General features: G+C 45.2%; 56 protein-coding genes, 1 pseudogene and 1 riboswitch (2 of these 58 only partly in view). Of the genes and pseudogenes, 43 read left to right on the top strand and 14 right to left on the bottom strand.

Annotated elements, in window-relative coordinates; all coding sequences use genetic code 11:
- Positions 1-501: the 3' portion of an aminoglycoside phosphotransferase family protein gene (locus tag ACXADT_RS19350; protein ID WP_474832426.1), read on the top strand. It extends 501 nt beyond the left edge of the window; 501 of the gene's 1,002 nt are visible here — the last part of the coding sequence; the start codon falls outside the window, past its left edge; its stop codon occupies positions 499-501.
- Positions 502-520: 19 nt separating this feature from the next.
- Here ACXADT_RS19350 and ACXADT_RS19345 read toward each other — a convergent pair whose 3' ends face one another.
- Positions 521-1,990, bottom strand: a complete 1,470-nt coding sequence (locus ACXADT_RS19345; protein ID WP_474832425.1) for an FAD-dependent oxidoreductase — start codon at positions 1,988-1,990, stop codon at positions 521-523.
- 169 nt (positions 1,991-2,159) lie between these two features.
- On the opposite strand from ACXADT_RS19345, the gene ACXADT_RS19340 reads away from it, so the two are divergent.
- A complete protein-coding gene (locus tag ACXADT_RS19340) occupies positions 2,160-2,756 on the top strand; it encodes a nucleotidyltransferase family protein (RefSeq protein ID WP_474832424.1) in 597 nt (198 codons plus the stop codon).
- 33 nt (positions 2,757-2,789) lie between these two features.
- On the opposite strand, the gene ACXADT_RS19335 is transcribed toward ACXADT_RS19340, so the two are convergent.
- Both ACXADT_RS19335 and ACXADT_RS19330 read right to left on the bottom strand, forming a co-directional pair.
- Positions 2,790-3,980, bottom strand: a complete 1,191-nt coding sequence (locus tag ACXADT_RS19335; protein ID WP_474832423.1) for a NupC/NupG family nucleoside CNT transporter — start codon at positions 3,978-3,980, stop codon at positions 2,790-2,792.
- A 119-nt stretch (positions 3,981-4,099) separates the two neighbouring features.
- A riboswitch (purine riboswitch) is annotated at positions 4,100-4,202 on the bottom strand.
- Between the two features lie 267 nt (positions 4,203-4,469).
- Positions 4,470-5,303, bottom strand: coding sequence for a YitT family protein (locus ACXADT_RS19330; protein WP_270181057.1), 834 nt, complete (start codon positions 5,301-5,303; stop codon positions 4,470-4,472).
- A gap of 256 nt (positions 5,304-5,559) precedes the next feature.
- Between ACXADT_RS19330 and ACXADT_RS19325 the strand changes: the two genes are divergently transcribed.
- The 10 genes from ACXADT_RS19325 (at position 5,560) to ACXADT_RS19280 (ending at position 10,829) form a co-directional block, all read left to right on the top strand.
- On the top strand, positions 5,560-6,243 hold the full coding sequence (locus tag ACXADT_RS19325) for a VOC family protein (RefSeq protein WP_474832422.1): 684 nt from the start codon (positions 5,560-5,562) through the stop codon (positions 6,241-6,243).
- An 82-nt stretch (positions 6,244-6,325) separates the two neighbouring features.
- Positions 6,326-6,628, top strand: a complete 303-nt coding sequence (locus ACXADT_RS19320) for a TIGR04104 family putative zinc finger protein (protein ID WP_474832421.1) — start codon at positions 6,326-6,328, stop codon at positions 6,626-6,628.
- 62 nt (positions 6,629-6,690) lie between these two features.
- The gene (locus tag ACXADT_RS19315) at positions 6,691-7,023 is read left to right on the top strand and encodes a hypothetical protein (RefSeq protein ID WP_474832420.1); all 333 of its coding nucleotides are present in this window, start codon (positions 6,691-6,693) and stop codon (positions 7,021-7,023) included.
- A 217-nt stretch (positions 7,024-7,240) separates the two neighbouring features.
- Positions 7,241-7,516, top strand: coding sequence for a CD3324 family protein (locus ACXADT_RS19310; RefSeq protein WP_474832419.1), 276 nt, complete (start codon positions 7,241-7,243; stop codon positions 7,514-7,516).
- Positions 7,517-7,623: 107 nt separating this feature from the next.
- The gene (locus ACXADT_RS19305; RefSeq protein ID WP_474832418.1) at positions 7,624-8,172 is read left to right on the top strand and encodes a GNAT family N-acetyltransferase; all 549 of its coding nucleotides are present in this window, start codon (positions 7,624-7,626) and stop codon (positions 8,170-8,172) included.
- A gap of 106 nt (positions 8,173-8,278) precedes the next feature.
- Positions 8,279-9,103, top strand: coding sequence for a sugar nucleotide-binding protein (locus ACXADT_RS19300; RefSeq protein WP_474832417.1), 825 nt, complete (start codon positions 8,279-8,281; stop codon positions 9,101-9,103).
- Between the two features lie 44 nt (positions 9,104-9,147).
- Positions 9,148-9,741: an NUDIX hydrolase N-terminal domain-containing protein gene (locus ACXADT_RS19295; RefSeq protein WP_474832416.1), complete on the top strand. Its 594-nt coding sequence runs from the start codon at positions 9,148-9,150 to the stop codon at positions 9,739-9,741.
- Between the two features lie 174 nt (positions 9,742-9,915).
- Positions 9,916-10,155: a hypothetical protein gene (locus ACXADT_RS19290; protein WP_270181064.1), complete on the top strand. Its 240-nt coding sequence runs from the start codon at positions 9,916-9,918 to the stop codon at positions 10,153-10,155.
- Positions 10,156-10,172: 17 nt separating this feature from the next.
- On the top strand, positions 10,173-10,463 hold the full coding sequence (locus ACXADT_RS19285) for a hypothetical protein (protein WP_474832415.1): 291 nt from the start codon (positions 10,173-10,175) through the stop codon (positions 10,461-10,463).
- Between the two features lie 39 nt (positions 10,464-10,502).
- Positions 10,503-10,829, top strand: a complete 327-nt coding sequence (locus ACXADT_RS19280) for a hypothetical protein (protein ID WP_474832414.1) — start codon at positions 10,503-10,505, stop codon at positions 10,827-10,829.
- 178 nt (positions 10,830-11,007) lie between these two features.
- On the opposite strand, the gene ACXADT_RS19275 is transcribed toward ACXADT_RS19280, so the two are convergent.
- Positions 11,008-11,361: a hypothetical protein gene (locus tag ACXADT_RS19275; RefSeq protein WP_474832413.1), complete on the bottom strand. Its 354-nt coding sequence runs from the start codon at positions 11,359-11,361 to the stop codon at positions 11,008-11,010.
- A gap of 263 nt (positions 11,362-11,624) precedes the next feature.
- Here ACXADT_RS19275 and ACXADT_RS19270 point away from each other — a divergent pair, with 263 nt between their 5' ends.
- Both ACXADT_RS19270 and ACXADT_RS19265 read left to right on the top strand, forming a co-directional pair.
- Entirely contained in the window at positions 11,625-12,782 is a 1,158-nt protein-coding gene (locus ACXADT_RS19270) for a tetratricopeptide repeat protein (RefSeq protein WP_474832412.1), read from the top strand.
- Positions 12,783-12,825: 43 nt separating this feature from the next.
- Positions 12,826-13,026 carry a hypothetical protein gene (locus ACXADT_RS19265; protein WP_474832411.1) on the top strand — a complete coding sequence of 67 codons (201 nt, stop codon included), beginning with the start codon at positions 12,826-12,828 and terminating at the stop codon, positions 13,024-13,026.
- 116 nt (positions 13,027-13,142) lie between these two features.
- On the opposite strand, the gene ACXADT_RS19260 is transcribed toward ACXADT_RS19265, so the two are convergent.
- Entirely contained in the window at positions 13,143-14,198 is a 1,056-nt protein-coding gene (locus ACXADT_RS19260) for an AbrB family transcriptional regulator (protein ID WP_474832410.1), read from the bottom strand.
- A 250-nt stretch (positions 14,199-14,448) separates the two neighbouring features.
- Between ACXADT_RS19260 and ACXADT_RS19255 the strand changes: the two genes are divergently transcribed.
- Complete coding sequence (locus ACXADT_RS19255) at positions 14,449-14,946, top strand: cupin domain-containing protein (protein ID WP_474832409.1); 498 nt, start codon at positions 14,449-14,451, stop codon at positions 14,944-14,946.
- A gap of 216 nt (positions 14,947-15,162) precedes the next feature.
- Here ACXADT_RS19255 and ACXADT_RS19250 read toward each other — a convergent pair whose 3' ends face one another.
- Together ACXADT_RS19250 and ACXADT_RS19245 are read right to left on the bottom strand one after the other, a co-directional pair.
- Positions 15,163-15,897: a YqcI/YcgG family protein gene (locus ACXADT_RS19250; RefSeq protein ID WP_474832408.1), complete on the bottom strand. Its 735-nt coding sequence runs from the start codon at positions 15,895-15,897 to the stop codon at positions 15,163-15,165.
- A gap of 26 nt (positions 15,898-15,923) precedes the next feature.
- Positions 15,924-16,778: a dimethylarginine dimethylaminohydrolase family protein gene (locus tag ACXADT_RS19245; protein WP_474832407.1), complete on the bottom strand. Its 855-nt coding sequence runs from the start codon at positions 16,776-16,778 to the stop codon at positions 15,924-15,926.
- A gap of 224 nt (positions 16,779-17,002) precedes the next feature.
- Between ACXADT_RS19245 and fbp the strand changes: the two genes are divergently transcribed.
- From fbp to ACXADT_RS19200, 9 genes are all read left to right on the top strand, one after another.
- On the top strand, positions 17,003-18,931 hold the full coding sequence (fbp, locus tag ACXADT_RS19240; protein WP_474832406.1) for a fructose-1,6-bisphosphatase: 1,929 nt from the start codon (positions 17,003-17,005) through the stop codon (positions 18,929-18,931).
- Between the two features lie 190 nt (positions 18,932-19,121).
- Positions 19,122-20,309: an iron-containing alcohol dehydrogenase gene (locus ACXADT_RS19235; RefSeq protein ID WP_474832405.1), complete on the top strand. Its 1,188-nt coding sequence runs from the start codon at positions 19,122-19,124 to the stop codon at positions 20,307-20,309.
- 19 nt (positions 20,310-20,328) lie between these two features.
- A complete protein-coding gene (locus ACXADT_RS19230) occupies positions 20,329-21,786 on the top strand; it encodes a CoA-acylating methylmalonate-semialdehyde dehydrogenase (RefSeq protein WP_270181077.1) in 1,458 nt (485 codons plus the stop codon).
- Positions 21,787-21,858: 72 nt separating this feature from the next.
- A complete protein-coding gene (locus ACXADT_RS19225) occupies positions 21,859-22,389 on the top strand; it encodes a DinB family protein (protein ID WP_270181078.1) in 531 nt (176 codons plus the stop codon).
- A 22-nt stretch (positions 22,390-22,411) separates the two neighbouring features.
- Positions 22,412-22,783, top strand: coding sequence for a nuclear transport factor 2 family protein (locus tag ACXADT_RS19220; RefSeq protein WP_474832404.1), 372 nt, complete (start codon positions 22,412-22,414; stop codon positions 22,781-22,783).
- A gap of 27 nt (positions 22,784-22,810) precedes the next feature.
- On the top strand, positions 22,811-23,518 hold the full coding sequence (locus tag ACXADT_RS19215; RefSeq protein WP_474832403.1) for a DNA alkylation repair protein: 708 nt from the start codon (positions 22,811-22,813) through the stop codon (positions 23,516-23,518).
- 27 nt (positions 23,519-23,545) lie between these two features.
- On the top strand, positions 23,546-24,022 hold the full coding sequence (locus ACXADT_RS19210; RefSeq protein ID WP_474832402.1) for a GyrI-like domain-containing protein: 477 nt from the start codon (positions 23,546-23,548) through the stop codon (positions 24,020-24,022).
- A gap of 234 nt (positions 24,023-24,256) precedes the next feature.
- Positions 24,257-25,177, top strand: coding sequence for a DUF6843 domain-containing protein (locus ACXADT_RS19205; protein ID WP_474832401.1), 921 nt, complete (start codon positions 24,257-24,259; stop codon positions 25,175-25,177).
- A gap of 172 nt (positions 25,178-25,349) precedes the next feature.
- Positions 25,350-26,120, top strand: a complete 771-nt coding sequence (locus ACXADT_RS19200) for a TerC family protein (RefSeq protein ID WP_474813253.1) — start codon at positions 25,350-25,352, stop codon at positions 26,118-26,120.
- Positions 26,121-26,609: 489 nt separating this feature from the next.
- Here the strand turns inward: ACXADT_RS19200 and ACXADT_RS19195 are convergent, their stop codons facing one another.
- Positions 26,610-27,359, bottom strand: coding sequence for a MurR/RpiR family transcriptional regulator (locus ACXADT_RS19195; protein WP_474832400.1), 750 nt, complete (start codon positions 27,357-27,359; stop codon positions 26,610-26,612).
- Positions 27,360-27,525: 166 nt separating this feature from the next.
- Between ACXADT_RS19195 and ACXADT_RS19190 the strand changes: the two genes are divergently transcribed.
- From ACXADT_RS19190 to ACXADT_RS19135, 12 genes are all read left to right on the top strand, one after another.
- Positions 27,526-29,490, top strand: a complete 1,965-nt coding sequence (locus ACXADT_RS19190) for a fructose-specific PTS transporter subunit EIIC (protein WP_474832399.1) — start codon at positions 27,526-27,528, stop codon at positions 29,488-29,490.
- Positions 29,491-29,558: 68 nt separating this feature from the next.
- The gene (locus ACXADT_RS19185) at positions 29,559-32,210 is read left to right on the top strand and encodes a glycoside hydrolase family 38 N-terminal domain-containing protein (RefSeq protein WP_474832398.1); all 2,652 of its coding nucleotides are present in this window, start codon (positions 29,559-29,561) and stop codon (positions 32,208-32,210) included.
- The gene (locus ACXADT_RS19180) at positions 32,207-33,871 is read left to right on the top strand and encodes an alpha-amylase family glycosyl hydrolase (RefSeq protein WP_474832397.1); all 1,665 of its coding nucleotides are present in this window, start codon (positions 32,207-32,209) and stop codon (positions 33,869-33,871) included. The genes ACXADT_RS19185 and ACXADT_RS19180 overlap by 4 nt, the downstream gene beginning before the upstream one ends.
- Positions 33,872-33,882: 11 nt before the next feature.
- Positions 33,883-35,022, top strand: coding sequence for a glycerate kinase (locus ACXADT_RS19175; protein ID WP_474832396.1), 1,140 nt, complete (start codon positions 33,883-33,885; stop codon positions 35,020-35,022).
- A 257-nt stretch (positions 35,023-35,279) separates the two neighbouring features.
- Positions 35,280-36,050 (top strand): hypothetical protein, encoded by a 771-nt coding sequence (locus ACXADT_RS19170; protein ID WP_474832395.1) that lies wholly within the window; start codon positions 35,280-35,282, stop codon positions 36,048-36,050.
- Positions 36,051-36,053: 3 nt separating this feature from the next.
- A complete protein-coding gene (locus tag ACXADT_RS19165; protein ID WP_270181091.1) occupies positions 36,054-36,434 on the top strand; it encodes a GntR family transcriptional regulator in 381 nt (126 codons plus the stop codon).
- On the top strand, positions 36,431-37,129 hold the full coding sequence (locus ACXADT_RS19160) for an ABC transporter ATP-binding protein (RefSeq protein WP_474832394.1): 699 nt from the start codon (positions 36,431-36,433) through the stop codon (positions 37,127-37,129). Before ACXADT_RS19165 ends, ACXADT_RS19160 begins: the two co-directional genes overlap by 4 nt.
- A 2-nt stretch (positions 37,130-37,131) precedes the next feature.
- Positions 37,132-38,058 carry an ABC transporter ATP-binding protein gene (locus ACXADT_RS19155; RefSeq protein ID WP_474832393.1) on the top strand — a complete coding sequence of 309 codons (927 nt, stop codon included), beginning with the start codon at positions 37,132-37,134 and terminating at the stop codon, positions 38,056-38,058.
- 1 nt (position 38,059) lies between these two features.
- Positions 38,060-39,001, top strand: coding sequence for an ABC transporter permease (locus ACXADT_RS19150; RefSeq protein WP_474834591.1), 942 nt, complete (start codon positions 38,060-38,062; stop codon positions 38,999-39,001).
- A gap of 263 nt (positions 39,002-39,264) precedes the next feature.
- Entirely contained in the window at positions 39,265-40,719 is a 1,455-nt protein-coding gene (nhaC, locus tag ACXADT_RS19145; RefSeq protein ID WP_474832392.1) for a Na+/H+ antiporter NhaC, read from the top strand.
- Positions 40,720-40,743: 24 nt separating this feature from the next.
- Positions 40,744-41,904, top strand: a complete 1,161-nt coding sequence (iadA, locus tag ACXADT_RS19140; protein ID WP_474832391.1) for a beta-aspartyl-peptidase — start codon at positions 40,744-40,746, stop codon at positions 41,902-41,904.
- A 25-nt stretch (positions 41,905-41,929) separates the two neighbouring features.
- Complete coding sequence (locus tag ACXADT_RS19135) at positions 41,930-43,936, top strand: sigma 54-interacting transcriptional regulator (protein ID WP_474832390.1); 2,007 nt, start codon at positions 41,930-41,932, stop codon at positions 43,934-43,936.
- Between the two features lie 12 nt (positions 43,937-43,948).
- Here ACXADT_RS19135 and ACXADT_RS19130 read toward each other — a convergent pair whose 3' ends face one another.
- A complete protein-coding gene (locus ACXADT_RS19130; RefSeq protein WP_474832389.1) occupies positions 43,949-44,479 on the bottom strand; it encodes a GNAT family N-acetyltransferase in 531 nt (176 codons plus the stop codon).
- Positions 44,480-44,524: 45 nt separating this feature from the next.
- Positions 44,525-45,094: a CGNR zinc finger domain-containing protein gene (locus ACXADT_RS19125; protein ID WP_474832388.1), complete on the bottom strand. Its 570-nt coding sequence runs from the start codon at positions 45,092-45,094 to the stop codon at positions 44,525-44,527.
- Between the two features lie 102 nt (positions 45,095-45,196).
- On the opposite strand from ACXADT_RS19125, the pseudogene trxA reads away from it, so the two are divergent.
- A pseudogene (gene trxA, locus ACXADT_RS19120) lies at positions 45,197-45,514 on the top strand (thioredoxin); the annotation flags it as partial.
- A 62-nt stretch (positions 45,515-45,576) separates the two neighbouring features.
- On the opposite strand, the gene ACXADT_RS19115 reads toward trxA, so the two are convergent.
- Entirely contained in the window at positions 45,577-46,167 is a 591-nt protein-coding gene (locus tag ACXADT_RS19115) for a helix-turn-helix transcriptional regulator (RefSeq protein ID WP_474832387.1), read from the bottom strand.
- 195 nt (positions 46,168-46,362) lie between these two features.
- Here ACXADT_RS19115 and ACXADT_RS19110 point away from each other — a divergent pair, with 195 nt between their 5' ends.
- Entirely contained in the window at positions 46,363-46,824 is a 462-nt protein-coding gene (locus ACXADT_RS19110) for an N-acetyltransferase family protein (protein WP_474832386.1), read from the top strand.
- 48 nt (positions 46,825-46,872) lie between these two features.
- Here ACXADT_RS19110 and ACXADT_RS19105 read toward each other — a convergent pair whose 3' ends face one another.
- Positions 46,873-49,908: an efflux RND transporter permease subunit gene (locus ACXADT_RS19105; protein ID WP_474832385.1), complete on the bottom strand. Its 3,036-nt coding sequence runs from the start codon at positions 49,906-49,908 to the stop codon at positions 46,873-46,875.
- Between the two features lie 279 nt (positions 49,909-50,187).
- On the opposite strand from ACXADT_RS19105, the gene ACXADT_RS19100 reads away from it, so the two are divergent.
- From ACXADT_RS19100 to ACXADT_RS19080, 5 genes are all read left to right on the top strand, one after another.
- The gene (locus ACXADT_RS19100; protein WP_474832384.1) at positions 50,188-50,766 is read left to right on the top strand and encodes a TetR/AcrR family transcriptional regulator; all 579 of its coding nucleotides are present in this window, start codon (positions 50,188-50,190) and stop codon (positions 50,764-50,766) included.
- 74 nt (positions 50,767-50,840) lie between these two features.
- A complete protein-coding gene (locus ACXADT_RS19095) occupies positions 50,841-54,005 on the top strand; it encodes a bifunctional cytochrome P450/NADPH--P450 reductase (RefSeq protein ID WP_474832383.1) in 3,165 nt (1,054 codons plus the stop codon).
- A gap of 104 nt (positions 54,006-54,109) precedes the next feature.
- Positions 54,110-54,271, top strand: coding sequence for a hypothetical protein (locus ACXADT_RS19090; protein WP_474832382.1), 162 nt, complete (start codon positions 54,110-54,112; stop codon positions 54,269-54,271).
- Between the two features lie 418 nt (positions 54,272-54,689).
- The gene (locus ACXADT_RS19085; protein ID WP_270181104.1) at positions 54,690-54,845 is read left to right on the top strand and encodes a hypothetical protein; all 156 of its coding nucleotides are present in this window, start codon (positions 54,690-54,692) and stop codon (positions 54,843-54,845) included.
- A gap of 165 nt (positions 54,846-55,010) precedes the next feature.
- Positions 55,011-55,484, top strand: a complete 474-nt coding sequence (locus ACXADT_RS19080) for an S-ribosylhomocysteine lyase (RefSeq protein WP_270181105.1) — start codon at positions 55,011-55,013, stop codon at positions 55,482-55,484.
- A 287-nt stretch (positions 55,485-55,771) separates the two neighbouring features.
- Here the strand turns inward: ACXADT_RS19080 and ACXADT_RS19075 are convergent, their stop codons facing one another.
- Together ACXADT_RS19075 and ACXADT_RS19070 are read right to left on the bottom strand one after the other, a co-directional pair.
- Positions 55,772-56,557 carry a TerC family protein gene (locus ACXADT_RS19075; RefSeq protein WP_474832381.1) on the bottom strand — a complete coding sequence of 262 codons (786 nt, stop codon included), beginning with the start codon at positions 56,555-56,557 and terminating at the stop codon, positions 55,772-55,774.
- A 338-nt stretch (positions 56,558-56,895) separates the two neighbouring features.
- Positions 56,896-57,671 carry the 3' portion of a multicopper oxidase family protein gene (locus ACXADT_RS19070; RefSeq protein WP_474832380.1) on the bottom strand. It continues 766 nt past the right edge of the window, so 776 of the gene's 1,542 nt are visible here — the last part of the coding sequence; the start codon falls outside the window, past its right edge; the stop codon is at positions 56,896-56,898.

Raw genomic sequence — 57,671 nt, 5'->3', positions numbered from 1 at the left:
TTTGCTACGTATGTAGAGAACCTTTACAGGTGGACAGCGATGGCGAAGAAAGCGTCCGAAATCCTTTCCTCAGAAGTAGTGATCAGTCATCGGGACCTTGATCCTAAAAACGTGCTTTGGTCAAACGGTGAGCCGATCGTCATCGATTGGGAATCGGCTGGGTATATCAATCCGATGCAAGATCTTCTTGAAACGGCTGTTTACTGGGCGATGACGGGGGAAGGAAAGATCGACAAAGAGCGCTTCTTCTCATTCATCGACGGCTATAAGAAAACGTGTGAACCGTATGCCGACTGGAAAAAGGTACTCGCTACAGGCTTTTCAGGAAAGCTTGGCTGGCTAGAGTACAACCTGAAGCGTTCGCTGAAGCTAGATGGGTCGTTGGATGAAGGACATAAAATGGGTACAGACCAAGTGCTGCAAACGTTAAACGAGATCAAGCAGTATGCCGATTCCATGCCGACGCTCGAGAACTGGTTGCAGGAGAAGGATAGAGGTTAAGGCGGGGGCGCAGCTTTTCCTATCGCTTCCCTGCGATCGATTGATACACATGATACCCGCTCGTCGACACGCCGATCGTACCAGCACCTGGGAATACGCTATCACCGCAAAGCCATAACCCATCGAGTCCTGTTCGATGCGATAGGCTATTGAACAAGCTGAATTCGTTCGTTTGTGGAAACCCACCGACCATGCCGTTCGGTCGTTTCGTGAATCGCTCCCAAGCACGAGGGGCACCAGCCATCATCATGTCGATGCCGCTTCTTACTTCAGGGATCACACGCTCGACGCCACTCAGAACTTTTTCCGTTAAGAAAGCTTTGTACTGATCGTATTTTTCTTTCGTATCCCAGCGATGAAGCTCTGTATGGGTGCTCACAGTAAGTGTTCGGTAACCTTGTGGTGCACGTATCCGGTCCTTTGAGCTTGAAAGAGAGAGAAAGAGGTGGTCCCCTTCTGTCATGGTTCCGCCTTCAACTAATACTTGATTGAAAAGAGCTGTGTATTCTGGAATCACGTACTCCTCGATCGCAAGGTACATCGTGAACGCTCCCCACTGCGAAATTCTGCTTCTTTTTTGAAGCTTGTTCGGAAGCTCAAGTTGAAGGGGTTCTGAGAGGAGAGGGACGAAGCTCTGTACTGGGAGATTACAGATCAGATGATCCGCTCTCCAGTTCTCTCCGCGCTGATCGACCGCGACCCACTTTTTCTTTTCGCGGCGAATCGTTTGAATGTGTTTTCGTTTAAACGTTTTGCCACCGTGCTCTTCAATATAAGACTGCAGTTTTTCAGCGATAGAGAAGAGGCCGCCCTCCGTGTAGTATGCGCCTTCATGGTAAATATCGAGTGCGAGCGCTCCCATGAGTGCTGAACATTCACCGCTCGTTGCCTGCATGCTGTCGATCAACTGACCATCGATAAAATGGCGAAACGCATGCGCTTCATGAAGGTGATGTTTCTTTAAAAGATCGCCCATCGTTTTCCGTAAATAAGGGAGAAGCTTTGGAGTTCCAATGTTGACTGAGAAGAGCAGTTTTCTCCATTCCGTCATCGTGACGGGTGGCAGCACGGGCAGAGGCTTGATTAGTTTCCGTATTTCAGCACCTATTTTCCACACTTCCTGATAGAACGAGACGATTGCTTCCGCATGATCAGGAAACTGAGACGTACATTCAGCGAGGTGCCGGTTTCGATCAGCATAGTAAGGCATAACAGAAGAACCGTTATACACTCTCATGATTTCGTCTAATTTTACAAACGGAATTGAAAGTCCAAGTTCATCAAAAATGCGGTGGTGAACGCCGCCTTCCTCAAACCCCATCCCCATCGTCGCACCGACAGGAAACAGATAGTCCTTTCGGCTGAACTTACCGGCAGAACCGCCCCATTCGTTCGACGCTTCTAGCACCGTCACATTATACCCGTCCTTTGTGAGTAACGCCCCGGCAGTTAATCCACCGATTCCGCCCCCGATGATCGTGATATCCAAACGAATCCCTCCAAGATTTTCCGGTACTTATATGTTCTATTATAAAGGTGAATCGGACGAGTTGCATGGTTTATGTGTGCTATGATCTGTGAGAAATACTGCTCAATTGCTGAAAATTCATCAGTAGTACGAGATAATGAGGTGGAACCTAGAAGAGGAGGATCGTCTCATGCAAAGTGGTAGGAATCTTGATTTACAGAGTCAAATGGAAATGCTAGAAGACATCGTACATAAAAATGAAACGATCGAACGTGTATTGAACGTTGCGCATGCAGAATTCGAACATTATTACATCGGAGCGGGAAGCATCGTTCAAACGGTGTGGAATCGTTTATCTGGAAATCCGCTGAATCATGGCATCGGTGATATCGACATCATCTATTATGATGAAGACTTGAGTCGAGAGAAGGAAAAGCGTATGGAAGAGCACTTGCAAGCGTTACTTCATGACCTGCCGCTTGAAATTGACGTGAAGAACGAAGCAAGGGTTCATCTTTGGTATGAAGAGAAATTCGGGAAGAAGATCGAGCAGTACGAATCGCTTGAGGACGCCATCAACAGCTGGCCGACGACGGCAACGGCGCTCGGGGTCAGGAAGGATGACGAAGGGAATTTCAGAATCTACGCTCCGTTCGGTTTGAACGACCTTTTTACAATGACGGTTCGAGCAAATAAAACGATGGTTACGAGAGAAGTGTATGAAGCGAAAGCTGCGAAGTGGACGAGCAAGTGGGATCTTCGGGTGATTCCGTGGGAAGATGCATAAGAAAAAGCCTGGTCTAGTGACCAGGCATTTTTGCTACATAAACATGCCGACGAAGATCGCAGTGATAAAGGAAGCAAGCGAACCTCCAATGATCGCTTTTAAACCAAGTCTCGATACTTGTGGACGCTTCGAAGGCTCAAGTGAACCAAGACTGATGATGAGCTGACCAATCGAAGAAAGGTTTGCGAAGTTACAGAGTGCGACAGACAGCATCGCGACCGTTTTCTCAGTAAGTTCGCTCTCTTGAGACGTTAAATCCTGAAACGCTACAAACTCGTTGATCGACATCTTCGTTCCGATGATCGACGCAGCACGGAACGCTTCGTCGAGCGGGATACCGACAAGAAGTGCGAATGGATAGAAGACGTAGCCAAAAATCGTGCTTAGGTCGGTCCCAACGAAACCGAGTAGTCCGTTGAGGAGCGCAAGAATACTGATGAACGCGATCAGAAGACCACCGATATTCAGGGCTAGCGTGACACCGCTAACGGTTCCATCTGCGATCGACTCGAACACGTTCGCATGATCTGAACGCTTCATCTTCACGTTATCGTTCGTTTGGGATACTTCCGTTTCTGGCTCCATGATCTTTGCGATCACAAGGGAGACGAATGGAACACTGAACACGGAGATCAAGAGATACTTGATGTCGACACCCATGAGGGAGTACCCGACGAGAATCGCGCCACTCGCGGAAGCCGTTCCTCCGACCATAACGGCGAAGATCTCTGAACGCGTTAAGATTTTTAAGTATGGTTTAACGAGAAGCGGTGCTTCAGCAAGGCCGAGGAACGAGTTCCCAACTGCGTTAAACGATTCGACTTTTGTTGTGCCCATCAGTTTTCCGACCGTCACACCGACGATCTGTACGATGAACGGGATGACGCGTAAGTAGTAAAGAGCAGAGACGAGTGCTGAGATAAAGATGATAACGGAAAGTACGTTGATCGCAAACACGAACGTTAACTCTGTTTGCTCGTACAAACCGCCGAACACGAACTGAATGCCTTCGTTACTATAGTTGATGACCTTTTGGACGGCTGCAGATGCTTTTTCAAGAAACGCCTTACCTGCCTCAACTTTTAGTACGAAAAGAACGAAAGCCCCCTCGATTGCGAGTCCGACTCCGATCGTTCGCCAGTTTATTGATTTCTTATTGTTACTGAGTAGCCATGCGATACCAAGAATCCCCGCAATGGATAATAGACCAAATATGATGCTCATGGTGATGAAATCCCCCTGAAAGAAGTGTTGCTTCACAAAAACAGATCTATAAAAAAAGCCGCACTTATGGAAAGTCCGGGTTCAGGAAGAATGAATAAGGCTTAGGCGTTGTGAACAACGAATCAGCTTACCTTCCCTATAGTCCTGCAATTCATGGTTGCAGGGTAGAAACTTATCGGACCGTATTTCCAAAACTATATAGAGAAATGATGTGAAGTTATTTTAACAATCTAGCAGATGCAAAAGGGGGTAGCAATACCTAGTCTAATAGTAACAATGTTAGAAAAATTCAGTGGAGATATGTAAGCGTTCGACAAAATGTGACCTTTTGTGCGAGGCGAGGATCAGGGAAGTGCGAGGGGATGGTAGATAGAACGTTTTCATAGATTGAAGCGAAAAGGGAGTGGGCTGGAACAATTTGCTTTTTAAGTTTTTAGCTGTGGTAAAAAGAAAAAAGCTCCTCTTGATGAGGAGCCTTAGTGAAGAGCGTTACGTTTTTGGGAAGGTGAAACCTTCTCCGAACACATCACGCACGTCGTGTACGACGACGAATGCTTTGTCATCTGCTTGTTGAATCATCTTCTTCAACAGGAACAGCTCCTGTTTGTTGATGACCACGTACAAGATGTCTTTCGATTCATTCGAGTAGTGACCGCGTGCATTGATGATCGTCACGCCGCGATCCATCTCCGCGCTCACGGTTTCAGCGATCGCAGCGGTGTTATGCGAGATAATCGTAACGGCTTTTCTCGTATCGAAACCATCGATCAAGTAATCGAGTATCTTCGTACTGATATAGATCGAGATCCCTGTGTACATCGTATTCTCGATTCCGATGATGAAGGATGATCCCATCACGACTAAGATATCGAACACAAACATCGACGTGCTGACACTCCAGCCGAAGTGCTGGTTCAGCATGCGCGCAACGATCGTCGATCCACCTGTCGTTCCACCTGAACGCAGGACGAGTCCAAGTCCAATCCCGATGAAAACACCGGCAAACACTGTACCAAGCATGATGTCGACTGGGTTACCCATGTCTTCTGTTAGATGGATGAATAGAGATGTGAAGAAGATCGCGAGCATCGTATACCATGTGACGCGTTTGTTGAGCACTTTATATCCGATCGCAAGGAGCACACCGTTCATAATAAAGTTAGTAAGACCTGGTGACCATCCGAGCACGTAATAGAGTGCCATCGAGATACCCGTTACGCCACCTTCACCAAGTTCGTTTGGGATCGCGAACCAGTTTACACCAAGCGCAAAGAACAGTGAACCGATGATGATCAGCGTTATTTCTTTTCCTGTATGATTCATAGTATCAACTCCGTTCGAGAGGGGGACGTGGGGACAGGTTCCTTGTCCCTGTGCCCCCGTTCAAATCTAGTACGTAGGATAATATATCATAGGAGAGGGACGTAGGGACAGGTTCTGTGTCCCGATAGAATGGTAGAGGTTGCAACGGCTATATAGAAAAACTCAGTCGATAGTCGCAGATCATCTCATTCTTTTGGGTGTGGTGTAAGAATGGTAAAGGTTTTATGATCGATAAAAAGACATGGGGGGCTTGGCATTGGAAATCAGTGAGGTATTTTTAAGAACGAAGAAACTTGAAAAGATGAGACGTTTTTATTCCGAAATTCTCGGAATGTCTTTGATAGAGGATAAAAACGAATATTTTAAACTAGCAGTTGGTTCTAGTCATCTTATATTCACGTCAGGCGTAGAAGGAGAACCTTTCTATCATTTTGCTTTTAATATTCCTTCAAACAAGTTCAGGGAAGCGAAGGCATGGGTTAAAAGCAAAGTTGAATTAAATCATGAAGATGGAAAAGATGAAGCGCACTTTACCCATTTGCCAGCTAAATCGCTTTACTTTTATGATCCTGCTGGAAACATCGTTGAGTTTATCTCCAGACAGTCAGTTATCAAGTATGATGTAGCACCATTTTCACAACATAGCATAATAAATCTGAGTGAAATAAGTCTTACAGTGGATGACCCTATTAAGACTGGCCAAGAATTGATTGAATTAGGCATTAGAGAGCGTGATAACGATGAACTAAGTGAGCGTGCGCTTAATTTTATGGGGGATCGTTCAAAAGAGAGCTTTCTTTTAATAACTAAACCAGGCAGGAGATGGATATTTTCCAACAAACGGTCTACTGTTCATCCTCTCTCTATTAAACTAAGTAATCATGTTGAAATTGAAGTGAAAGACAGCAAGGAGGTAGTGATAGGACTGCGTTCTGAGTAAAAAGGAACATAGGAAGAGGAATTTGCTTCTTATTAGCTAATGTAAGTAAGAGATAAGCACTACGATCATAAGGGTGATAAACATGAACGGCTGTCCTAGCTGCTATAATACCGTTTCAAGGTGGTATTTATTTAAGAGGACACTATTAAAAAAAGAATACCCTTTAGCGTGTCCTCACTGCTCTCAAAATCTATATTTTACTGCAAGATCTTTGAAAATCTCCTTCTCCTTCATCCCGGTTCTACCTATATTGCTGATTGTTTTTGTTTTGTACGATATACCTGAAGCAATTTCAGGATTAACAATCATGTTATTGCTTGGAATTCTATTATCCGCATATCCATTTATAGTGGAGTTGACGGATAAACAAGAGAATTTGTTTTGAATTTTTTTATTGGAAAAAGAGCTCAATAAGAAAGCAATCTAATGAGATAGGAGGTAGCTGATATGAAGAAAATCGCAATTGCGACACTCGTTCTTTCCATACTTTTAATTGGGCCTACCATCGTATTTTCCTCCTTCACACCTTCAGATGAACTATCTGATTTCCCAGTTCCAAAACGTGCGGTTCTTATTGAGGAAGGTGAAGATCACGAAAGGTACGAGTGGTCGAAGGCTTCTGAGGAGAATAGCATTCCACTTGGATACAAATTCGTTTTGAAGGCAAAGGGATGGAAAGAGGAAGAGAGGCTGGGTGCTTCGGTCGTTTATTATAAGAATGGGAATAAAATTAACATGATCTCTACCTCTGGTTATGTAGACCTTATTAAATTGAATTAGACAGAATAGTTTGAGATGATGAAAACGAAAGTTAGAAAAGGCGGAGGTGGATCAGATGAAGCGAGATGTTCAATACGAGATAACGAGAGAAACTCATGCAAAGCCTATGAAATGGCGATTCTTTGCATGAGGTCATACAACTAAACATCGCCATCGACTTCATTCATTAGGCTTTGCACCTTATTAGTTATCGGAATAAAAATAAGGGGCTGGCAAAATGAAATATGTAAATGCAGAAAAAGCGTTACCTAATGAGTTGTTAAAAGAGATTCAAAAATACATACAAGGCGAAACACTTTATATACCAAAACCTCAACGCAATCGAGAAAAGTGGGGAGCTTCGACTGGTATTCGTAGTGAACTATCGAAGCGAAATCGTTCGATAAAAGAAGAGTACTTGCACGGACATTCGGTAGAAACGATTGCGGAGAAGAATCATCTTTCCGTAGAAACGATAAAGAAGATCATCTATTCTAAGAAAAAGATTACCTGATTGGGTAATCTTTTTTAGGTAGTTTCTTTCTAAAAAAAACTCGTCATATCATTTTCTTCATCCTTGCCTCTAAAATGGAACCAAGGTCATGATGAGGAGGAACGGTTATGGAGAACATTAAATTTCTTGAAGCTGATCGCGTCTATTTAAGACCGATCGAGCAGGAAGACTTAGACACATTTTACGCCAAAGCGCTTTGGGATCCTGAAGGCAGAAAGCTTACAGGTACACAGGTTGTGTTCAGTCGTCAGGGTGTGCAAAGTTGGTACGATCGAATTGTGATGGATCAATCGAGGATCGACCTAGTCATCTGTTTGCAGGATACGGACCAAATCATTGGTGACATTGCGATGATGGACATCGATCATCATAATAAAAAAGCCGTCGTTCGAATTTCCATATTTGATAAAAAGTACTGGGGGCAGGGCTATGGTACTGAGGCAATGTCGCTGCTTTTATCATATGGATTTAAAATCTTAAATTTAAATCGAATCGGGTTAGATGTATTTTCTTATAACGAAAGAGCGATAAAATCATATAAAAAGTTAGGCTTTCAAGAAGAAGGTAGGATTAGAGAAGAGTTGTTTTATGACGGCGAGTATCATGATTCTGTGCTGATGGGAATATTGAAGCGGGAATTTGAAGAGTTGAAGTGAAATGTATAGTAAAAATTTATTAAGATGGAGCGCTTGCTATAATAATAGCAAGCGTTTTATTCAATTACAGGGAAGTTTATGTTAGGAACAGTTAAGGAGGGTAGAGATGAAGATATTCATATTAGGAGCTACAGGGTTTCTAGGTTCGAGAATCTACCAAGCGGCTTCAGAAAACGATAGCTTCACAGTTGTAGGTACCTCAAGGTTGATAAATGAGCAATCTACGATTATCCAAGTCGATGTCACGAATAATGAATCGATTGCCCATGCCATTGAAACCATTGATCCAGATGTTGTTGTTTGGTCTTTAATGAATTTTGAAGAAGAGATGCAGTTAATCGATGTAGGCCTTAAAAATTTGTTATCAGTGATAGAAGGGAAAACAAAGTTCATCTTTCTTTCAACTGATGCCGTTTTTGTTGATGGCGTAGGAGGATACACAGAAAATGATTCCACAGGAACTTTACCAAAGGAAGCAGCTTTAGCTAACTATGTGAACGGAAAATATGCTGGAGAACACTTAGTTCTTACTAATCATGCTAATCACGTAATTTTAAGAACTGGACCACTATACGGAAATCGTGATTACCTTGAGAAGCGAACGTTAAACTTAATCGATAAAGTAAAAGAAAATCAACCGATTGAAGCATGGGAAAATGTGTATCGAACGTTCGTTAATGTGGATGATTTAGCTCGTGCGGTTGTTGAGCTTTGCGAGATAGAATTTAAAGGAGTTTTACATGCTGGGCCATTACATAAAGAAAGTTACTATACCTTTTTTAAAAAACGGCTGAAACAGCTTGGGTGGGATGATCGACTCCTAAGCCCAGTTGAAATTTCACAGAAAGCGTTCCCTCACCTAGCGTTAGATACATCTTTAGATACTCAAAAAGCGAAAGGGATCCTCCAAACTAATTTCCGTAGCATGTAAAAAACTGAGTTTGATATACTCTCAACCGAAAGTGAGGTTTACCATTGAAAAATAGACTTTCATTACTAGAACAGGTTCGTTCAATTGCGCAATTGGGGAGACGATATGCAAAAGACCCTTATGATATTGAAAGATATGAAAAACTATTGCAATTGGCAAGCGAAGAATACTCTGAAATAAGTGAAATTAAGGAAAGTATCGTAGTAGAAAGGTTTAAAAGTGAACTGGGACACATCACACCTAAAGTTGGCGTGAACGGTATCGTCTTTTCCTCTGACAAGAAAATACTATTAGAACGTCGTGCTGATGATGGAACCTGGGGAATTATCGGCGGTTGGTGTGACGCGGGGGAGAGCCCCGAGGAATCACTAAAAAGAGAGTTCTTAGAAGAAACAGGATTAAATGTAAAAGTCCAAGATCTAGTTAGCATCTTTACAAGAAAACCAGAAGATTTTGGTCAGCCTCATACGTCGTATCATCCACTTTTTATATGTGAGATACAGGACGGAAACCTTCGAACATCTATAGAAAGCATAGAACTTAAATACCATCATCTGCTCGATGTAGAAAATTGGCATGCCGATCATTTCGAAGTGGCTAAAAAAGCGTATGAGTATATGGGGTATAAGTGGGAATAGAGTAGGTCTCATGTCTTATCGAAATTCTCTATTCAAAGATCTAATGAAAATTAGCGTTTTTTTTCATGAACTACGTTGTTAACTACCTTAACTTACCAACACCTGAATCGTAAGGATCTGAGATAATCAATTGTATAACACAAATTAGGTAATTTAACTCGGAGGATAACATCAGTGTGGTTAAAGGTATTTCTAGCATTACTTGCATTACTTGGCATAGCTTTAATGTGGTTTTCAGTATTCGGTAAGAGAAAAGATATAGAGAATATGGCAGAGGGATTTTCTCATGGTTTTTTTGAATTTATCTTTAATCTATTTTTTGAGTTTTCGTCGATAAAAGTAAAACGAGTATTGCTCTTTACACTAGGGTTCGTCGTTGCGTTTATTTTTACACTTGGCGTGTTTTTATCTTAGAAAAGCTGGAGAGAAAAATGGAAAAGATTAAGATGTTTATGTATTTCTTTGTTTTATCTGGAGTGTTTGGTGTATCAGGAATTTATCTTAGAGAGAATTTCAATGTTCCCTTTACAACGTTAAGTTCAATAGATGTAGTCAGGATAGTGATGATCGGTGTTATTCAACTTTCATGTATTTATTTAGCTATTGATACTTATCTTAGATTTAATGAATTATCAAAAGGGATTAAGCGAATAATCATCTTCATTGCGCTGCCTTCCTCGATTGTATACTTTCTGTTCTTAATAGGAGTGTACCTTGAATGATTCATTTACCAAGAAGAATTTGACGCAAAGGAGAATAGAATGTTTATACGAGTTCACTCAGTGTCTGATAGTCAGGATCATGCATTGGCCGTTCTTTCTAAAGTACTTGAGCCTCTAAGCCAGCATGTGATCTCTAGACACTTAATAAAGTCTGAGCAATACTGGAAGATCGACACGATGTTTGTGACAGAGGCAGAAGTGAGTTTACAGGATGACTTTTCGAGAGAGGATCTCACAGTTTACTTAGAAAAAGTAAGTGAGAATTGGGACGTGATCGAGAATCCGCTTGAAGCGATCACTTCAACACAGATGGGGGATATTTCGATAGAGAACATTGCGATGATTACCATTTCGTTTGCGGAATGATCGATAGAGAAATAGTAAAACAGGAGCCTATGTGGGCTCCTGTTTTTGTTTTCGCTTCTATCACCATCAATCAAACTCTCGACTAACCTTATCATGGTAAAAGCTAACTGCTTCTCTTAATTTCGAATTCTCTTCTTCAAGTCTTGCAATTCGTTCTCTATTTTCTTTTACTTTTTCTTTATAGATGTGGATCGTGAAGATAAGACTTAGGACTATTATGTATGCTATGAAGTCCGTCATGCTGAGCGCGTTCGAATACAAGAAGATCACCTCTTCCGTAAAAAGAGTTACACGATTGCAGCCATAGTTCTACTTGCTTGGCTGCTTCAGGATCAATAGAACGCATCGGTTCAATAAGTATCTCGGCGCGCTGACGTTTGATTTCTTTTACAAGATGCGGGAGGTCTTCCAGCAGCCCTTCTTCGATCATGTACCTGAGTGTGTTCATTCGAAAGTGCTCGTTTTCTATCGTATTGATTTCGAAATGTTCAAGCACCATCTCAACCATGGTTTCTAGTGGATATTCTCTCATTACATACCCTCATTTCTTGATGGAATTTTCCGGTAGATGCTAGTTTCTATGATACGCGTTCGTGACAAAAGGGACAAGGGGACAGGTACTGTGTCCCGACGGATAGATTAGTAACCGATAGTTGAGGTACCCTTCTTCATACACAAGGGAGTATACGTTTGGTGGGACGAGGTACCTGTCCCTGATGTCCCTTGCAATGTCTTGAAGGGTTTGAAATAATTGGAATAAAATACGTTGTCGATGGCGCTGGGAGATTGGTAGTTTTGAAAAGAAAGAAAATGAAGAAGATTTTTGTTCAAATCCTTATCGTGACAGTCACATTTTTTGTTATTAGAGGAATAATAGAGTTCACACCGATTAAAGGATACTTAGGCAACGTTACATCAAACGCTGTATTACAGTTGTACCATTTTAAAGATCCTTCATTTGAAGAGGGTAACATGGAGCTGACGTATGACAGTGAGCAAAAAGAAGTAGCGAATGAACTAGCTGAGGAAATCGAAGGGTTTCAGGAGTTAGGTGTTGCCTGGTTTGGCGAGAGCGATCTGCCTCAGTTAGAAGTCATACTCACAAAACAGGGCAAGCTCCCTCATCCTATATTACTGCACCGCAATGGGCTTTATCTTCCACTTAGCAACATCATCCTCATTAACGGGGAATTATCAAAAGAGGAAAGGGTACACGCCCTTTCGCATGAATATGCTCATTTCTATTTGATGAACAGCTTGGGACAAGAAGTGGCGATTACGGATCTGCCAGACTGGTTTCACGAAGGAGTATCCGAAGCTTTCGCGCACAGGTTCGCTCCGCTTCCATTTTATGAAGCGATTGGGAGCTGGGATGTTGTGCCTGTTGCAGAAATGGACATGAAAGGTCCAGGAGCCAGTGAGCGATATGTGATGGCGCAATTTATCGTGGAGAAACTATTAGAAGACCACGGTGAGCAAGTGGTTTCTAAACTTATTGCTGAGGAGCAAGGATCGTTTGAGGAAAGGTTTATGGAATATACCCAGCAACCTCTATCTGATGTTCATAAGCTTTTAATTCAAAATGAAGAAATTTATGAAGAAACACCAGCTAAATTATATGAGGGATATGATCGTAGCCGGCTCAAGAAAGAGTTACTAGAATTTGATGAAACGAAAGGTCCTTATTACTACGATGCGCCTTTTATCTATTCGAGTCTTGAGACAATATATATCGATGAACAGAATTGGGAAGCTGCTATTTCGGTTGGACTGAAGAGGCTGAACTATGTACCTTCATCATACAGTGATTGGAAAACACTCTCTGAATATGCTTCTAACATGGGTGATACTGATTTAGCGATTGAGTATGGACAGCGCGGATTAGCACTGACCGATTCAAGTAGTAGAGCTTTATTAGAAAAGTGGTTAGAAGAGCTGGAGAGTCGATCGTAAAGAAGGCTGAATAACGATTAATATTTAAAGAAGGATTGATAGCGTGAACCGTACATACATAATAGGAGTTAGTTTAGCAGGTTTAGTCGCCCTGTCCATTTCGTTTCTTATCCTGACGTCAAACTATTTTCATAGTAAAGAGATCAGTTTGCTAACGTCTAGGTGCTATGAGATCGATGGGGAAGTGAGCTTAGAGATTCATAATGAATTTACGAATAGTTACTCGTTTGAGTGTAAACAGTAGCCATCTGTGAATGGACCTATCGTACGGCACAAAAAATCCCACCCTAACACAGAGGGTGGGATTTTTTAATGATTGATGGGACAAGGTACCTGTCCCTAAGTCCCGCTCCGCGCCGCCTACGTCCCGCTGGTTACTTCCCGCCTCACAAGAAACGGAACAAGCATTGGAATAAATAGAATAAGAATCAGCAGTCGAATAACCTGCATGGCAGCGACGACGCTTCCGTCGAGGTCTAGCGATGCGGCGACGGATGCCATCTGCGGTGCCCCTGCTGGTACGATCGCGAGTAGGCTCGTGATGAAGTCGAGCGGTGTCATGAGATAGAACACGAACGTCACGACGAATGTAAGAAAGAAAAAGGATACGAGGATCCAGAGACTTGTCCATCCGATTTGTTTGATATCTGAAAGAGACTTACGGTCGAACCGAACGCCGATGATCACACCAAGCATCGCCATCCCAAGTCCTACACCTAGGTTCGGCATCGAAGGGAGTGGCTGGACGAACGAATGAAAGATAAAGGAGAGAACGATCGCGTAGAGAAACGGTGCGATTGGAATTCGCCATTTCTTTGCCAGTACGAGCGTCACCACTATGAGTAGGAGATAAAAAAGCATAGCGAGCCACATGGGTGCCGCCCCTTCTACAGCTTTACTTAACCCGCTCGATTCCACTTCCTTCGTCTTCAAATATGGAGTCATAAACCCAGCGACGATCGGAATCGTCGCAACGAGCATCATGATTCGCACTGTTTGAAAGGCTGCGACCATGCCCATGTTTGCTTTGTACTCTCGACTGAGTGCCATCATGACGGAAGCCCCTGCAGGGAGACAGCAGAAGAGAGCTGTCTTCGCATGAAGGTTCGAATATCGCCCGAGCACTTTTCCGAGAACCCAGCTCGCAACAAGAAGGATGACGAGGGAAACGGCTAGTGGGAACAGATAGCTTGCGACCTCTGTAAACATGGATACCTTTATACTTATGCCAATACTGACGCCGATCACAGCGAGTGATAGGTCGAAAAGAAGGTTCGGGTAGGAGATCTCATCGATCATGAGACGGTAGTACACGCCGACAAGCATCGCACCGAGTAACCACCCCGCTGGAATGCTCATCAAGTCGAACAAGTATCCTACGCCAAACGCAATCATCAATAATAAAAGTTTTATCATATAGGAGCACCTTCAATAAATGAGAGTTCTTTCAAAACACGAAGCTTATTTCAAACAGTTTAGCACAGCACTTGTATAAAATTCATGGGTGAGGGCTTCTGCTGGGACATGGGGACAGGTTCCGTGTCCCTCTTCATAAGGAGTAACCGCTCATATTGTTGATTGGTGGGACGAAGTACCTGTCCCTATGTCCCGCATAGGCACATTCCCTAGCACGCTGAATAGCATAGTTTTAGAAACTGTGAAGGGAATGAGTTGGATGTCCTATGATTCAGGTTCGTTCAGCGAAGATCGAGCTTCAAAAGGAATAGGAAGAGTAAAGATTCAAGATTATGGACCGAAGCCGTTCGTGGTGGATATCAATGAAGCAACGTTAAAAAATAACACGTTCCGTACAGCACTATGGACTGGAGATTATTTTCAAATTACGTTGATGAGTATTGGAGTAGGGGAAGACATCGGATTAGAAATGCATCCTGATGTAGACCAGTTTCTACGAGTGGAACAGGGGCAGGGACTTGTGAGAATGGGAATGAATAAACATCAGCTGCCGTTTGAAGTACCTGTTTACGATGATTTTGCGATCGTCATTCCAGCAGGAACGTGGCACAATGTGATCAATACAGGAAAAGATGCGCTCAAGCTTTATTCGATCTACGCACCTCCAAACCATCCGTTCGGTACGGTTCATCGAACAAAAGCCGAAGCGATTGAAATGGAAGAAGGGTATGGGCACGACCACGGGTAAAAGGATGTAACACACGAGTCCCCCTATACATCGTATAGGGGGACCATTTTATATCATAATTTAAGGGGGGAAGGAGTTTGGGGGGACTCCTTGGTTCATACATTATCACAGCTTTTAGCGATTCTAGCGATTATGTGAGAACTTTGACATTTGATACGTTAACGTAACGAAGGTAAAAGAAAAAGCTTGGAATGGCGCTTCCAAGCTTGCTGTGAATTAATCCGCTTTATGATGAAAAGGACACTTTCCTTCGATCGGTTTGATGTCGTCCCCAATGAACGATTGCTTCCACTCGTTATGGTCAGGGTCACCGAAATGACTGATATCAGGGTGCTTCGGTAACTGATCCCACGCCTCAACGCGAGCGCGTACCTTTTCCCGGGACATGATGCCGCCTTTCTCGGTCCCTTCAAGACCCTGGAAAATGGCACGTGGTTGGAAGCCGAGAATCAAGCTGTTCCCTAGATTTCTCGTTTTTCGCTGCTTGTATGCAGGTGCATTTCCAAAAGTGAAGATCGGCTGTCCGGCGAAGTGGAAATCCCACAAGTAGTGATCGGGATCTTTTGGTGCGTCACTTGGCCATGGGAAGCGGTCCTGACTATGTAAATACTGGAGAATGTCCCAGAAATACGAGCGATAATACTCGATCGACTTTTCACTGCTTTCTGGCTCAACGAAAATAAATAAGCCGTGCCGCACTTTCGTAGGTTCCTCGAACAAGCTGAGAAAGCTTTCGACCGCTTCAGGCAGGTTCGCCCAGTGATCATGTTCGATATATGCGTATCTTAACTCTCCTTTTTTCTGTCCAGTTCTGCCAAAGAAGCATGGGAATGTCGGGTCGGTCACGACTTCTTTGAACGTCTGGTATTCGTTGATCAGCCAGTCAGGCAGGTTCTCGCCATTCTCCATGTCTTCTTTCGTAAGTAAATGAGGGCTTTTTGTTTTTAACATCGTTCGGTCTCCTTTGGGCTGTATAATTAACGACGAACAAGCGGTAAGGTACAACAGCGAAATGAACCGCCTGATTTGATGATTTCTGAGAAATCAACGGTTATGACGTGAAAGCCTTTTGAACGAAGAATCGCATTCAATCGCTCGTTTTGCGGAAGGCTCACGATATGATCGTTTCCGATCGAGAGCACGTTTGGACCCATCTCGAACTGCTCCTCTTTTGTCACTTCGATGAGTGATGGGAAGCGAGCTGAGATTTTCTTCAATCCTTCTTTTGTAAAAGCTTCACGGTACACGAGCGCAGTATCTTTTGAAACGATATTAAAGACACAATCAAGGTGAAGGATGTCTTCCGTCAGTTGAATCGCTTCGATACGATACGTTGGCAGTCTTCGCTGTAACTCATCGATCGCACCCTTCGTCGTACGACCGCTTACACCGATCCAGATCGTTGAACCATCAACAACGACATCGCCGCCTTCAATTGAACCAGGTAGTCCTTCTTGAAAACCAATTCCTCGATCGCTGAGCCATGTTTTCAAAATGTTTGTTTCAGAGCGGCGTACTCGCTCATTCATCGTTCCGACGAACAGTTCATCGTTGATCGTGAACCCGATGTCTCTCGTGAACACTTGTTCAGGAAGGTGAGGGTCGGTCGGAAGTTCGCTTACGTTCACGCCGTTTTCTTTTAAGGTCGAGACGAAGTTCTCATGCTGCTTTAGTGCGAGCGGCACGTTGATGTTGCTTTTTTCATAGTGTTTCTGCGTTTCATTTATGATTTCAGTGATCTTCATAAATGAGGGCTTCACAACAAGCACATGGTTTAGTGCATCGTATTCTGTAGCGCATCGCACGCTTTTGTTGGCTGTTATTGTATTCATCTCATAAACCTCCATCGCACATTTAGTCCCCTATTCCCCTAGTAAATATCTGTAAAACCTATCGAATGGAATTCGCTAGAACGATAAATTAGGAGATTTTTGATGATGGAGAATGTTGGATTCCCTTTTGTTGCAAAGAGGGTTTAATTTCAAAAACGTTTTCTCTTATAATAGAGAGAGGACTTACATCATTCGTAACTGATTTTGAAAGGGGTTACATCATCGTGAACACGAAATACTTAGATCTGCTAGCTCAGAAGTATGATAGTGAAGAAAAAGTCGTAACAGAAATCATCAACCTGAAGGCCATTTTAAACCTGCCGAAGGGGACAGAGCACTTTGTGAGTGATTTACATGGGGAGTACCAAGCCTTTCAACATGTGTTACGAAACGGATCGGGGAAAGTGAAGGAGAAAATCTCCGACCTTTTTAAAGAGGAACTATCTGAAGAAGAGTTGAATGAATTCGCTACCCTCGTTTATTATCCTGAAGAAAAAATTAAGCTTATCAAGAATTCGTTCGATAACGATAAAGAGCTGAACGAGTGGTATAACGATACGATTCAGAGAATGTTCAAGCTGATTTCCTATGCTTCTTCAAAATATACGCGTTCGAAGCTGCGAAAAGCGCTGCCCGCACAGTTCGTGTACGTGATTGAGGAATTGCTTTATAAATCGGACGATGCGAATAAGGAACCGTACTATCAGAAGATTCTACAACAGGTGATCTCGCTCGGTCAGGCGGACAAGCTCATCATCGGGCTATCTTACACGACCCAAAGACTTGTCGTCGATCACCTTCATGTTGTTGGCGATATTTATGATCGTGGACCGGAGCCTGATAAGATCATGGAGACGCTCATCAACTACCATTCCGTCGACATTCAGTGGGGAAATCACGACGTCCTCTGGGTAGGGGCGTTTGCCGGCTCAAAGGTTTGCCTCGCGAACATCATCCGAATTTGTGCCCGATACAACAACCTCGAGATCATCGAGGACGCGTACGGCATCAACCTTCGTCCGCTCTTGAACCTTGCGGAGAAGTACTATGGTGACAACCCGGCATTCAGACCGAAAGTCGACAAAGACGATAAAACGTCAGAAGATGAGCTGCTGCAAATCACGAAGATTCACCAGGCGATTGCAATGATTCAATTTAAGCTCGAAAGCCCAATCATCAAGAGACGACCGAACTTCAATATGTCAGAGCGCCTCTTGCTTGAGAAGATCGATCATGAGAACAGTACGATCACGATTCACGGGAAAACGTACGACCTTGAAAATACGTGTTTTAATACGATCGACCCTGAACAGCCGGAGAAACTTTTAGAGGAAGAACAAGAAGTGATGGACAAGCTCCTATTTTCTGTTCAGCATTCTGAAAAGCTCGCGCGACACATGAAGTTTCTTATGAAAAAAGGAAGCCTTTATTTGAAATACAACGGCAATCTCTTGATCCACGGGTGCATTCCGCTTGATGAAGAAGGAAACATGGAGAGCATGGTGATCGAAGGGGAATCGTACGCAGGGCGTGATTTGCTCGATGTATTTGAACGATATCTTCGTGAAGCATACGCGCACCCTGAGAAAACGGATGATCTCGCAACAGACATGGTGTGGTATTTATGGACAGGCGAGTATTCGTCACTCTTTGGAAAACGTGAGATGACGACGTTCGAGCGTTACTTTATTCAAGATAAAAAATCTCATAAAGAGAAGAAAAACCCTTACTACTATTTACGAGAAGAAGAAGAAACGTGCCGAAAGCTTCTCGCTGAATTTGACCTTAATCCTGATCAAGGCCATATCATTAACGGCCATACGCCGGTAAAAGAAATCGAAGGGGAAAATCCGGTGAAGGCGAACGGGAAGATGGTCGTGATCGACGGAGGCTTCTCGAAAGCGTATCAATCGACCACGGGGATCGCTGGATACACGTTACTTTATAACTCCTTCGGCATGCAGCTCGTCGCTCATAAGCATTTTAATTCAAAAGAAGAAGTCCTCTTAAATGGGGCGGATGTTTTATCCGTTAGGAGACTAGTCGATAAAGAGCTTGAGCGGAAGAAGGTTCTCGAAACGAACGTTGGAGAAGCACTGCTGCAAGAGCTTCAGATTTTAAACAGCTTGATGGAATACCGCTACATCGATTGAAAATACCCCGCAGATTACGTCTGCGGTTCTTTTTTTAGGGAAACGGTTGACATCTTTCCTTCTTTCGTCTAAATTTTCTGATTAAGTAGGAATGACATCTCTTTATCAAGAAGATAGTAAGGCGAGACTTTACAGAGATTCTAGCGCATCCAGAACGGTCTTACTTTTGGTAGAAAAAAGGAGAGATGTTGTGGAACATTTTGCTGTTTTTCGTACACCTCAGACGATCCTATATGGGAGGAAGTCTTTCCAACAAGTTGGCGTACAAGCTGCCTTGAAAGGACGGAAAGCCCTCATTGTAACGGACGAGGTTATGCTGAAACTCGGATATGTGGATGAATGTCAGGAACTGCTTAAGAAGGAAGGGATCGAGAGCGAAACGTATACGGGCGTGGAATCTGAGCCGACAGATCTCTATGTGAGTGAATCTCTTGAAAAACTGAAGAACACCGCATGTGACCTCGTTCTTTCAATCGGTGGGGGAAGCTGTATCGACACGGCAAAAGCGATCGCGGTTCTTGCGACGAACGGAGGATACATAGGGGACTACAGAGCCAATCGCACATCTGCCAAGAAAGCGCCGCTAGCGCATATTGCGATTCCAACGACAGCAGGAACGGGGTCAGAAGCAACGGACGTCACGGTCATCACAAACACGTCGGATGATGTGAAGATGATGATGAAACAGCCTGCGTTCATGCCGGACGTTGCGATCGTGGATCCGCTTTTAACCGTATCGTCCCCAGCACACGTAACTGCCGCAACGGGCGTCGATGCACTCAGTCATGCGATCGAAGCGTATCTTTCAAAGCGTGCGCACCCAATGACGGATACGATCGCGCTTTCGGCTATGAAACTGCTTGTCGAAAACATCGTAACCGCCTACCGTGATGGAAACAATCTTGATGCTCGTGAAGCGATGAGTCTCGGGGCACTCCAAGCTGGGATGGCGTTTACGAATGCATCCGTTTGCCTCGTGCACGGGATGTCTCGTCCGATCGGAGCGCTTTTTCATGTGCCGCACGGCTATTCGAATGCCATGCTGCTGCCAGCCGTGCTCGAATTCAGCAAAGACCTTTGTACCGATCGACTGGCTGATCTTGGTCGTATTTTTAAGCCTGATGAAGCACGTTCAGACAGCGAAGCAGCCGAGATCGCCGTGAAATCCGTGAAAGAGCTCTGTTCGACGCTTGAGATTCCGAACTTGAAAGAGTGGGGAATCGATGAAGGGGCGTTTAAAAAGGCGATTCCAAAGATGGCGATGGATGCGCTCGATAGCGGCAGTCCTCAAAATAACCCGCGCCTGCCTTCTCAAGAAGAGTTAGAAAATCTGTATACGATGTGCTATGACTATCGATTAGAAAAAATAACGCGCTAAAACGAAGGGAGATCGAAACATGACGACGACAGCGACAAACGTACTAAAGAACTATATAGACGGTGAATGGGTAGATGCAAAAACGGATCAGTTTCAGCCTGTTCCAAACCCTGCGACGGGTGAAGAGATCGCTCAAGTTCCAATCTCAACGAAAGCTGACGTAGAGTGGGCCGTTCAGGTAGCGAAGGACGCCTACAAGTCGTGGAGTCAAGTTCCTGTTCCAAAACGAGCGCGTATTCTTTTTAAATACCAGCAGCTTCTCGTCGATCACTGGGATGAGCTAGCGAAACTGATCACAGAAGAAAATGGGAAAAGCTATAAAGAAGCGTATGGAGAAGTTCAGCGAGGCATCGAGTGCGTTGAGTTCGCAGCTGGCGCGCCGAGTTTGATGATGGGAAAACAGCTTCCTGATATCGCGACGAACCTCGAATCGGGGATGTATCGCTACCCAGTCGGAGTAGTCGGCGGCATCACGCCGTTCAACTTCCCGATGATGGTGCCATGCTGGATGTTTCCACTTGCGATTGCAATGGGGAATACGTTCGTCCTGAAGCCATCAGAACGCACGCCGCTGCTCGCGAACCGACTCGCAGAGCTTTTTAAAGAAGCGGGGTTACCTGATGGTGTCTTGAACATCGTCCACGGTGCACATGATGTTGTGAACGGGCTTCTTGAGCATAAAGATGTGCCTGCCATTTCCTTTGTAGGATCTCAGCCAGTTGCGGAGTATGTGTATAAGACGGCATCTTCTCACGGTAAACGTGTCCAAGCACTCGCGGGTGCGAAAAACCATTCCATCGTGATGCCTGATGCGGATCTTGATAGCGCGGTAAAAGAAATCATCGCAGCGTCTTACGGCTCAGCAGGTGAGCGCTGCATGGCATGCTCTGTCGTTGTTGCAGTTGATGACGTGGCAGATCCACTCATTCAAAAGCTGAATGAAAAAGCGGACGAAATCAAGATCGGGAATGGACTTGAAGACGACGTGTTCCTCGGTCCAGTCATTCGACAAGAACATAAACAGAGAACGGAAAGCTACATCGAGCACGGTGAGAAGGAAGGCGCAACACTCGTGCGCGACGGTCGAAAAGATGAAGCGTATCATGATGGCGGCTACTTCATCGGACCGACTATTTTCGATAACGTGACATCTTCTATGAAAATTTGGAAAGACGAAATCTTCGCGCCGGTGCTTTCAATCGTGCGCGTGAAGAGTCTTGAAGACGCGATCGCACTAACGAATGAATCAGACTTCGGAAACGGCGCATGCCTCTTTACTCAGAACGGTAGCAATGTTCGCACGTTCCGTGAGAAAATTGAAGTCGGCATGCTTGGTGTGAACATCGGCGTACCTGCACCGATGGCGTTCTTCCCGTTCTCTGGATGGAAGAATTCCTTCTACGGAGATCTTCATGCGAACGGGTCTGACGGGGTAGAGTTTTATACGAGACGTAAAATGCTAACAGCTAGATGGTAAGAGTTTAAAAAAGAACGGTGTAGAGGAGCAAACGCTTCTCTACACTTTTTATCGGGATGGGGGAGACAGCAGATGGATTTTAATCTTAAAGAAGCGATCGGGATGCTTGAACGAACGCCAAAAACGTTGGAGAGCTTTCTTTCTGGATTATCAGAAGGATGGTTAACGTGCAATGAAGGAGAAGGCACGTGGAGCACGTCACAAGTGATCGATCATTTGATCGAGTGTGAGAAAACGAACTGGATTCCGAGGTTACGGACGATTGTGGAAAGTGAAAATAAAGATTTTCCTCCTTTCGATCGTGATGCTCACTTAAGTAAGGCATCGGATAGCTCGATCGATCAAAAGCTCGCAGCGTTTAAACGACTTAGAGCACAAAACGTTCTGATCGTGATCGGTCTGATTAAATCTGACGCACAGTTTGAACTAACAGGAAACCATCCTGCATTCGGTGAAGTAAAGCTAAGAGAACTGCTTTCCACCTGGGTCGTACACGATTTAACGCATATCTCGCAAATCGTGCGCGTGATGGCAGAACGCTATCGTGAAGATGTTGGTCCGTGGGAAGCGTATTTAGGTGTGTTGAAGAAAGACCATCATTGAACAACGAAAGGATGAGAAGAAAATGCAATCCAATAAAGAAAAAGCAGTATCGTTACTAGAACACGTTGTGGCAGGCGAGGTCAGAGTCGCGTTTGACAAGTACATAGCAGAGGACTTTATCCACCATAATCCTTATTTTAAAGGTGATCGCGAATCATTGATGGCCGCGATGGAAGAGAATGATGAAGCAGCACCTGAAAAAGTGTTTGACGTGAAGCATGTGATCGAGGACGGAGACGTCGTTGCCGTTCATTCCCATATTAAACAACACCCTGAAGACCTCGGTGCCGCTGTTGTTCATCTCTTCCGTTTTCAAGATGGTCGTGTTGTAGAAGCATGGGATATCGGTCAAGCAGTGCCAGAGGATTCTCCAAACGAAAATGGTGCTTTCTAGACCGTCAAAAAAAGGAGTGTGTTAAGCATGGATGCACAAACGGTCATGCATGAATTAGAAGCGCTTGGTAAGGAACGTACAAAGAAAATGTACATTTCAAGCGGTGCGCACGAGCCTGTTTTTGGTGTGGCTACTGGGCAAATGAAACCGATCGCGAAAAAGATTAAGCAAGATCAAGAGCTTGCTGAGCAGCTTTATGCGACTGGGAACTACGATGCGATGTATTTTGCAGGAATTATCGCTGAACCAGAAGCGATGACGGAAGCAGATTTTGAGCGGTGGATCGACGATGCGTATTTTTATATGATTTCCGACTATGTTGTTGCCGTCACGTTAGCGGAAACAGAAATCGCGCAACAGGTTAGTGACAAATGGATCGCGAGTGGGGAAGACCTGAAGATGTCTGCCGGCTGGAGCTGCTACTGCTGGCTGCTTGGAAATCGGAAGGATGAGGAGTTCGACACGGATAAGCTTTCGAAGATGCTTGATCAAGCAGCAGAATCCATTCATGACGCGCCAGAACGGACAAAGGCATCGATGAACAATTTTATTTCGACTGTAGGCATCTCCTACGTGCCACTTCACGACAAGGCGGTCGAGGTTGCGAAAGCAGTTGGACCGGTTGAGATGAAGCGTGACAAGAAAAAGAGCAGCATCTTGAATGCTTCTGAAACGATTCAAAAACAAGTCGACCATGGGAAGGTTGGGTTTAAGCGAAAATATGTAAGGTGTTAATACAATACGCTACGAGGTGGGATACACATGGAAAAGCTCGATGCGGTGAAGGTCAAGGGTGTAGAAGAAATCGATGAAAAGAAGCTGGTCGGTTTTCGGGTTGTGTGCAAAGATATGGCTGGATATGCGGAAGAGATTCCTAAAGCCTCGCAGTTACTCGTTCGTAGAAAAAATGAGATCAAGCATCTCGTTCAACCGGTGAAGCTCATCGGTGCCTTTAAGGCGGCGGAATCTACAGAAGATGATGGCTATTGGGTTTGTTTTGAAGTAGAGGAGCATGAAGACATTCCGGAAGACATGGTTTCGCTTACTGTTCCGAAAGAAAAACGTGCTGTTCTAACGTTTAACGGGCATGCATCTGACATTTTCAAAGTTTATTCTCATTTGCATGAATGGATCGATGAGAATGGTTATAAAAGGGTTCCGGAAAAATGGACGCTGGAACTGTATTCAAAGTGGACGGAAGATGAGGATGTCGTAGAGCTTTGTGATCCGGTGCGCTAATATCCGATAAACGGGTTCAGATGCGATAGGCGACCTGAAAATTTCGTGAAGGATTTTACTAAAATTCAAAGCTAAAACTGGAGTGCTTACATCCAAGCGCTCCAGTTTTCACTTATTCTGAACGACTTTTTTCCTCTTTCTTTGGCTCCAATTTTTTAATGGAAACCTTTTCTATTTATGATACAATCAATGTGAAGTAATTCACATGATAGTTCTAGGTTATGGGGGAGGAAGATGAGGGTAAAGACTAAGGTATTATCAGCGTTATTTTCTACTTTACTTATAGGAACGGCATGGTTGATCCTTGGAACCTTTGATGAGGGGCGCATGCCCAGTATTGGTGATTTTGGATTTGTGATGATGGTTATGGTACTAACGGCGATAGGCAACTTCGTCTATGGTATCCCTGTCTCCTTTTTATCTGATTGGGTTTCAAACAAAGTCCCGTCGTTTCGCTTCATCATAGCGGCATTTATTCATTTGTCCATGGCAGTTGTTACATTTGTGGCAATCCAAGGGTTGTATTTATTTGCAGTTATAGCAGCCGTGTTTTTCTTCATAGCGGAAGAGTGGCAACATCGGAAGCTTCGAACTTTTCGAGTGAAGATAGCAATAGGTAATGCTCTTGTATTTTTCGCATTGCTATTTGGTATATGGGAGCTTCCGAAACTCGAAATAGCAGAAAAAACGCCAGTTTCTCAACTACACACAACAGAAAAAACGAACAGAACGTACGTGATTCCTGAAGGATACGAAGGGACGATCGTGGTTTTATACAATATGCCTGGTGAAGAAGAGCTTAAAAAAGAGAACGATCGAGACGTAGTTTCGTTACATATAGCAGAACAGGTCTACACGTATGTAGGAGATGCGGTTCAATATGCAGAGGCAAGAACATCATCTGTTAGAACGGAAGGAGAAGTAACCGATACTTACTATTATTCCGATGAAAAAGGTGAGCGAACAGCTATTGATGAAGAATGCATTTATCGTGGAATAGCGGGGGATGTCGGTCCATATGAAGAGAATGCAGAATATGAAATTTTACAAGTGACGCAAACTTACTGTGGATTTGATTTCATGAGATATGGTAGTGAAGTTTATGAACGGCAGGAAGAAAAGATTATGAGTGAGTTGTTTACGGAAGAGGAGTAAGACACCGATACATATTCCAATTTTAAAATTTAAACTTAAAGAAGGTTGGAGTAATACATAAGAGGATGCTTACGTTCCCTAAAGCCATTAAAGAAGACTAAATGGAATTGTCTATGGTTTAATAGGAGAATCTAAACTCAGCACACCTTTGATTGTGGAAGGAGAGAACGAAATGGAATCAACAATTTGGCTAGAGTATGGGTGGGCATTATTAATCCTGATCGGATTAGAAGGGCTGCTATCTGCAGACAATGCGCTCGTACTCGCTGTAATCGCCAAGCACTTACCAGAAGATGAGAAGAAAAAGGCGATCAATTATGGAATCATCATGGCGTTTGTATTTCGATTTGGTGCACTCTTTGCAATCTCATTTATCGCAAACGTATGGCAGATACAAGCAATCGGTGCCGCTTATCTTCTTTACTTAGGGTTAAAACATATTATCAAGGCTCGTATTAAGCATGAACCGCCTTCTAAAGAAGAAGAAGAGAAAGCGGCTGGAAAAGGCTTTTGGCCGACAGTTGGGAAGATTGCACTCGCTGACCTCGCATTTGCAATCGATTCGATCCTAGCTGCGGTTGCGATCGCACTCGGTCTACCAGATTCCCCTCTAGGCGACTTTGGTGGAATGGACGGCGGACAGTTTACCGTTGTCTTGATCGGCGGTATCGCAGGACTAATCCTTATTAAGTTTGCTGCAACGTGGTTCGTAAAGCTTCTTACAAAACGTCCTGCACTTGAAACAACGGCATATGCGATCGTTGCATGGGTTGGTGTCAAACTTGCCATCATTACTCTTGCACACAAAGATATTGGGGTCATCGATCATCACTTCCCACATAGTCTACTTTGGACGCTGATTTTCTATGGAGTATTAGTCGCGATCGCCCTGATCGGGTGGTTTTCACCTACAAAAGAGTCAGCTCAGGAAGAGTCCACATAACTGTATAGTGCGTTTGATTGAGCTAAGGTTTTCTCGTGAAGAGGAGATACCTTAGCTCTTTTTCATGGATTCTTAATGGTGGTAGAGGAAAGTTACTAAAATGTCGTTCTTTCTGACGGCAAAACCAAATCAATGTGGGTGAGCATTTGATAGATCGTAGTGGTCGAAGACGAAATCAGCGAATTTTCTCAGTTTATCAGCGAAATTTCAATTATATCAGCGAAAAGACCACCAATATCAGCGAAAACACCACTTTTATCAGCGATTTTGAAAAAATATCAGCGAACTTCCATTATCCCCCCATCCAAGCGGGATAGCCCCGAATGTGGTTTGGTTGGAATTGCCTGTAGCAGGTAGGTGACGAATTGTTTGATGAAAAAGCAGCATACCTAAATGGCTGCTGCTTTCGTATAAACGCTGGAATGAAGGTATAAGTAACGGTTCCTCTTTATCGTAGTAAATTTCAAACCCGCTTTTATTATGTACTGCTTACCCCTCCACACTCTTCTTCAAATAACTCTCAAACAATAAATCGATCAGCAGCATGAGCGTCGATCTTGCTGTGATATCATACCCAGCGAACTTCACTTTCCCAACCGTCATGCTGAGGTTCGTGTTGACCATGCTGCCGAGCGTAGAGTCCGATGAGTTCGTGATCGCGGCGGTGTCTGCGACCAAGTAAGAAAGCTTTTCAGCTGCGTGGATGAGCGTTTTTGTTTCGCCACTTGTCGAGATGAAAAATACGAGGTCGTCTGCCTTCACCATGTTTGGAAGAAGGTCGATCATGTGCGATTCGTATGTATAGTGCGTCTGCTTGTTCGTCTGCATGAGCAGCTTACTGAAGTATTCGGCCATCATTTTTGACAAACCTACCCCGACGACGATGACGCGATTCGCTTGATGGATTCGCTCGCTCAGACGGTCGAGCTCATGAAGCTGAATCGTTTCAAACGCTTGAACGAAGCCCTTTTTGTAGCTTTCGATCGGGTTTTCTTCAAGCTCTCCGCTCTCTTCATCCGCGCTTTTCAGTTTATATTTCAGTTCAGAAAATCCTTCTAATCCTAGCTTATGTGACATCCTGACGACGGTCGTCGTGCTCACGTTGTTCACTTTAGCGATTTCCGTTAGTGAGAGATTCTTCGCCTCTGTTAAATGCTGATCGATGTAATAGAGCACCTGCTTTTCTGTCGGCGTTAAGTTCGCAAGGCTATTACCAAACTGATCAATGATCTTGCCCATGTGATTGCTCCTTTTTTCGAAATATGCTCGTTTCAGTATAGCATGCTGACGCGTCAGTCTGTACAATTGTACAGACAATGTACAGAAACACCCGTTGTTTTCATGATAAAACAATATTATAAGAACTTGTAAGTGTTTTCATATCGGAATAGATAGGAGTGACGAGATGCAACTAAGACAGATGACGAATCAAAATTTAATCTTGTTCGACGTTGAAGCAGAGAGTAAAGAACAAGTGATCAAACAGCTTATTTCAAATTTAGTAAAGGAAGGCTATGTTGAATCGGAACAGCCATTTTTGGAAGCGGTTTTAAAGCGTGAAGAGCTATCACCGACCGGAATGGAGAGAGGGCTTGCGATACCTCACGGAAAATCATCCGCGGTGAAAAAAGCAACGTTCGCCGTAGCGCGCCTGAAGACGCCGCTTGAAGATTGGGAGAGCATCGATCCTACGAACAAGGTACAACTCGTATTTTTGATAGCGATTCCAGAAAGTGAAGCGGGTTCCACACACCTAGAAGTATTGTCCACATTGAGTACGAACTTAATGCGCGATGGCTATATGGAAGGGTTGATGGCGACAAATAGCGCAGAGGAATTTCTATCTCGACTAGATATTAAAGAGAAAGAAGAAGTTAGTGAAGAAAAAGAATACACGAAAACGGTCGTTGCTATCACAGCATGTGCGACAGGTATCGCCCATACGTACATGGCAGCAGAAGCGCTTGAAAAAGCGGGGCGAGAACTCGGTATCAATGTACTCGTTGAAAAGCAAGGTGCAAACGGAATTGAAGATGAGCTTACAGCACCCGTGATCGAAAAAGCTGACGCGGTCATCTTCGCAACAGACATTGCACCAAAGCAGAAAGAGCGATTTAAAGGAAAGAACTACGTTCAAACGCGCGTTGCTGAACCGTTGAAACATAGTAAGGACATGCTTCAAAGAGCACTATCGAAACCGGACGGTGTTGTCGAAACGAACGGGGAAGAGGAAGAATCTAAGTCCACTGGATCAAACGGTGGCGGATTCCTAAAAGACGCGGTACAAGCGGTTATGACAGGGATCTCTTACATGATTCCGGTCATCGTAGCAGCTGGTCTTATGATGGGGATCGCAAAGCTTGGCGCGATGCCATTTGGTCTCGTGAATGAAATTCATGAAGCGAAATATGCAACACACTCAAATGAACTATTCGTGATCCTGCACCACCTCGATAAGTTTGGCGTCTTGATCTTTAAGTTCATGTACCCGATCTTTGCAGCATTCGTCGCGTACTCACTCGCTGACCGTGTTGGGTTAGTGGCAGGCTTTATCGGAGGCGCATTCGCAGGCGGCCTTCACCATACGTTCTGGGGAATCGAAGGCATTCCATCAGGATTCTTAGGAGCTCTTATCCTCGGTCTAGCAGCAGGATACATCTCCCGTTTCTTAAATCAAAAGATTCAGCTCAGCAAGAACTTCCAGGCGATGAAACCGATGTTCCTCATCCCTGCAATCAGTGTTCTATCGATCTTCTTTTTAAACTTTTATGTAATCGATCCCGTATTTGGAGGACTGAACGTTGTTCTTCGTAACTGGATCGAATCCGCTCAAGGAACAGGGGACGTTGTGCTAGCGTCGATCATCGCTTCTGCAACAGCATTTGACCTTGGCGGACCGATCAACAAAGCAGCTGGTGCGATCGCAATCGGACTCGCAGCAGATCAAGTATATCCGTTAACAGCACGTGTTCTTGCGATCGTTATTCCGCCAATTGGACTTGGACTCGCAACGGTTATCGATAAGTACGTTGTCGGTCGTCGCGTATTTGAAGCTGACCTTCGTGTCGCAGGAAACACGGCATTACTTCTCGGATTCATCGCGATCAGTGAAGGAGCGATTCCGTTCATGCTTCGTAACCCTCTCATCACGATCCCAATCAACATCATCGGTGCGATCGTTGGTGCGAGTACGGCAGTTCTACTAGGTGCCGTTCAGTGGCTCCCGCTCCCAGCATTCTGGGGCTGGCCGCTCGTCGATAACCTATGGGCATACCTATTAGGCCTGATCGTTGGTGCATCGTTCATCGCATTCGCGAACATCTTCATCCGTTTTGCGATGATCAAAAAACGAGAGCTTCAAGCAAACTAAATCACATAGAGGGCGCATCTTGAAAAAGAGTGCCCTTTTTCTTTTAAAAGGTACTGGAGGGAACTAGATTGAAACAGAAAAAAGTATACGTCGTACCGCACTCCCACTGGGACCGTGAGTGGTATTTCACAATAGAAGATTCGAACCTTTTACTCGTTGAAAATATGGATCGCTTGATGGACGTGATGGAAAAAGACCCGGATTACACGGGCTACGTGTTCGACGCGCAGTCTTCCATCATCGATGAATATTTACGCATTCGACCAGAGGAAAAAGAGCGCCTTAGCACGTTGATCAAAGAAAAGCGCATCTACGTAGGACCATGGTACACACAGGCGGATTCGCTCCTCGTAAACAAAGAATCGCTCATCCGTAATTTGCTTTACGGAACGCGAATCGCAGAAAAAATGGGTCACAGCATGAACATCGGCTACCTCCCAGACATTTTTGGGCAAAACACGTATTTGCCATCGCTATTTAGAGAGTTTGGGATCGACTACAGTATTTTACAGCGTGGCATCTACACAGGTCAGTTGAACGGTGACCTGAACTTTCACTGGACGTCTCCGGACGGTGCGAGTATCAAAACGAACAACATGTACTTCGGCTATGGACCTGGGAAGTTTCTTTCTTCAGACGATGACTATATGGAAGAGCGTTTGCTGCCGATCTTAGATAAAATTTCAGCGCTGAATAAAAGCACGGATAACCTCTTGCTTCCTTCAGGCGGTGATCAGGTGCTCGTTCGTGAGCATTTCCCTGAGACCGTGAAGGCACTGAACGAGAAAGACGACAAGCATGAATACGTGTTGTCAGACTTTGAAACGTTCATGGAAGAAACGTTTAAGGATGGCGATTTTACAAACGAAATACAGGGCGAACTCATCGCAACGCAGAAGTCACGGATTCACAACACGATCCGCTCACAGCGCTATGACATCAAGAAGCTGAACGATATCGCTGAGAAGAAGATTATCAACGAACTCGAGCCGCTCGGAAGCATCGCGAGTACGCTCGGCTTCAAGTATCCGAAAGCATGGCTCGATGAGATGTGGAAGATGCTGTTCGACGTCCACGCCCACGACAGCATCGGAGGCTGTAACTCTGATGATACGAATCAGGAGATCGTAAACCGACTAACAAAAGTCATCCGCATGGCCGACGGTTGCTTGAACCTACTGAAAAAACAAATGACTGAAGCGGTGAGCCGTAAGCTCGGGAAAGACTCCGTACTCGTTTTGTTCCACCTGCTGCCGAGTCCGTTTGAAGGCTCACAGAAGGCGGTTCTTTTCACAAGAGAGAAGGAGCTTTCAGTGAAGACGATGAATGGGGAAAACGTTCCGTTCGATACGCTGAAACAAGAGTATATCAGCGGTGGAAAGACGATCGTCGTGACGGCTGAGGGTGAAAAGCAGGTGGAAGCACCTGGCTACTACAGAAGTGAAGTGCTCCTTCATGAACTTGAGCTGCCTGCGATGGGGTATCAGACGTATGAAGTGGTTGAAGGTGAAGGAGTTACCGCGAGCGTAGAAACTGGGAAAGAAATTGAGAACGAGGCGTTTTCGATCAGCGAGGAAAACGGTACGCTTCTGCTTCACATCAAAGCGAACGATGTGACGATTCCGAACTTCCTGCGCTTTGAAGACGTTGCGGACGCAGGCGATTCATATGACTTCTCCCCGTTAGATGGCGACGAGCCGATCTTCACTTCTGAAGTGGATCGAGTTTCTGTTACGAGGCATGCTCGCGTAGAAGTAATGGATGTTCAGCATTCGCTAATGGTACCAGCTGATCTTGAAGAGCGAAAAGCTGGCATCACCACTAAAGAGCTCGTGATTCGCTCAAGCTTCGAGCTTCACCAAAACGAAGCGTTCATTCGAGTGAACCATCACATCGATAATGACGTGAAAGACCACAGAGTAAGCGTGCTGCTAAAAACGTCGCTTGAAAAACCGGAGAACTCCTTCGGTGATCAAGGATTCAGCTTGATTCAGCGCCCGACGGTTAACCCGTACATGGCGAACTGGAGAGAGCAGAAGTTCGCAGAAGCACCTGTCCCGATCTATCCGCTCGAAAACCTTGCTGGTGCGACGAATGGCGAGCTAACGTCAGCTGTTGTGACAAAAGGGATCAAAGAGTATCAGCTTTTAAAAGAAACAGGAGAACTCGCGCTAACCCTATTCAGAAGCGTTCGCCTGCTTGGAAGAGACGACCTCGCATGGCGTCCTGGTCGCGCATCAGGGATCAACAACAAAGTCGTGTATACACCTGACGCCGAGATGCAGGGCGAGATGACGTTCGAATACGCGCTTCATTTTGCAGAAGGATTCGATGAGTCTTCACTATTCCGTCTCGTCGATCAGTACAACGACCACGGTGTGAGCTATCAGAAGCAAAACCTGAACACATTTGAAGAGCGATTGGATCGCTTTGAAATTCCGTATCCGGTCGATGCGCTGCCAACAGAATTCAGCTTGCTCAACGCTTCGAACGAGAATGTTTTCATTAGCTCGATAAAACAAGCGTACGATGATCAAAATCTTATTCTTCGCCTGTTTAACCCGACGAATGAAGAACAGCTCGTTGCGCTAACGAGTGATTCGATCGAGTCGATCATGCAAACGAAGCTCGATGAAAAGGATGGAAACGTGATCGAAGGCGACGTAACAGTAGCGCCGAAAGGGTATGTGACGCTTAACGTAAAGGTGGATGTGCGATGAAGTTTAAAGAGAAGGTCGAGAGTTTACTCCAAACCATTTATGGTGAGGAGTATTCTCCGTCATACAAAGAAGAAATCGTGAACATGGTCGAGGAATGGAAGAAGAAGGATTGGAAGGACATTTCTCCATTAACAGAGAAGAACGTGTACCTCATTACGTATGGAGACGCGATTCGTCAGGGTGATGAGCCTACTCTTCAGACGCTCAATACGTTTATAAACGAATACGCAAAAAATGAGATCACGGACGTTCATCTGCTGCCGATGTTCCCGTATACGTCTGACGATGGGTTTTCGGTTGTGGATTACCGTGAGATTCATCCGGATCTAGGCGACTGGTCTGATGTCGAGCGTCTTTCAGAGAACTACCGTCTTATGTTTGATTTCGTGACGAACCACATGTCGAAATCAAGCAAGTGGTTTCAGGGGTACTTGAACGATGATCCGACGTATGCGAACTATTTTATCCGTGAAGAAGAAGGTTTCGATGCGTCGAACGTTGTTCGTCCGCGTACGTCCCCCCTTTTCCATCATTACGAAAACGGTAAAACAGCATGGACAACCTTCAGTGAAGATCAGGTCGATATCAACTTCAGGCATTTCCCAGCGTTACTTGAGATGACGACGATACTGCTAGAGTATGCGTACCGCGGAGGGACGAGTATCCGACTCGATGCGATCGGATTTATGTGGAAGGAATCCGGCACAACATCGATTCACCTGCCGCAGACGCATGCGATCATTCAGCTGTGGCGCGAACTGTTAGAAGAGCTTGAACTCAACACGATTCTTATCACGGAGACGAACGTTCCGCACAAAGAGAACATCAGCTATTTCGGTAACGGAGAAAACGAAGCGCATATGGTGTATCAGTTCTCGCTGCCGCCACTCGTGCTCCACACGTTCACAACACATAACACCCGTACGCTCACGGACTGGGCGAAAACGATCGAGAAAGTGTCTGATCAAGCAACGTACTTCAATTTTCTTGCGAGTCACGACGGCATCGGCATGCGTCCGACGGAGGGGATCTTAGAAGAAGAAGAGCGGGTTGCACTTGCGGATAAAGTGCTAGAAAACGGTGGACGCGTTTCGTATAAAAGTAACCCTGACGGCACAGAGTCACCATATGAACTGAACATCAACTACATGGATGCGCTCATCAATCCTGACGAAACTGATGAAGATACGCAGATTCAAAAAATGCTTGCTGCGCATTCGATTCTCTTTTCTGTGATGGGTGTGCCAGCGGTTTACTACCATTCTCTACTAGGTTCAGAGAATGACTACGAAGGACTCGAATCATCTGGGATTAACCGACGCATCAATCGTGAAAAGTTTCAGTATGATGAGCTTGTTGAAGAGTTAGCGTCCTCAAAGAGGCGGCATGAGGTGTTCAATGGTATGAAAAACTTGATTCGTCTTCGCCAGAACGAACCAGCATTTTCTCCTTTCGCAGAGCAAGAAATCATCGATGTGGATGAAAAGGTATTTTCATTGATTCGTAGAAATGAAGGTGAAGAGGTTTTGTTCGTTGTAAACGCAGCGAATGAGGAGGTTTCGGTCGAACTTCCGTATGGTGGGCATGACGTAATCAGTCAGAAAAACGTTGAGAAGTCTGTCACACTATCTCCTTATCAATACATGTGGATTAAATCGTAAAGGGTGATGAAATGAACATCGTCATCGCACCAGATTCATTTAAAGAGAGTTTAACAGCGAAAGAAGTGTGCGACGCTGTACAAAAGGGGTTTCTGAAGGTGTATCCTGAAGCCTCCTTTACACATCTTCCTGTCGGGGATGGTGGTGAAGGAACGGTTCAATCGGTCGTCGATGCGACAGAGGGTAAGATTATCACGCAAGAAGTCACAGGTCCACTTGGAAAAAAGGTAGAAGCCTTCTACGGAATAACGGGTGACGGGAAGACAGCGATCATCGAGATGGCAGCTGCTTCTGGGCTTCATCTCGTTCCAAGAGGTGAGCGGAACCCGCTCGTGACGACGACGTTTGGAACCGGTGAACTGATTCTAGGCGCACTGAATTACGGTGTCGAACGGATCGTGCTCGGTCTCGGAGGTTCCGCGACGAACGATGGTGGCGCAGGCATGGCACAGGCTCTCGGTGTTCGGTTGCTAGATTCAAAAGGTGAAGAACTGCCTTTTGGGGGCAAAGCATTAGCGAAACTTCATTCCATCGATGCGACTAGACTCGATAGCCGCTTGAAAGAAGTTTCGATCGAAGCTGCGTGTGATGTGACGAACCCAATGACTGGGGAGAGCGGTGCTTCTGCTGTATTCGGGCCGCAAAAAGGAGCTACACAAGAGATGGTTAGCGAACTAGATGCGTGTCTCGCCCATTATGCAAAAGTGATTCAGAGAGACTTAGGGAAATCCGTTAGTGACAAGGCCGGTGCTGGAGCGGCCGGAGGACTTGGTGCTGGCATCCTCGCTTTTCTTGACGGAGAATTACGTAGCGGAATTGATCTTGTCCTCGATGTAATTGGATTTGAAAACCGCATCAACGGTGCTGACCTTTTAATAACGGGAGAGGGACGCATCGATTCACAGACGATTCATGGAAAAGCTCCGGTCGGTGTCGCAAAACGAGCGAAGGCGCTTCATAACCTACCAGTTATTGCGATTGCAGGAAGTATTGGAGAGGGTTATGAAGCGGTCTTTGATCACGGCATCGATGCCGCGTTTAGCGTGGTGAATGGTGTGGTGACGCTTGATGAGGCGCTTCGGAATGGCGCTCTGAATGTGGAGAGGACTGCTGAGAATGTTGCGCAAGTGTTGAAGGTTAATAGAAAGTGATTATAAGAAGATAAATTGAGGGAAGAGCAGGCACTGGGGTATCTAGTGAGTGACCCGCTTGTTCACCTTTCAAGAATCAGGCAGCCAAAAAAGGCTGCCTGATTTTTTTATTTTTACAGAAGAAACCTCAGTAAAACAGCGCTTCTACAACTACTAAGACAACTCCAAAACAATTTTTTACAAATCACCGATTGACTCTTCTAGAATACCAGTGTACTATGTAACTAATACACCAACACATTAAGGGGAGTTGTAAAATGATGAATTGGAGCGGGCTGTTTCGTAAGGAATTTCGTGTGACGAGAACGTTTTTATTTGCCGTGATTGCGTTTGACATAGTGATGATGATTGGGATCTTTGTGGCATCAGAAAGATGGGAAGTGCCCTATCTGACCGCAATAGTTGGAGGCGTACTCGCTTTTATGCACATGTTCTTCCTGCCCATTTACTTATTGATTAGTTTGAACAGTGAAGGACGGAAGCTGCATCTCTGGCTTCATAATCCACAGTCTGGTTCGCGTCTTATTGGCGCAAAAGTGCTGAATGGATTACTCGCACTGTTGATTTCACTCGTTGTTGTCAGTGTTCTGTCTCTCATAGCGTTTAACCTTGAGACAGCTGACATTGTGCTTCCGATCGACAACGTTTGGCTGCTAGGAGCTTACGTTTTAGCCGTCATTTTGGCAGGTGCCCTCACGATGGGGATTTGGGTTACCTTTTATTGGACGGCGTATCAAGTGTTGAAAACGTATATCGGGCGCTGGGCGCTGCTTGTTGTTCTTGTGCTTATCGGTTTGATCAGCTGGTTTGGAGGATGGTTTAGCGGAACGCGTGCTGGAGAAGTATTGATGGACTGGGGTTACGTTCAATTTCCGTCTCCATTAAGTATGGAAGTGACGCAGGAAACGTTTGAAATATCCACGTCTACGGTTCCATTTCCAATTGGAAACGTGATTTTCGATACAATCCTCTTAGTCGTTATTTTCTTCGTAACAAGTTGGTTACTTGATCGAAAAGTGGAGGTGTAAGGAATGGGAGAAGAGTTTAATCCCTCAAAGCCGATTTACTTGCAGCTCGTAGATCGCATTAGCTGGGAAATTATTAAAGGCGAAAGGAAAGCCGGTGAAAAGCTTCCTTCTGTAAGGGAAATGGCGATTCAATCGGGTGTGAATCCAAATACAGTGTCACGCACTTACAATGAACTGGAGAGGATGGAGATCGTGGAGACAAAACGAGGGCAAGGAACATTTGTAACCGAGGAAAAAGAAAGACTTAGCGAACTTCGAGAAGAGCTGAAACTCAACCACATCCAGAATTTCATTGAAGAAATGAAGCAGATGGGATTTTCATCAGAAGATATGATCGATGGCATCAGAACGTACGTCACGAATGAAAAGGAGAATAACGCATGATTACTTTTGAGAATGTGTCAAAACGGTATTTAACAAAACGTGCCCTGTCAGATGTGAATATAACGATACCAGAAGGAAAGCTCATCGGTCTCGTTGGATCGAACGGCAGCGGGAAATCGACGTTTATGAAGATGATCGCAGGCCTTGTTGGACCTACTGAAGGAAACGTAACGATCGACGAAGTGCCTGTCACGAGGCGAACAGCGGATAAAGTTGCTTATCTCTCAGAGTTAGATGAATATTACTCCTTTTATTCTGTGAAAGAAACGATCTCCTTTTTTGCAAGTCAGTTCGCTGATTTTAAAACAGAAAAGGCGTACGAGATTCTCGATTTTATGGAAGTTGATCGCGAACAGAAGGTAAAGCATCTCTCGAAAGGGAACCGTGGAAGGGTGAAAATCGCCCTCACGCTTGCGCGAGATGTTCCGATCATTCTGATGGATGAGCCGCTATCCGGACTTGACCCGATGGTAAGAGATTCAATTGTAAAAGGGTTGCTTTCTTTTATTGATCTAGAAAAACAAACCGTCATCATCACGACGCATGAAGTGGCGGAGATCGAGCCGTTGCTCGAGATGGTCATTGCGATTCGAAACGGGAAAGTTCTTGCGCTTGAAGACGTTGAAACGATTCGTGAGCGCGATGGTATGAGAATCGTCGATTGGTTGAAAAAACAGTATCAGGAGGAAGTGTGAGCATGGCGGTAGAACCAGTCGTTCAAATACGTGACGTATCAAAGGTGATCGGAAAGAAAAAGATCATTGATCAGCTGTCGTTCGATGTTTACCCTGGCGAAGTGTTTGGGTTTCTAGGACCGAACGGGGCAGGGAAGACAACGACGATCCGTATGATGGTCGGTCTGATGAAGATGACGGAAGGTGAGATCCTCATCGACGGCAGCAGCATTACAACGGACTATGAAGATGCCATCGTAAATGTTGGAGCGATCGTTGAAAATCCTGAGATGTACAAATTTCTAACGGGATACCAAAACCTCGTGCACTATGCCCGAATGATGAAGGGAATCTCGAAGGAAAGAATCCAAGAAGTCGTTAAACTTGTTGGACTCGAAGGGCGGATTCATGAGAAAGTAAAAGGCTATTCGCTCGGCATGAGGCAGCGACTGGGTCTTGCGCAGGCGCTTCTTCATCGTCCGAAGCTCCTCATTCTCGACGAGCCAACGAATGGCCTTGATCCAGCGGGGATTCGTGAGATCAGACAATACCTCCGAACGCTTGCACGAGAGGAAAACGTGGCTGTGGTGGTCTCGAGTCACCTACTCTCTGAAATCGAGCTCATGTGTGATCGCATCGGCATTATTCAAGCTGGGAAAATGGTCGATGTGCAGCGCGTGAACGACTTCGTTCAGAAGGACCAAACGGTGATGGTGTCGTTTGAAGTAGACCCTGTGAACCACGCCGTTCATGCCATCAAAGCGAACTTTCCTGATGCGGAGGTCGAGCAACGCGATCGAACAATGATGGTGAAGTTGGAGCATGAACTTATTCCAGACGTAACAGTCGCGTTAGTTGAAAAAGGGATTCGCATCTATGGAATTCAATCGTCTGTGAAAACATTAGAGGATGTTTTCCTTGAAGTGACAGGGGGTGAGCAAGTTGTCTAGTATGCTCCACTTAATTCAAAATGAAAACATGAAAATCTATCGAAGAGTTGGGACATGGGTGATGCTCGGGCTGATTGTCATTGGCGTTCTGCTCGCAACCATTTTTACGAATCTTGCGGGAGATGAAAGAACGACTGATTGGCGATCGAACACGGAAACTGCTATTCAGCAATCGGAGGAAAGCTTACAAAACTCAGAAGGTATGCCAACTGCCTTTAAATCCGAGATGGAGCGAAGTATTGCCATTAATGAATACCGTCTCGCAAATGATATTCCACCTTTAGAAAGTGACTCGATTTGGAGTCTGATGGATAATTCCATCAGCTTGGTCAGTTTGATCTCCATCTTTACGATCATTATTGGTGCAGGAATCATAGCAAGCGAATATTCATGGGGGACGATTAAGCTCCTCTTGATCAGACCCGCTACGCGTACGAAGATACTTGCTTCAAAATTTATCGCAACGCTGATGTTTGCAGTACTGTCTCTCGTAATCTTATACATTTCCTCATTTATCATAGGAGGGATCGGCCTTGGCTTTGGTGCGGTGGATCAACCGTACTTAACGTATAAGGGTGGAGAAGTGTCCGAAATGAGCATGGCAGTTCATTTTATCATCGAGTATGCGCTTGCGAGTGTGAACTTACTTATGATGGTGACGTTCGCCTTCATGCTATCGAGCATCTTCCGGAGTTCATCCCTTGCGATCGGGTTAGCGATCTTCTTAATGTTCACCGGCAGTCAGCTCACATTCTTTCTTAGTCAGTATGACTGGGTGAAATACATTCTGTTCGCAAATACGGATTTAAGCGTCTACTTCGACGGGGCTCCAATCATTGAAAGCATGACGCTAGGATTCTCGTTAGTAACACTGCTTGTCTATTTAATCGTGTTTTTATCATTGTCATGGCTGCTGTTCACGAAGCGGGATGTAGCTGCATAAAGAAGAAGCCGATCAGGATAACCTGGTCGGCTTTTTTCATCCAACAACAACCAAACAGAACCAATTGATAAAGTGTGTAGTAAGGGAACATCGAACGGTCCACTATATCCCGTTAGTCCCGTTTTGTCCCATGACTTACCCGGTTAAACAAGGTTTCCATACAAAGAACCCCCTTTGTTTTCACCGTTTTTTGAAGAATTAAAATGTTGGCACGGAACTTGCTTGTATAAAAGTAGCGGTAAAAATAAAAGGGGGAACTATTCATGAAGAGAAAGCCAGGATTTTTGTTAGCCATACTTCCAATTGTCTCGATGTTGCTGTTGCTAGGTATTGGGTACGGGGTGTTTCATCTGCGTGCTGAGCCATTATTGATTACAGCGGCGATTATTGCAGCGATCATCGGAAAGTCACTTGGCGTGTCGTGGAATGAGATGCAGGATGGCATCGTCGAAAAGACGGCGAAAGCGATGCCGGCCATTTTAATCTTGATTACGGTAGGTGTGTTGATTGGGACGTGGATGCTATCTGGGACGATCCCATTGATGATCTTCTACGGAATTGAACTCATCAATCCTAGTTACTTGTTGATCACAGCATTCATCGTAACAGCAGTCGTATCGACGTTCACTGGAACGTCTTGGGGCTCTGCGGGTACGATCGGTGTTGCGATCATGGGGATCGCGATCGTTCAAGGTGTTTCGTTACCGATGACGGCTGGAGCGGTGGTCGCGGGTGCTTACTTTGGTGACAAGCTATCACCACTTTCTGATACAACGAACCTTGCACCAGCTGCAGCGGGAAGTGAGTTGTATGAGCATATCAGACATATGCTGTACACCTCGATTCCAGCAGCGTTAGTCGGCTTGATCATTTATTTCTTTGTTGGAAAATCTGCGCTTACGGGTGATAGTGGGAACGAAGAAAAGCTTGAGATGATGACGTCGACGCTAGGGACAATGTTCGATTGGAACATTTTATTGATACTACCTGTCATCATCGTGCTCGGTGGGTCGATCATGAAGTTTCCAACGATTCCAGTTATGCTGTCGTCTTCGATTGTTGCGATATTACTTGGACTCGTGTTCCAAGGTGTGACGCTTGAAAGTGCGTTTCTTGCAAGTGTGAATGGATTTAACGTTGAGATGATGGCAGCATCGATGGACCCAGCGACTATTGCTCCAGAAGTTGCGAACTTGATGAACCGTGGCGGAATGAGTTCAATGATGGGCACCACGCTTATCGCGTTTTGTGCGTTTTCCTTTGCTGGGGTGTTGAGTAAAATCGGCGCGCTTGAAGTTGTACTTGCAAAGGTTAATGAAAAAGCGAAGTCAACAGGCAGCATGGTCCTTGCGACAGTGCTTTCGTGTATTACGATGGCGGTCACAACGGGTAGTTCTTATCTATCAATCTTGATTCCAGGTGAACTCTTTAAAAATGTTTACAAAGAGAGAGGTCTTCACGCAAAGAACTTATCTCGTACGCTTGAGGATTCCGGAACAGTGGTCGTTCCAATCGTGCCATGGTCACTCGCTGGTGTGTACATGTCAAGCACGCTCGGAGTACCGGTTATCGAATACTTGCCATGGGCAATCATGTGTTACGTCGGGTTTATTTTTGCGATCTTGTTCGGGTTCACAGGCTTTTCGATTACAAAAGTAGAGAAGCAGCCTGGGGCGATGAAGGTCGATTCTGAGCAAGAAGCACAGTATAAAATTTAGTACGGGACGACAGGAGGATCATTCATGCTGAAGTTAATACAACAAACAAACGTCTACGCACCGGACTTTTTAGGAAAAAAAGATGTGCTGATTGCGGGTGACCGTATCGTCACGATCGAGGATTCGATCGAGTTGAGCGGCGTTGAGTTTGAAACCATTGATGGGACAGGCACCTCGTGCGTGCCTGGTTTCATCGATCGACACGTTCATATTACAGGTGGTGGAGGTGAAGGGGGCTTCTCCTCTTCGACTCCTGAAGTTCAGCTAGGTACGCTCGTCAGAAGTGGGATCACGACGGTCGTTGGGCTGCTTGGAACAAACGACATCGGACGAAACACGAAGAACTTGCTGTCGAAGGCGAAGGCACTTAGGGAAGAAGGCATGAACGCCTACATGTTAACCGGTGGCTATGGGTATCCATCGAACACCATTACCGGCGACCTTCGTGAAGATATTCTTTTCTTTCAAGAAGTGCTAGGGTTGAAGCTTGCGATCGAGGATCATCGTTCTTCTTACGTCACGAACGATGAACTGAAGCGTCTTGCTAGCTACACGAGAGTTGCATCCATGCTCGCTAAGAAAAAAGGATTCGTTCACCTTCACATGGGAAGCGGGAAGAATCACTATGAGCAAATCTATGAGGTTCTTGAAGAAACAGATTTTCCGATCAGCCTCTTCAGTCCTACGCATATCAATCGAACGGAAAGTCTATTAGAAGCTTCCATCGAATTTGGCAGACGCGGTGGGTTGCTCGATATTACAACGAACACGGTCACGAAAACTAGTTCAGGGTCATTAAGCCCAGCACAGGCGATGAAATACCTTATTGAAAACGGAGTGCCGACTGAGAACATCACAATGAGCTCGGATGCGAATGGTAGTCTTCCATCGTTTGATCAGGAAGGAAACTTGAATGGCCTTGCGGTGGCAGGATTTGAACCATCGCTACAAGCGTTCAAAGAACTCGTTCAAGTATGCGGACTACCAGTAGAAGAAGCGCTCAAACCGTTCACGATTACGCCTGCAAAGGGACTTGGACTAGCTGATGAGCGCGGCTCACTCCTTGAAGGCAATTACGCAGACTTACTTCTGCTTGATGATGAGCTGAACATTAAGGACGTGTATATCAACGGATCTGCTTTTATGAGAGAATACGAGATAACAAGATCAGGCGTGTTCGAATAGATACAGAATGAGAGGTAGCTTGCACATGAAAGAACTCATCGTCATTTCATTAGGAGAAAATACATTACATAGTGTCGTCGAACAGGTAAAACGGTACCTTGGGAACAACGTGGTCGTGAAAGGGTATGCGATCGAACGAGGCATCCATCAAAACTTTGAAAACAGCGTTGTGCTCGTTACAGGTGAAACCGTTTTGAATCTTGCTGCTGACTATATAAAAGGGGCGAAGAAAATCATCGTCGCGAGAAGAGCTCTTAGCTATGATTTTATCGAACCAGTATTTTCGCTAAAAGAAAAGACGGATGTTCTTCTTGTGAACGATACGAAAGAAAGCTGTCTCGAAGCGATGGATCAGTTGAAGAGCCACGGTTTTCAATCTCTTTTGCTCCATCCTTACTATCCAGGAATTGATGGCTATCCAACGTGCCAGGTCGCGATCACACCAGGGGAGAGCCAGCTCGTTCCGAAAGAAATACGTGACGTGATCGATATCGGAAATCGCCAGGTGGACATCACGACCATCACAGAGATCATGTTCGAGCTCGATCACCTTCACGAAGCAGGAACGCTCGCATCGTCTGAGTTTGTGAGTGACATCATTGGCTTAACGAAATATTTATCTACGTTGAATCAGAAGTACGATCAATCGAACCTCCTCTTAACGACGATTTTTGATAAGTTTGGAAAGGCATTGCTGTTCTGTGATGATGACGGAAACATCATGTATTCGAACGAAAAGATGAACTGGATGCTGAATGGTACGCCTGCAAAACAGCCTACGATCAGCGATTTTCTTGGAGAAGAATTTCAGTTTAAGACGGATGGCGAGCATGAGGACGAGGTGGTCGAACTTAACGGGAACACATATATCGTCTCCGTCGATCGGGTTGAGAATGAAGAAGGCGTCATCTGTTATTTACTTGAGATCGAAAACTACGACACGTTAAAGGAACTCGACACGGTCATTCGCTCAAAAATCAAAAACAAGAAGTTTGTTGCGCGCTACGATTTCCATCATCTATATTCGCGTAACGAGAAGATGATGGAGATGACGGCGTTAGCGAAGCGAATGGCGAAACGTCATGCGGCAATCTTGATTCAGGGTGAAAGCGGTACTGGAAAAGAGCTGCTTGCTCAGGCGATCCACAATGAATCGCTCCGGTCACACCAGCCCTTTGTTCCGGTGAACTTCGCTGCGCTATCGCCAACCATTTTAGAAAGTGAGCTGTTCGGTTACGAAGAAGGCGCATTTACTGGCGCTGTGAAAGGCGGAAAGCGAGGGTTGTTTGAGGAGGCGCACAACGGCACGATCTTCATGGATGAGATCGGTGATGCGCCGCTTGATCTACAGGTGAAGCTGTTGCGTGTTCTCCAAGAAGGAAGCGTGAGACGCGTCGGTGGAACGGAACAAGTGCCGATCGACGTGCGCATCATCGCCGCGACGAATCTTGATCTTGAAGAAAAAGTTCAAGAAGGCTCGTTCAGACAGGATCTCTACTACAGACTTAACGTGTTGCCGTTGAACACCCTTCCCCTGCGTGAAAGGCGAGAAGATATTCTCCCGTTGATGCATCATTACCTCAATACGTTTACGGAAGAAGAAGTCTACCACGCCAATGAATATATCGAAAAAGATGCAGTAGATTTCTTAATTCAACACCCATGGCCAGGGAACGTGAGAGAGCTGATCAACGTCGTTGAATACATCGTGAGCATGAAGCTCACAAATGAACGAATAGCGCTCCGTGATCTTCCGCGCTATTTCTTGAAGGAAGCCGATGTATCGCCACGACCGGTCAGTGTATTGAGTGAGAAGGAAGAGGTTCTTCTCATGATTCATAAAAAATATGGTATCGGTCGAAGAAAAATCGTATCGGAGCTTAAGAACAAAGGAATCGTGATAGGAGAAGGGAAAGTAAAACGTGTGCTCAGTGAGCTGCGTGAGAAAGGGTTTATAGAAGTGAACAAAGGAGTTAGGGGATGTATGATTACGGATGATGGTGTTAATGAAGTACGGGCGTTGTTAAGGTAGGAGTCGCCTACCTCACAACGTATATTCTAACTGAAGGTCCAGTGGTTCACGGTTGTAAATGGCTTCGTTCATTTCTTCTGCGAGCACACACCCCATACTGAAATAGAAACGCTGCGTTTCGATCGACGGGTGCGCGCCTATGTACAATTTCTCAGCACCTAACTGCATTGCGACGTTGGTCACGACGTTGAAAAGCTTTCGACCAATGCCATTCCCGCGATGTTCTGAAGAGACGTGAATGTAGGATAGCTCCCGGTAGGAGTAACGTTCTCCGAATACTTCCGGTTCGATGACGGCAAATCCGACAACAGTCGTATCCATATTCGCAATGATCACTGCGCCACCGCCTTCAGTCACATCTCGAAAGTGCTGGACGATTTCTCGCTTACGCGTTAAAGACCATTCGTCTTTAAAGTGATCTTCTTTTTCGACGAGACTTCCATTCTTGTTAACGAGCACGCGCGTTGTTTCTTGATTTCTTTTAAACGTGTCTAGCATAGAAGGGTATAGATCAGACGGGGTGATTTGCTTGATCGTGAGCATCCTTTCACTCCTCTACAGAAAATAAGGATGAGGTCCCAAGTGGCCTCATCCTTTGTTTTGGGACATTTTTGTTTTTTGATAATGCTTCTTAGCCTTCGTTCGGTTTCCGCAAACCTCCATGGAGCACCATTTTCGCTTTCCTTTTTGATTCACGAAAAAAGCGAGGCATTCGTCATTTTCGCACGCCTTAACTTTTGTTAAAGTCCCGCTTTCCTGAAGCTCCAGCATTGAAAGCGCGATGATCGCGAGAAGTCCGTTCGTACCACCTTGTGAAGGGAGTGGAGTTAGGCTTCCGTCTTCTATGATAAAAGAAAGCGGTGCTGTTTCCGTCATCGTGCTCAGCACGCCGATCACGTTTTCATCTTCCTCAGCAAAGTACGCGCGACACTGATCACGAAAGTTTCTAAGATCGTTCATATGGAGAGGACCTTCATTGATCCGTTCTACCTGTCTAGTTGTTAGTAATCCCTTTTCCCTCATCAACTCGATCCATTCCAATCCATCCGCTTCCGTTGCTAACAGATCTGTCGGACTACTTTCATGCATCTTCATCGTGTTCATCAAGTTGATGAAGAGGTGATCAGAGAAATGTGGAAAATTCGTTTGTTGATTCATTATGAGACACACCTTTTGCGTTATCTTTGACAACGATTATAACATAATGTATTATTCTAACCACTAAATAAATTTTTAGTAGTTAGATTCAAAAAGAGGAGAGATAACATGGCAGTACAACAAGTAACAGACCATAACTTTGAAGCAGAAACAAAAGAAGGACTCGTTTTAGCAGATCTAGGTGCACCTTGGTGTGGCCCTTGTAAAATGATCGCACCCGTTCTCGATGAACTTGATGAAGAAGAAAAAGACCTAAAAGTCGTAAAGCTCGACGTCGATTCAAACCCTGAAACAGCACGCAAGTACGACGTGATGAGCATCCCAACGCTGCTATTCTTTAAAGACGGAGAGCTTGTGGATAACGCAGTCGGCTTCCGTACGAAAGAAGAACTTGCATCAATCGCGAAGAAACACGGTTAATGTAAGAAGAAAGTAGCGCCTCTTGTGGAAGGGGCGCTACTTTTTTGTGTGTATGCTAGTTTCTACATTCTTCCGGCAATATTCGAACCTATTGCCAACAAAATGATAGCAGCCATCATAAATTGAAAGAAAAACAGCACAGAAATTGTATCGTGGCCAAGGTAATCAAGTATGATCCCATTGATTGTAAAGATACCGATCGCGACCGTTAAGAAGATGGTTATGAATTTGCTTACCCTCGCATCTACTCGTTCATCACGACTAGGATGCTTCGGCTGTTCCACTTTAGATTTGTAGTTTGATATCCCTACTCCAATAAGAGAACCAACTATTCCCGCCAATATAGGAAAGAAGTAGTCTAAGCTTCTTGTAAAGTAAGCGATACTAAACAGAAGGACAAATCCAACTACGGTAAAGGGAACAGCCTTACTCTTTTTCTTCTCCACTTGCTTACTCTCATCAAAATGAAATAATTCTTCAACCGATGTATTGAGATATGTACTGATTTTTAAAGCTAGTTCCAAGCTAGGGTGATACTTATTTTCTTCGAGCGCGATGATGGTTCTCTTCGTCACTTGTATTTCTTCTGCCAAATCTAGTTGTGAAACGTTGTGCTGTCTTCTTACTTCCTTAATACGATTTTCAACGAGCAATGCTACGGGCACCTCCAGAAAAATAGGTTGATAGATTAATCATAAAGTTATTAGCCAGAAAATGTAAGATGTGATTTTTCGGGAACTAGATCGGTGTTTCTGCAACGAGTGTGCTGACTCTTCCTGAATAGGTATATGATAAGGTTGATGTAACGTTATATAGTAAACCATCCGCTGTGAAAGGAAGCGTTAATGATGAATCATTCTAAAGAAGACGTCATCCTAGCTCCATACCATCCAACGTACGGGGAACAAACGATTTCAATGTGGAGGCAAAGTAAGGAACGAGCGTTAGGTCAGAAAGAAATGCATACGTTTGAAAACCATCTCCATTTCCTTAATCATGTTCTTTATAAGCAGTATGTGATCGAAATTGCGCTGCTGGATGATAAGGTTGTTGGAATGATTGCGTACAATCAAAATGAAATCAATCAGCTGTATATTCATGTAGATTATCAAGGGTTCGGGATTGGAAGTGCGCTTCTACATAAAGCGAAAGCACAGTCTAGGAAACTTACACTCTATACATTTGAAGTGAATACGAACGCACAGCGTTTTTATGAAAAGCACGGGTTTAGGATCATCGGTCGAGGACATGAGAACGAGGAGAATCTTCCGGATCTTTTGTATGAGTGGGTGGATGAAAAGCGAGAGTAATTGAAAAGAAGAGCCTGGAGCGGCAGTCGCCACGTCCAAGCTCTTTTTTTAATTCGCGATCGTTTCTTGCTTTACATCTACCTGTGCAATTCGCTGTTTCTTCGATTTCCTAAAGTACAACAACTCATAAAACACAGGAACGATCACAAGCGTCAGTACTGTCGCAACGGCAAGACCGCCGATGACAACCACTGCGAGCGACTGCGAAACGAGGTTTCCGTCTCCTGCGTGACCGAAGAGGAGCGGGATCATCGCACAGATCGTTGCGATCGCAGTCATGATAACCGGGCGCAGACGCGTTCCGCATGCTTCGATGATGGCGTCGCGGATGATCATCGTTTCTTCGTTTTGCTTCACGCGGTCGATCAAGACGATCGCATTCGTGACGACGATTCCGATCAGCATCAGCGCTCCGATCAAGGCGGTTGCGTCCGCTGGAACGCCTGAGATGAGAAGTCCGAGAACGGCTCCGATCGATGCGAGCGGAAGGGTAACAAGGATTGCAAGCGGTGCACGAAGCGTTTTAAACGTTAGCACCATCACAAGGTATACGATTAAAATGGACGCAAGCATCGTGAGTCCAAGATCCTGGAAGTCGCTCGCCTGCTGCTGGGAAGCGCCTCCGGTATCGATGCTCATGCCTTCTGGTAAGTCGAGGTCGTTGATGATTTGCTGAATATCTTTTGAAACAACAGAAAGTTCTTCAGGCGTCACTTCTGCAGTAACCCTCGCATACAGGTCACCATCTTTATGAAGAACCGTACTTGGCTTTTCCTCTTGGGTGATCGATGCGACGTCAGAAAGTGGTACGACCCCAGCGTTCGTTGTGATCGATAGCTCTTCTAGATCGCCTAGTGTATCCGGAGTAACGCCAGCGTTTAGAAAGACTGGTGTCGTTTGCTCATCGAGAGTGACCGTACCGATCGCCTGCGGGTTCAGCAGGCTTCTGATCTGCATCGCTGCTTGCTGGGTGTTCGCTTTTTCAGTATCGATCTCGACCGTGTACACAGGTGTCGTTTTATCCTGGTTGCTCGATACTTTCTGAACACCGTCAACGCCTTCAATCTTTTCCATGAGTGTTTCAGATGTGTTCAATATGTCTTTCGTGTCGTTTCCAACTACGTCATACGTGATGGAGGAGTTGGAAGATCCGCCGAACATGGAGGTAGGATAAGCTTCGATCTCGACGTTCTTTTCATCTTTTTTCGCTTCGTTCACGTTTTCGATGAAGGCTTCCGCATCAGCACCTTCTTCCATGATGAAGGTGTACATGACCGTATCAGGGTCGCTTACTTCGCCGTATTGAGCGGCTTCAGTACTCGAGCCATACTGGGTGATGAAATGCTCATAGCCTTCAATGTCCGTGAGTTCTTTTTCAAACGACAACATGCGTTCTTTGATTTCATCCTCCGGCGTGTCGCTCGGGAAGACCATGTCGACGACAACGATAGAAGCGTCGCTCGCACCAGTTGCCGCTTTTGGCATGCTTACGTAAAGGCCGATCGAACCGAACAGGACGACGACCGCGACAAGAATCGGTACGAACTTATGGTTCAGTGACCACTTCAATACGCGCAAGTAGCCTTCTGGTCTCCTGTGTGGTGGAAGGGTCGTGTTCTTCAGCATCGCGCGGCTTAAGACCGGTACCACGGTTAGCGCAACAAGAAGCGATGCGAGCAGCGAGTACGATACCGTTAGTGCGAACGGAAGGAGGAAGGCTTTTAGCGATCCGTTCACAAGTCCCATCGGAAGGAACACAGCAACGGTGATCAGTGTTGAAGACGTAATTGCCCTAGATACTTCTTTCGTTGCGTCGATAACGGTTGCTTTTGATAATCGTTCGTTCTGACTTTTTCTAAAGATGTTCTCGACGACAACGATGCTGTCATCCACGAGTCGCCCGACGGCTACCGCAATCCCACCTAGCGTTAGGATGTTAAGCGTGACGCCTGACAGCCAGAGAAGGAGTAGCGTGATGCCGAGTGAGAGCGGGATCGAGATCGCTGTCACGATCGTTGGCTTTAGTTTTCGTAAAAAGAGCAGGATCACGAGCGTCGCAAATAGGGCACCGAGTCCAACTTCACGCACCATGCTGTTGACGGAGCTCTTTACCATGTCACCCGTTGTAAAAAGTGTCTGTGCTTCAACGTTCCCATACGTGCTGTTGATCTCTTCAACGGTATCGACGACCTGATTCCCAGCCGTCACCGCACTCGCGTCGGTTTCTTTAAAAAGAATAACGGCGAGCGCTTCCTTTCCGTTTACCCTTGTGACCATGCTGTCTGATTTTACTTTTTCAACAGACGCAACGTCCGAAAGCTTAACGGAAGGTGCATCAGGGATCTGAAGCGGTAGCTTAATGTTCCCGATTCCTTCTAACGAATCAAGGTCATCCGTTACGTTGATCGTGCTTTTCTGACCATCGATGTTACTCGTTCCTGCCGATGCTGAGATGCTTTGTCCTTGGAGGACACCCATCACCGCATTCACCGGGATACCGAGTTCTGTCATCTTATCGTTATCAAGGTTAATCTGAACGCGAGACGTGTTTTCGCCCATCACGCTCGCTTGAGAAATCACATCGGTATTCTCGAACATCGGTCGGATCTCGTCTTTTACAAGCTCCGTGTTTTCTTTCGTCAATCCATCTTCAAACGTGACCGACACCTGACCGACTGGAATCATTGAAGTGTTCAGCTGAGAGACTTGAGGTGCTGAAACACCTTCAGGAAGCGAGATTGACGCGATCGCATCGCTCACATTGTTCTTTGCGTCTTTCATCACCGTACTCGAGTCAAAGTTGATGACAATTTGTGAGTACCCTTCACCCGTGGTAGATAGGACACTCGTTTTTCCTTCGATCGATGCGACGGCTTGCTCGATCGGTTCCGTCACGGATGACGTCATCGACCCAGCGTCGTACCCCTGCCCAAACGTGACGACGGTTACTTGCGGGTTGTCTGCTTCAGGCAAAAACTCCATCGGCAGCATGAAGTAGCTGACGGTTCCGACAAGCATCGTAATGACGATGAACAACCCCATCGCAGCTTTGTTTCGAAACGCCCAATTCGTAATCGCTTGCATCGTATTTTCCCCCCTGTTTTCAATTTTCTCCCCCAAGATGTCTTCACTTAAAATGGACTTCAAACGTTTTCCATTTCCCTAAGCCCAAAGACTTAGAACGCTGTTATGTACACGTACGATTGTACGATAGAAAGGTTTCAACTATTCCACTAAAACCGATTCGTTTACAAACTCTTCACGCTTTCTAGTACTTCTGCTTCATTGTTAATGTTTTCCTTGGTAGGTAAAATAAAGATAGGAATGAATGTTCATTCCGCATGATTTCGAAATGAAAGGGGGATGACTGTGACGACCCTAAACAAACGAGATACGATCGTCAGCAGCGCGCTCGAACTCTTCGCTGAGCGTGGCTTTGACGCGACGACGGTTCCGATGATCGCGACTTCTGCCAATGTTGGAGCCGGAACGATCTACAGATATTTTGAAAACAAAGAGGTGCTCGTGAACACCCTTTTTCAAGAATACGTTGGAACGTTTATGAAGACGATCGAAGAGGGCTTTCCATACCATGAGTCCATTCGTGACCAGTTTCATCATCTTTTTAAAAATATGATTCTATTTACGAATCAACATGAGCATGCGCTTTATTTTATTCGAAAACATAGTGCCGGCCATTTTCTTAATGAACAGAGCCGGGAAGACTTCACACAGCTTTTGGAGTTATTCAGTACGTTTTTTGATGAAGGAAAAGAGAAGAACGAGATTCGGAACTTGCCTTCAAAAGCGCTGATCGCCATTTTGTATGGCGCATTCCTTGAGCTTCAAAACCTTATTCGAGCAGGCGAGCTTGAACCATCTCCTGAACTTTTATCTGGAGTAGAAGAAAGCCTTTGGGATTCCGTTCGCCGTCATAATTGAAGAGCAGTTGCTCTTCATAATATGGAATGAATGAACGTTCATTCCGCACAACTTATAGATGAGGTGATTCATTCATGTTAGCTAAGAAATCGATTCCACAACCGAAGACATACGGCCCGTTAGGAAGCCTTCCTCTTATTGATAAAGAGAAACCGATTCAATCGTTTATGAAACTCGCAAAAGAGTTTGGACCAATCTATCAATTTCAGTTTCCATCTCGTACGAGTACGTTCGTTTCAAGCGCAGCGCTTGTAGAAGAAATCAGCGATCAAACGCGCTTTGATAAAAAAGTAGGTCCAGTTCTTCAAAAAGTTCGCGCCTTCGGTGGCGATGGCTTGTTTACAAGTGAAACCGAAGAGCCGAACTGGCAGAAGGCGCATAATATCCTTCTGCCTAGCTTCAGCCAGCAGGCGATGAAAAACTATCATACGAAGATGGTCGACCTCGCGACGCAGCTCGTTCAAAAGTGGGCACGGTTAAACCCTGACGAGGAAGTTGACGTGGCAGAAGACATGACGCGCTTAACGCTCGATACGATTGGGCTATGCGGCTTTAATTTTCGCTTCAACAGCTTCTACCGTGAAAACAATCATGAATTCATCGACGCGATGGTCCGTGCGATGGATGAAGCGATGTCGCAATCACAGCGCCTCGGCGTTCAAGATAAACTCATGGTGAAGTCGAAGAAGCAGTTTCGAGATGACATTCAGTATATGTTTTCACTCGTTGATGATCTCATCGCAGATCGAAAGGAGAACGGCGATGGAAACGAAGGCGATCTTCTTTCACTCATGCTGAAAGGAGTAGACCCTGAAACGGGTGAAGCGCTCGATGACGAAAACATCCGCTTCCAAATCATCACGTTCCTGATCGCTGGGCATGAAACGACGAGCGGGCTGCTGTCGTTCGCGCTTTATTATTTGATGAACAACCCTGATAAGCTCAGAAAAGCGCAGGAAGAAGTGGACCGTGTTGCAGGGGACGCGATTCCTGATTACAAACAGGTGAAGCAGCTAAAGTATGTGCGCATGATTCTAAATGAGACGCTTCGCTTATGGCCGACTGCACCAGCATTTTCGCTTTATGCGAAAGAAGATACGACGCTTGGTGGAGAGTATGATGTGGAGAAGGGAGACGTCTTTACGCTGCTTCTTCCCGAACTTCACCGCGACCGGTCGATCTGGGGAGAGGATGTAGAATCCTTCGTTCCAGAGCGGTTTGAAGATCCATCCGCCATCCCGCAGCATGCATACAAACCGTTCGGAAACGGGCAGCGTGCCTGCATCGGACAACAGTTTTCCTTACATGAAGCAACGCTAGTACTCGGAATGGTCGTTCAGCATTTCGACCTGATCGATCACGCGGACTATGAGCTTGAGGTAAAAGAAACGCTCACGTTAAAACCGGACGGCTTTAAGATGAAGGTAAAGCCGAGAAAAGAATCGCTCTCCTTTGCGGTGCAAGCGACAGAGCCCGAAAAAGAAAAGAGAGAGGCGTCAACGCTGCCTGAAAACGCACACAGCACGCCACTTCTCGTTTTATATGGTTCGAACTTAGGAAGTGCTGAAGGAATTGCACGTGACCTCGCTGAAAGCGGCAGGAAGCTTGGCTTTCATTCTGAAGTGGCACCGTTGAATGACTATGTGAACGAACTTCCAACAGAAGGCGCGGTCCTCATCGTGTCGGCATCGTACAATGGAAATCCACCTGATAATGCAGATGAGTTCGTTACATGGCTCGATGAAGCTGAACAAGGTGCGTTCGCTGGTGTTCAATATGCGGTGTTCGGATGCGGGGATCGGAACTGGGCGAACACGTATCAGCGTATTCCTTCACTCATCGATGAAGAGCTCCCACAAAAAGGAGCGAAACGCATCACAGAAGCAGGATTCGGTGATGCGAGCGATGACTTTGAAGGTGACTTTGAGAAATGGGAAGCAACATTGTGGGAACCACTTGCAGATGCGATGAACATCGAACTTCACGAAAACAATGAAGAGAACAGCGCGATCTCGATGAGCTTCGTGAGCGGTGTGAGTGATACGCCGGTAGCAAGGACGCATCATGCGTTCACGGCGATCATCAATCGAAACGTAGAGCTCCAGCATAACGATAGTGGTCGCAGCACGCGTCATATCGAACTCATGCTTCCTGATGGGGTATCTTACAGGGAAGGCGATCATGTCGGGATCCTTCCTCAAAACCGAGACGAGATGGTGAACCGCGTTCTTGATCGTTTCTCTTTAAACGGTGAAGACCACGTGCTGTTGACTGGAGATCTCGGAAAAGCAGCGCACCTTCCAACCGATAAACCGGTGAAGTTGCAGGAATTGCTATCGTCTTACGTCGAGCTTCAAGATCCTGCGACACGCTCGCAAATTCGTGCGCTCGCAAAACACACGGTTTGTCCGCCACACGTTGTGGAACTCGAGCAATTGCTTGAAGATGAAACTTATAAAAAAGAAGTGCTCGAAAAGCGTGTGACGATGCTTGAACTCGTGGAGCACTACATGGCGTGTGAAATGCCGTTCGAGCGGTTCATCGCACTGCTGCCGCCTCTAAAAGCACGCTACTATTCGATTTCAAGTTCACCGAAGCACCGCGAACGAGAAGCGAGCATCACCGTGAGCGTCGTACGTGACAACGCTTGGAACGGAAATGGTGAGTACAAAGGAGTGGCGTCTACCTACCTTGCAACGCGAGAGTTTGGCGATAAAGTCGCGTGTTTTATCAACACACCGCAATCGAACTTCCAGCTCCCAGAGAAACCAAAAACTCCGATCGTCCTTATTGGACCAGGAACAGGTGTCGCTCCGTTCAGAGGCTTCGTGCAAGCACGACGAGAGATGAAGAGAGAGGGTGCTACGCTCGGCGAAGCTCATCTTTACTTCGGCTGCCGCAATCCTGAACACGACTTTTTGTATCAAGACGAATTGAAACAGGCTGAAAATGAAGGAATTATCACCCTTCATACGGCATTTTCACGTTGCCCAGATCAGCCAAAAACATATGTGCAGCATCGTTTAACTGAAAACGCCCCTGATATTTTACCACTATTAAAAGAAGGCGGACGCTTGTACATCTGTGGTGACGGAAGCAAGATGGCGCCAGAAGTAGAACAAGCGCTCACCATGAGCTTCGCTTCACTCTACGGGACGACCGAAGAAGAAGCGATTCAGTGGTTAGAAGATCTAGAGCGTGAAGGCCGATATGCGAAGGACGTATGGGCTGGTGCATGAGGAAAGACGGCGTGAACGCGCCGTCTTTTTCTATAAAAGAAGATTGATTTGAGATTTCCAGTAATTTCTGGAATAATGGCGATCGTGTAAAAAAAGACAAATGATTGGAAGTGGAAGATATGGGGACTTTGTTTATCATTTTAGTGATTGTTGGGATTTTTGTTATATACGGTGCGTTACTAAAGATCAATACCACCATCAAGGAACAGACAGAAGAGATTAAAAGGGTTGGATTAGAAGCTAAGCAGAATAAAGAACACCAATGAAGAGAAGAACTGTTCTGAAGATGATTTTCCAAGTTACGCTCTTAGGAAAGCTCTCGGATAAAATCGCAAGTTCGGAGTGAGCGAGAGTATAGAGCGAATTATCCGGTATTGATCGTGAAATAGAAGTGGGGGAGGCAGCCTCCACGTAAATTGGACTGCGTGAACGAACGCGTTCTTGAGCACAAAACCTAAAATCTCGTATAAAATGGAGCATCAAACCCCATTGGAATTGGTGCTCCTATTTCTGGTGTGCTAAATGAGAGACCATCTAAACTACCAGACAATGAAGGAAACTAAATGAGTATGGTGAAATATAGGAAGTAATCCATTAGTTAAAGAGCAGGTTAATCTGAAAACACAATGTGGTATTACTACAAAAAGAGTTAGACGATTACGTATTACAAATTGGAGGTGTACGATGCAAAAGGCCATCACTGTGAAATATCAATCCGATAAAAACAATAACGTAGATGAGTTAAATCAACTTCTTCAAGAGGGATGGAAGGTTGTTTCTCAGAGTCCAGTTGGATTGGTACCATCGATTTCTTCACTTGTTATTCTGGAGAAAAATTAGGAAACAAATCGGCATTCGTTGAATAAAGAAAACCATTAGCGCTTTTTCAGACGGCGTTTTTTTGTAAGAAAAAGCAAAATCGAAAGCACTTATTCAGATAAAACAGATGAAATTTATCGGAATTGAGTGTATGATGAAATTAGACGTAATAAAAGGAGTGGTACTATGCCATCAGTAGAAAGCTTTGAGCTTGATCATAACGCAGTTGTTGCCCCGTATGTGAGGCATTGTGGCGTTCATAAAATAGGAACAGACGGACTTGTAAACAAATTTGATATTCGCTTCTGCCAGCCGAATAAACAGGCGATGAAGCCAGACGTAATCCACACACTTGAGCATCTGCTTGCCTTCAATATTCGCACGCATGCAGAAAAGTATGATCACTTTGAGATCATCGACATTTCGCCAATGGGCTGCCAGACAGGCTACTATCTGGTAGTAAGCGGTGAGGCGAAAGTTGAAGAAATCATCGATCTTATAGAAGACACACTGAAAGATGCCATCGAAATCACTGACATTCCTGCAGCGAACGAAAAGCAGTGTGGCCAGGCTAAACTTCATGACTTAGAAGGTGCTAAGCGCCTTATGCGTTTCTGGCTTAATCAGGATAAAAAAGAATTGGCAAAGGTATTCGGATAAGAAAACAAAGCAGTGTCCTGCGATGCGGGGCGCTGTTTTTTTGTCTGCCATCCGTTTAGCTAGACAAGGTATTAAGGCACAGACTATCTGAAGCTGTTTTAAAGGTACTCGGGTGAAAGGGAGCGTTAATTAAACACGTCCATATAAAAAAACGGTTAGTGGCTACTGCCGCTAACCGTTTTTGTTTGGTGGTTTTCTAGTTCTTTGAATTGCTGATTAGATAGCCATTCACATGAACAATTGTGGTTGTGTACATCAAGCAGTACTCGAACGGTCCTTTTTCTTCATTAGTTCACTTCAACCGTTTGATTCGATTTTACTTCTTTTTTCTTTTCTTTAGACATCAACCAACCACCAACACCGATGGAGAGAAGAACTGTCCAGAAGATGATTTTCCACGTTGCGCTCTTAGGAAAGCTCTCGGATAAAATCGCAAGTTCAGGGTGAGCGAGTGTGTAGACTGCTAACTTCACACCAACCCACGCAACGACAAGGTATGCAGCCGTTTCAAGTCCAGGTCTTTTATCAAGAATGCCAACAAAGTAACCAGCAGCGAATCTCATGATCACAAGGCCGATGATACCACCAGTAAGGATGATCGCGAAGTGACCTCCATCTAACCCACCGATTTCAGGAAGACTTGTAGGAGATAGCGTAACAGCTAGAGCTACTGCTGCTAGGATTGCATCGATCGCAAAAGCGATGTCAGCAAGCTCAACTTTAATAACCGTTACCCAGAAGCCAGAACCCTTTGATTTCTTTACAGCTTTTTCAAGTTTAGGTTTTAAAACGTGCTTCTTCAAAAGGTGATACGCAGCAATACCAAATAGGTAAAGTGCTCCGATCGCTTGCACTTGCCAGATGTGAACAAGGTAGGAAATGATGAAGAGTGAACCGAATCGAAAAACAAAAGCACCAGCGAGTCCGTAGAATAAAGCTTTTTTACGCTTGTTTTCAGGAAGGTGCTTTACCATTGTAGCAATCACAAGCGCGTTATCCGCTGCTAGGATCCCTTCCAAACCAATCAGGATAAGCAATACCCATCCGTACTCCATTACTAGCGCTAAATCCATTTAACATTCTCCCTTAATCGAATTTTGACCAAATAAAAAACCTTCACCAACAAATGTGGTAAAGGTTTGGATATACAACGTATGTCCCTTTACCAAAATTGGCAAAGGTCTCGCAAACAACATTTCTGTTGCCAGTTAAGCCGGTGATGTATCATCACGTAATGTCGACATAACTGTAAGCTACTCCCCTTTGGAGTGTTATAAGCTCGTAGTGAGCACAGTTTTTACTCGGTAACTGTAAGATAATAATATGCGGTTTTGATGGAATAGTCAATCAGTTTTTTTCGACATTTTATGAGCTCATTCGGGTGGTGACAGGCACCGTGATCAGGTACAAATCAGTTACCCTTCAAAACCACTTGATACGGCCGCATCATCTCATAATCTTCATGCTCTAATATATGACAGTGCCAAACGAACAAACCGGCATACGGGGTGAACTTCATGATGATCCGCGTAATTTCTTTTGGGTTCGCTCTTACTGTATCCTTCCACCCTCGCTCGTTTAAATCAGGTTTCACCCTAGGCCCAGTCGTTTCGATTCTTCCTTCTTTCTCATACACGTCCCCATCAAACGGCTGCCGATCGAGAATTTGAAACTTCACGAGATGAAGGTGGATCGGATGCGTCGCTTTCGATACATTCACGAGACTCCAGATCTCCGTAGCACCTAACCCTGGTTTTTCCGTTATTGGATCTATCCAAAGGTCATCGTTTAAAAGATGGATCGATCGTCCGTACTGATCTGGTCTCATGCCGAGCGTAAGGTTTCTTTCATTGTTAGCCTGCTTTTCGCTCATCACATGATAATTTGATAAAACGTAAGGAACGCTGCTTTGGTCCTTTGAAGCGAGCTCTTTCTTAACACGAAACTGCATCACAACACCAGTCGTTTTCGGATTTGGCTTTTTTCCTTGAGGAAAAGGAGAGGCAGCATCATTCTTCATCACAATTTCTTCACCAGCGGAAGAACTAAAATCAATCACCACATCCGCACGCTCAGCTGGCGCAAGCAGTAAGTAGGGCACTGTCACAGGGTGTTCCAACAATCCTTGATCTGTTCCAACCTGAACAAAAGGAAGATCGTTCGAAAGCGATAAGCCATAAAACCTTG

The organism is Anaerobacillus sp. ABR4_321, from assembly GCF_056158505.1.
The sequence above is the reverse complement of the archived record's forward strand: the minus strand, read 5'-3'. Positions and strand labels throughout refer to the sequence as shown.

Coding starts and splice junctions, on each gene's coding strand:
- ACXADT_RS19340 (WP_474832424.1), top strand. CDS start 2,160: ATGCAAAGTGGTAGGAATCTTGATTTACAGAGTCAAATGGAAATGCTA.
- ACXADT_RS19335 (WP_474832423.1), bottom strand. CDS start 3,980: ATGAGCATCATATTTGGTCTATTATCCATTGCGGGGATTCTTGGTATC.
- ACXADT_RS19330 (WP_270181057.1), bottom strand. CDS start 5,303: ATGAATCATACAGGAAAAGAAATAACGCTGATCATCATCGGTTCACTG.
- ACXADT_RS19320 (WP_474832421.1), top strand. CDS start 6,326: ATGAACGGCTGTCCTAGCTGCTATAATACCGTTTCAAGGTGGTATTTA.
- ACXADT_RS19315 (WP_474832420.1), top strand. CDS start 6,691: ATGAAGAAAATCGCAATTGCGACACTCGTTCTTTCCATACTTTTAATT.
- ACXADT_RS19310 (WP_474832419.1), top strand. CDS start 7,241: ATGAAATATGTAAATGCAGAAAAAGCGTTACCTAATGAGTTGTTAAAA.
- ACXADT_RS19305 (WP_474832418.1), top strand. CDS start 7,624: ATGGAGAACATTAAATTTCTTGAAGCTGATCGCGTCTATTTAAGACCG.
- ACXADT_RS19300 (WP_474832417.1), top strand. CDS start 8,279: ATGAAGATATTCATATTAGGAGCTACAGGGTTTCTAGGTTCGAGAATC.
- ACXADT_RS19285 (WP_474832415.1), top strand. CDS start 10,173: ATGGAAAAGATTAAGATGTTTATGTATTTCTTTGTTTTATCTGGAGTG.
- ACXADT_RS19280 (WP_474832414.1), top strand. CDS start 10,503: ATGTTTATACGAGTTCACTCAGTGTCTGATAGTCAGGATCATGCATTG.
- ACXADT_RS19275 (WP_474832413.1), bottom strand. CDS start 11,361: ATGAGAGAATATCCACTAGAAACCATGGTTGAGATGGTGCTTGAACAT.
- ACXADT_RS19260 (WP_474832410.1), bottom strand. CDS start 14,198: ATGATAAAACTTTTATTATTGATGATTGCGTTTGGCGTAGGATACTTG.
- ACXADT_RS19255 (WP_474832409.1), top strand. CDS start 14,449: ATGAGTTGGATGTCCTATGATTCAGGTTCGTTCAGCGAAGATCGAGCT.
- ACXADT_RS19250 (WP_474832408.1), bottom strand. CDS start 15,897: ATGTTAAAAACAAAAAGCCCTCATTTACTTACGAAAGAAGACATGGAG.
- ACXADT_RS19245 (WP_474832407.1), bottom strand. CDS start 16,778: ATGAATACAATAACAGCCAACAAAAGCGTGCGATGCGCTACAGAATAC.
- ACXADT_RS19230 (WP_270181077.1), top strand. CDS start 20,329: ATGACGACGACAGCGACAAACGTACTAAAGAACTATATAGACGGTGAA.
- ACXADT_RS19225 (WP_270181078.1), top strand. CDS start 21,859: ATGGATTTTAATCTTAAAGAAGCGATCGGGATGCTTGAACGAACGCCA.
- ACXADT_RS19220 (WP_474832404.1), top strand. CDS start 22,412: ATGCAATCCAATAAAGAAAAAGCAGTATCGTTACTAGAACACGTTGTG.
- ACXADT_RS19215 (WP_474832403.1), top strand. CDS start 22,811: ATGGATGCACAAACGGTCATGCATGAATTAGAAGCGCTTGGTAAGGAA.
- ACXADT_RS19210 (WP_474832402.1), top strand. CDS start 23,546: ATGGAAAAGCTCGATGCGGTGAAGGTCAAGGGTGTAGAAGAAATCGAT.
- ACXADT_RS19205 (WP_474832401.1), top strand. CDS start 24,257: ATGAGGGTAAAGACTAAGGTATTATCAGCGTTATTTTCTACTTTACTT.
- ACXADT_RS19200 (WP_474813253.1), top strand. CDS start 25,350: ATGGAATCAACAATTTGGCTAGAGTATGGGTGGGCATTATTAATCCTG.
- ACXADT_RS19195 (WP_474832400.1), bottom strand. CDS start 27,359: ATGGGCAAGATCATTGATCAGTTTGGTAATAGCCTTGCGAACTTAACG.
- ACXADT_RS19190 (WP_474832399.1), top strand. CDS start 27,526: ATGCAACTAAGACAGATGACGAATCAAAATTTAATCTTGTTCGACGTT.
- ACXADT_RS19180 (WP_474832397.1), top strand. CDS start 32,207: ATGAAGTTTAAAGAGAAGGTCGAGAGTTTACTCCAAACCATTTATGGT.
- ACXADT_RS19175 (WP_474832396.1), top strand. CDS start 33,883: ATGAACATCGTCATCGCACCAGATTCATTTAAAGAGAGTTTAACAGCG.
- ACXADT_RS19170 (WP_474832395.1), top strand. CDS start 35,280: ATGATGAATTGGAGCGGGCTGTTTCGTAAGGAATTTCGTGTGACGAGA.
- ACXADT_RS19165 (WP_270181091.1), top strand. CDS start 36,054: ATGGGAGAAGAGTTTAATCCCTCAAAGCCGATTTACTTGCAGCTCGTA.
- ACXADT_RS19160 (WP_474832394.1), top strand. CDS start 36,431: ATGATTACTTTTGAGAATGTGTCAAAACGGTATTTAACAAAACGTGCC.
- ACXADT_RS19155 (WP_474832393.1), top strand. CDS start 37,132: ATGGCGGTAGAACCAGTCGTTCAAATACGTGACGTATCAAAGGTGATC.
- ACXADT_RS19150 (WP_474834591.1), top strand. CDS start 38,060: ATGCTCCACTTAATTCAAAATGAAAACATGAAAATCTATCGAAGAGTT.
- nhaC (WP_474832392.1), top strand. CDS start 39,265: ATGAAGAGAAAGCCAGGATTTTTGTTAGCCATACTTCCAATTGTCTCG.
- iadA (WP_474832391.1), top strand. CDS start 40,744: ATGCTGAAGTTAATACAACAAACAAACGTCTACGCACCGGACTTTTTA.
- ACXADT_RS19135 (WP_474832390.1), top strand. CDS start 41,930: ATGAAAGAACTCATCGTCATTTCATTAGGAGAAAATACATTACATAGT.
- ACXADT_RS19130 (WP_474832389.1), bottom strand. CDS start 44,479: ATGCTCACGATCAAGCAAATCACCCCGTCTGATCTATACCCTTCTATG.
- ACXADT_RS19125 (WP_474832388.1), bottom strand. CDS start 45,094: ATGAATCAACAAACGAATTTTCCACATTTCTCTGATCACCTCTTCATC.
- ACXADT_RS19110 (WP_474832386.1), top strand. CDS start 46,363: ATGAATCATTCTAAAGAAGACGTCATCCTAGCTCCATACCATCCAACG.
- ACXADT_RS19105 (WP_474832385.1), bottom strand. CDS start 49,908: ATGCAAGCGATTACGAATTGGGCGTTTCGAAACAAAGCTGCGATGGGG.
- ACXADT_RS19100 (WP_474832384.1), top strand. CDS start 50,188: ATGACTGTGACGACCCTAAACAAACGAGATACGATCGTCAGCAGCGCG.
- ACXADT_RS19095 (WP_474832383.1), top strand. CDS start 50,841: ATGTTAGCTAAGAAATCGATTCCACAACCGAAGACATACGGCCCGTTA.
- ACXADT_RS19085 (WP_270181104.1), top strand. CDS start 54,690: ATGCAAAAGGCCATCACTGTGAAATATCAATCCGATAAAAACAATAAC.
- ACXADT_RS19080 (WP_270181105.1), top strand. CDS start 55,011: ATGCCATCAGTAGAAAGCTTTGAGCTTGATCATAACGCAGTTGTTGCC.
- ACXADT_RS19075 (WP_474832381.1), bottom strand. CDS start 56,557: ATGGATTTAGCGCTAGTAATGGAGTACGGATGGGTATTGCTTATCCTG.